The sequence below is a fragment of the Paenibacillus sp. MDV22-iso6 genome, assembly GCF_058408365.1.
On the sequence record NZ_JBZVDZ010000012.1, the window covers coordinates 115344 to 161196 of the forward strand.

At 48.9% G+C, this 45853-nt stretch carries 34 protein-coding genes (1 of these 34 running past the window's edge); 28 read left to right on the forward strand and 6 right to left on the reverse strand.

The window, feature by feature from the left end:
* The 9 genes from AC4PM4_RS27275 to AC4PM4_RS27315 form a co-directional block, all read left to right on the forward strand.
* Positions 1-1300, forward strand: the 3' portion of a protein-coding gene (locus AC4PM4_RS27275) for a helix-turn-helix domain-containing protein (protein WP_176854836.1). It extends 923 nt beyond the left edge of the window; only the last 1300 of its 2223 coding nucleotides appear in the window; its start codon lies beyond the left edge, outside the window; it ends in the stop codon at positions 1298-1300.
* A 44-nt stretch (positions 1301-1344) separates the two neighbouring features.
* Positions 1345-3657 carry a glycoside hydrolase family 3 N-terminal domain-containing protein gene (locus AC4PM4_RS27280; protein ID WP_491614981.1) on the forward strand — a complete coding sequence of 771 codons (2313 nt, stop codon included), beginning with the start codon at positions 1345-1347 and terminating at the stop codon, positions 3655-3657.
* The gene (locus AC4PM4_RS27285; protein WP_072735794.1) at positions 3654-6755 is read left to right on the forward strand and encodes an alpha-mannosidase; all 3102 of its coding nucleotides are present in this window, start codon (positions 3654-3656) and stop codon (positions 6753-6755) included. Before AC4PM4_RS27280 ends, AC4PM4_RS27285 begins: the two co-directional genes overlap by 4 nt.
* Before the next feature lie 139 nt (positions 6756-6894).
* On the forward strand, positions 6895-7770 hold the full coding sequence (locus AC4PM4_RS27290; protein ID WP_063566456.1) for a sugar phosphate isomerase/epimerase family protein: 876 nt from the start codon (positions 6895-6897) through the stop codon (positions 7768-7770).
* A gap of 12 nt (positions 7771-7782) precedes the next feature.
* The gene (locus tag AC4PM4_RS27295) at positions 7783-8655 is read left to right on the forward strand and encodes a sugar phosphate isomerase/epimerase family protein (RefSeq protein WP_063566455.1); all 873 of its coding nucleotides are present in this window, start codon (positions 7783-7785) and stop codon (positions 8653-8655) included.
* Between the two features lie 214 nt (positions 8656-8869).
* Complete coding sequence (locus AC4PM4_RS27300) at positions 8870-9661, forward strand: carbohydrate-binding protein (protein ID WP_491614982.1); 792 nt, start codon at positions 8870-8872, stop codon at positions 9659-9661.
* A gap of 118 nt (positions 9662-9779) precedes the next feature.
* Positions 9780-10007 (forward strand): hypothetical protein, encoded by a 228-nt coding sequence (locus AC4PM4_RS27305; RefSeq protein ID WP_053782996.1) that lies wholly within the window; start codon positions 9780-9782, stop codon positions 10005-10007.
* Between the two features lie 80 nt (positions 10008-10087).
* Complete coding sequence (locus AC4PM4_RS27310; RefSeq protein WP_488732444.1) at positions 10088-10648, forward strand: hypothetical protein; 561 nt, start codon at positions 10088-10090, stop codon at positions 10646-10648.
* Positions 10649-10868: 220 nt separating this feature from the next.
* Entirely contained in the window at positions 10869-11300 is a 432-nt protein-coding gene (locus AC4PM4_RS27315; protein WP_064641272.1) for a VOC family protein, read from the forward strand.
* A gap of 121 nt (positions 11301-11421) precedes the next feature.
* Here AC4PM4_RS27315 and AC4PM4_RS27320 read toward each other — a convergent pair whose 3' ends face one another.
* Positions 11422-12300: a hypothetical protein gene (locus AC4PM4_RS27320; protein ID WP_491614985.1), complete on the reverse strand. Its 879-nt coding sequence runs from the start codon at positions 12298-12300 to the stop codon at positions 11422-11424.
* A 370-nt stretch (positions 12301-12670) separates the two neighbouring features.
* On the opposite strand from AC4PM4_RS27320, the gene ytxJ reads away from it, so the two are divergent.
* The 8 genes from ytxJ to AC4PM4_RS27360 all read left to right on the forward strand — a co-directional run bounded on the left by ytxJ (position 12671) and on the right by AC4PM4_RS27360 (position 22890).
* Entirely contained in the window at positions 12671-13210 is a 540-nt protein-coding gene (gene ytxJ / locus AC4PM4_RS27325) for a bacillithiol system redox-active protein YtxJ (protein ID WP_177031293.1), read from the forward strand.
* A gap of 308 nt (positions 13211-13518) precedes the next feature.
* On the forward strand, positions 13519-13581 hold the full coding sequence (locus AC4PM4_RS27330) for a potassium-transporting ATPase subunit F (RefSeq protein WP_231952816.1): 63 nt from the start codon (positions 13519-13521) through the stop codon (positions 13579-13581).
* 63 nt (positions 13582-13644) lie between these two features.
* Positions 13645-15324 (forward strand): potassium-transporting ATPase subunit KdpA, encoded by a 1680-nt coding sequence (gene kdpA / locus AC4PM4_RS27335; RefSeq protein WP_491614986.1) that lies wholly within the window; start codon positions 13645-13647, stop codon positions 15322-15324.
* Positions 15325-15391: 67 nt separating this feature from the next.
* The gene (kdpB, locus tag AC4PM4_RS27340) at positions 15392-17536 is read left to right on the forward strand and encodes a potassium-transporting ATPase subunit KdpB (RefSeq protein ID WP_491614987.1); all 2145 of its coding nucleotides are present in this window, start codon (positions 15392-15394) and stop codon (positions 17534-17536) included.
* 36 nt (positions 17537-17572) lie between these two features.
* A complete protein-coding gene (gene kdpC / locus AC4PM4_RS27345) occupies positions 17573-18133 on the forward strand; it encodes a potassium-transporting ATPase subunit KdpC (RefSeq protein ID WP_491614989.1) in 561 nt (186 codons plus the stop codon).
* 128 nt (positions 18134-18261) lie between these two features.
* Positions 18262-20601 carry a histidine kinase gene (locus tag AC4PM4_RS27350; protein ID WP_491614991.1) on the forward strand — a complete coding sequence of 780 codons (2340 nt, stop codon included), beginning with the start codon at positions 18262-18264 and terminating at the stop codon, positions 20599-20601.
* A gap of 8 nt (positions 20602-20609) precedes the next feature.
* A complete protein-coding gene (locus tag AC4PM4_RS27355) occupies positions 20610-22190 on the forward strand; it encodes an ATP-binding protein (protein ID WP_491614992.1) in 1581 nt (526 codons plus the stop codon).
* Between the two features lies 1 nt (position 22191).
* A complete protein-coding gene (locus AC4PM4_RS27360; RefSeq protein WP_090811463.1) occupies positions 22192-22890 on the forward strand; it encodes a response regulator in 699 nt (232 codons plus the stop codon).
* Between the two features lie 86 nt (positions 22891-22976).
* Here AC4PM4_RS27360 and AC4PM4_RS27365 read toward each other — a convergent pair whose 3' ends face one another.
* Positions 22977-24278 carry an alpha-glucosidase/alpha-galactosidase gene (locus AC4PM4_RS27365; RefSeq protein ID WP_491614993.1) on the reverse strand — a complete coding sequence of 434 codons (1302 nt, stop codon included), beginning with the start codon at positions 24276-24278 and terminating at the stop codon, positions 22977-22979.
* Between the two features lie 194 nt (positions 24279-24472).
* Here AC4PM4_RS27365 and AC4PM4_RS27370 point away from each other — a divergent pair, with 194 nt between their 5' ends.
* A complete protein-coding gene (locus tag AC4PM4_RS27370; protein WP_400349323.1) occupies positions 24473-25312 on the forward strand; it encodes an AraC family transcriptional regulator in 840 nt (279 codons plus the stop codon).
* Positions 25313-25423: 111 nt separating this feature from the next.
* On the opposite strand, the gene csaA is transcribed toward AC4PM4_RS27370, so the two are convergent.
* Complete coding sequence (csaA, locus tag AC4PM4_RS27375) at positions 25424-25753, reverse strand: chaperone CsaA (protein WP_491614994.1); 330 nt, start codon at positions 25751-25753, stop codon at positions 25424-25426.
* A gap of 176 nt (positions 25754-25929) precedes the next feature.
* Positions 25930-26562 carry a uridine kinase gene (gene udk / locus AC4PM4_RS27380; RefSeq protein ID WP_063566443.1) on the reverse strand — a complete coding sequence of 211 codons (633 nt, stop codon included), beginning with the start codon at positions 26560-26562 and terminating at the stop codon, positions 25930-25932.
* A gap of 306 nt (positions 26563-26868) precedes the next feature.
* On the opposite strand from udk, the gene AC4PM4_RS27385 reads away from it, so the two are divergent.
* Positions 26869-27333, forward strand: coding sequence for a hypothetical protein (locus AC4PM4_RS27385; RefSeq protein WP_465118155.1), 465 nt, complete (start codon positions 26869-26871; stop codon positions 27331-27333).
* A 103-nt stretch (positions 27334-27436) separates the two neighbouring features.
* Here the strand turns inward: AC4PM4_RS27385 and AC4PM4_RS27390 are convergent, their stop codons facing one another.
* Both AC4PM4_RS27390 and AC4PM4_RS27395 read right to left on the reverse strand, forming a co-directional pair.
* The gene (locus AC4PM4_RS27390; protein ID WP_063566524.1) at positions 27437-30451 is read right to left on the reverse strand and encodes a DEAD/DEAH box helicase; all 3015 of its coding nucleotides are present in this window, start codon (positions 30449-30451) and stop codon (positions 27437-27439) included.
* A 5-nt stretch (positions 30452-30456) separates the two neighbouring features.
* On the reverse strand, positions 30457-32223 hold the full coding sequence (locus AC4PM4_RS27395) for an SWIM zinc finger family protein (protein WP_161490619.1): 1767 nt from the start codon (positions 32221-32223) through the stop codon (positions 30457-30459).
* A 282-nt stretch (positions 32224-32505) separates the two neighbouring features.
* On the opposite strand from AC4PM4_RS27395, the gene AC4PM4_RS27400 reads away from it, so the two are divergent.
* From AC4PM4_RS27400 to AC4PM4_RS27440, 9 genes are all read left to right on the forward strand, one after another.
* The gene (locus tag AC4PM4_RS27400) at positions 32506-33324 is read left to right on the forward strand and encodes an endonuclease/exonuclease/phosphatase family protein (protein WP_063566440.1); all 819 of its coding nucleotides are present in this window, start codon (positions 32506-32508) and stop codon (positions 33322-33324) included.
* 264 nt (positions 33325-33588) lie between these two features.
* On the forward strand, positions 33589-35163 hold the full coding sequence (locus AC4PM4_RS27405; RefSeq protein ID WP_063566439.1) for an S-layer homology domain-containing protein: 1575 nt from the start codon (positions 33589-33591) through the stop codon (positions 35161-35163).
* A gap of 256 nt (positions 35164-35419) precedes the next feature.
* Positions 35420-37717, forward strand: coding sequence for a glycoside hydrolase family 88/105 protein (locus tag AC4PM4_RS27410; protein WP_491614996.1), 2298 nt, complete (start codon positions 35420-35422; stop codon positions 37715-37717).
* A gap of 335 nt (positions 37718-38052) precedes the next feature.
* The gene (locus AC4PM4_RS27415) at positions 38053-39387 is read left to right on the forward strand and encodes an ABC transporter substrate-binding protein (RefSeq protein WP_063566437.1); all 1335 of its coding nucleotides are present in this window, start codon (positions 38053-38055) and stop codon (positions 39385-39387) included.
* A 46-nt stretch (positions 39388-39433) separates the two neighbouring features.
* Entirely contained in the window at positions 39434-40384 is a 951-nt protein-coding gene (locus AC4PM4_RS27420) for a carbohydrate ABC transporter permease (RefSeq protein WP_274569220.1), read from the forward strand.
* Entirely contained in the window at positions 40381-41229 is an 849-nt protein-coding gene (locus AC4PM4_RS27425; RefSeq protein WP_274569221.1) for a carbohydrate ABC transporter permease, read from the forward strand. The genes AC4PM4_RS27420 and AC4PM4_RS27425 overlap by 4 nt, the downstream gene beginning before the upstream one ends.
* Before the next feature lie 25 nt (positions 41230-41254).
* A complete protein-coding gene (locus AC4PM4_RS27430; protein WP_491614998.1) occupies positions 41255-43153 on the forward strand; it encodes a cache domain-containing sensor histidine kinase in 1899 nt (632 codons plus the stop codon).
* Entirely contained in the window at positions 43150-44754 is a 1605-nt protein-coding gene (locus AC4PM4_RS27435; protein ID WP_491614999.1) for a response regulator, read from the forward strand. Before AC4PM4_RS27430 ends, AC4PM4_RS27435 begins: the two co-directional genes overlap by 4 nt.
* Before the next feature lie 50 nt (positions 44755-44804).
* Positions 44805-45350, forward strand: coding sequence for a GNAT family N-acetyltransferase (locus AC4PM4_RS27440; protein WP_491615000.1), 546 nt, complete (start codon positions 44805-44807; stop codon positions 45348-45350).
* The last annotated feature ends 503 nt before the right edge of the window (positions 45351-45853 follow it).

Sequence of the window (45853 nt, forward strand, 5' to 3'; positions counted from 1 at the left end):
GAAACAGTCAGGGGCGGGTTATACGAAGGATAACGAGTTCCGTTTTATCCAGACTACGCTGGAGCGAATGATTGATCAAACCAAGCAATATCAGGAGGAGCATGAAGAGAACCTGATTTTGCAGAAGAAATATTTCTTTCAGGAGCTGCTGGAGGGTACGCGGGACTTTACTGGAAATGAACTGACAGCGGAGATGAGCAGGTTCAAGCTCCCGCAGTTAGAGGATCGATGGGCTGTAATGGTGGTGGAGATTGATCAGTATTCACGGTTCATGGAGGAGTACCACAATCAGGATCAATCCCTTCTGAAATTCGTGTTATCCAGCATTCTGCAGGAGAGTGCAAGGCACGAGGGCACCGAAGTGTGGGCAGAGTGGATATCGGATCAGCGTCTGTATGCCATACTCTGGATTCCCGAAATGGAGAAAGGTGAGGAAACCGAGCAGAGACTGCTCTCCGGTTATCTTGACAGGGTTGGGCAGTATTTGAACTTCACCGTAACCATTGGTATTGGAAGAGTGGCAGTGGATGTCCGTGGTCTGAGAGCTTCGCTGAAGGAGGCGGTGCATGCCTTGGAATACAAGGCTGTGCTCGGCATGAATCGGATCATTCCATGCGGGGAGGTACCGAGCTCAACCAATGATGTGTATGAGTTCCTGAAGACGATCTCTTTGCTGGTGCAGGCGATGCGACTCTCGGAAGATGTGTGGGAGAAGCATTTTGATCGCTTGTTCGAACAGATCCATGAATCCGTGCTCTCCCGCCAGGAGATTATGAATACGGTCCAATTGCTGTTCCAGCACTATAACCGGGAGTTCGCAGAACTTCCACGAGAGTATCAGGAGCGATGGGCATCTGTATTTACACCACTTCTTCCTAGGTTGGAAGGTTGGGAGACGTTGGATGATTTACGCGCGCTGTGCTGGGAGGGTTTCCGTGAGCTGGCTGATGAGATGCAGACGCTTCATTGCTCCAGAAAACATCGATCTCATATTCTTGAAATTCGCAAGTATATTGAACAGAACTACAACAACCCCGAGTTGTCGCTGAATTATCTAAGTGATCTATTTGATATCAATCCGAAATATTTAAGCAAGCTGTTTAAGGACGAAATTGGTGAGAAGTTCGTGGATCTTCTGATTAGTCACCGTATTGAGAAGGCGAAGCAGCTCATGCTGGAGACGGATAAGGCCATTCAGGAGATCAGTGAGGAAGTTGGGTATACGAATTACAATTCCTTCAATCGGGCGTTCAAGAATGTGGTGGGTGTAGCGCCTAGCGACTACAGAAAAGCCATGTGAGCCCATGCACCAGACTAAGCCGAACTCATAAGGAGAATGTGCATATGGACTATAAAGATGTTTCGCTTCCCATTCAGGAGCGGACCCAAGATCTGCTCGGACGGATGACCACGGAGGAGAAGATAGGACAGCTGATCCAGCCGATGGGGTGGAAGACTTATGTTAAGGAAGCAGATGGTACGGTTCAGGTTACAGATGAGTTTAAAAAGGACATCGCAGAGGGCGGGATTGGGTCGTTGTATGGAGCACTTCGTGCTGATCCCTGGACGGAAGTGACGCTGGAGACTGGCCTGACCCCTAGGCAAGGAGCTGTTGCCACTAATGAAATTCAGCGGTATGCCATGGAGAACTCCCGGCTGGGAATTCCCATTTTGTTCGGGGAAGAGTGTTCTCACGGGCATATGGCCATTGGGGCAACTGTATTCCCGGTGCCGTTAGCAATAGGAAGTGCTTGGAACACGGAATTGTACCGCAAGATGTGTGAAGCGACTGCTGTGGAGACTCGGAGCCAGGGAGGAGCGGCAACATATTCTCCTGTGCTTGATGTCGTACGGGACCCGAGATGGGGACGGACGGAGGAATGTTTTGCCGAAGATCCATACCTGATCGGTGAACTGGCGGTTGAAGCGATAAAAGGTTTACAGGGTGACCGGCTCGATTCTAATCGGACGATTGTGGCGACACTCAAACATTTTGCAGCCTATGGCAGCTCGGAGGGTGGGCGCAATGCTGCTCCGGTGCATATGGGACTGCGAGAGCTGCACGAGGTGGATCTGCTGCCGTTCAAGAAAGCAGTGGAAGCCGGAGCATGTTCTGTCATGACAGCGTATAACGAGATTGATGGTGTGCCTTGTACGTCGAGTTCGTATCTGCTGAATGATCTCCTGCGCGAGCAATGGGGGTTTGACGGATTTGTCATTACTGACTTTGGTGCAATTCAGATGCTCGTCAATGGACACAACACCGCGAAGAACGGGGAGCAGGCCGTCGCTCAGTCGCTTAAGGCAGGGGTGGATATGGAAATGTCCGGGTACATGTACCGTAAGCATCTCGGGCAGGCCCTGTCGCAAGGATTAATTGAAGAGCAGGATCTGGATACAGCGGTAAGGCGGGTGCTGGAGATGAAGTTCAGACTGGGCTTATTCGAACAACCTTTCGTTGATCCTGACTTTGCAGAGCAGGTGATCGGATGTGAAGAACATATTCAGCTGGCGAGAAAAGTCGCGCAAGAGGGAATCATTTTACTCAAAAATGAAGACAACACCCTTCCGCTCGGTAAAACAGGTACAAAACTGGCGGTCATTGGCCCAAATGCGAACCACGTCTACAACCAGCTTGGCGACTACACCTCGCCGCAGCCGAGAGGACAGATCGTTACGGTGCTGGATGGGATTACGCGCAAGCTTGGTGCTGACACCGGAAAGGTGCTGTACGCACCAGGCTGCCGGATCAAAGGGGATTCCAGAGAGGGCTTTGCGCAAGCGCTCGCCTGTGCTGAAGAAGCAGACACCATCATTATGGTGATGGGAGGGTCAAGTAGCCGGGATTTTGGCGAAGGGACCATTGATCTGCGGACGGGGGCATCCGTTGTTACGGATGATCCATGGAACGATATGGAGTGCGGCGAGGGGATAGACCGCTCGTCTCTGAACCTGATGGGTGTTCAATTGGAACTGGTGCAGGAAGTACATAAGCTGGGGAAACCGGTTATTGTCGTATATATTAACGGCCGGCCGATTGCTGAATCATGGATTGATGAGCATGCCCATGCCATTGTGGAAGCGTGGTATCCGGGGCAGGAGGGAGGCAACGCTATTGCAGATATTCTGTTCGGTGATGTGAATCCATCTGGTCGTCTTACCGTCTCCATTCCCAAGCATGTAGGTCAGCTTCCGGTCAGCTACAATGCCAAACGCACTCGGGGTAAGCGATATCTGGAGATCGATCTGGTACCACAATATCCGTTCGGCTTTGGGCTGAGTTATACAGAATTTAAGTACGAGAATGTAAGAGTTGTGCCGGAAGTGATCGGACCAGACGATGAAGCAGAGGTGCAGGTAGAGGTCACAAATACGGGAGTGGTTGCGGGAAATGAGGTGGTGCAGCTGTATATTACGGATGTATCGGCTTCGGTCACCCGAGCCGAAATTTCGCTGAAGGGTTTCCGTAAAATTCATCTAGAGCCGGGACAGACCCAGACGGTGACGTTCCCTGTGCAAAAAGAACATCTAGAGCTGATCGACTCCAGTCTTCAGCCTGTTGTGGAGCCTGGTGAATTCAGACTGATGGTTGGCAGCAGCTCCAGAGACTGGACTGCTTGTAGTTTACACATCCAGAAGGTGGGGGTGGAGGTATGATTCGAATTCAGCGATTCATTCAGGATCTGGCTCAGCAGCAATGGAAGGATACCCTTGAGCTTCCAGAGTGGCAGATGCAGAAGACCAAGTATATCCGGCCAGGGGTATATGAGAATGAACAGGAGAATGCGGCTGTTCAAAGCTTGAATCCGCTCCATAGCAACCATGGAACGACTTATTTTCTGAGCAAAACCGTAAAGATTCCGGCTAATTGGGAGGAAGATGTGGTCGGATTGATCTTCGAGGCCGGGGGTGAAGGGCTGCTAAGGGTAAATGGCATGCCTTATCACGGACTGGACCGTAATCATGGGTATGTACCGTTACCGAAGAGCCGTGTGGGAACTACGCCTTTGCTGGAGATTGAGCTATATGATCCCATACCGGAACCACATGACCCCTTGAATCGACAGGCGGTCATCCAGCCGCCAATTCAGGGCATCCGAGCCGCTTTGGTTCGTGTTAATTCGCCTTTACAGAGTCTAATGTATAGCATTACGGTACTTGCAGAATCACTCAGAGCATTGCCGGAGAAAGACTTAAAGCGCACCCGTCTTATCCGGGATATTCATCAGGTGATGGATAAGATGTACAACGAGCCGGAGCGCTGGAGTGAAGCGGCGTGGGTGCAGCATTGGGAAGAATGGCTCGCACAGTCGGTGCAGGAGGAAGACCCGGAAGAGTACCGGGACGGATTCATGCATCTGGTTGGGCAGTCCCATATCGATATTGCCTGGCTGTGGCCTGTGCGTGAGACCGTGCGCAAGTCCAGCCGCACCTTCTCCACGATGTGTACTTTGATGGATGAGTATCCGGAGTTCGTGTATTCGCAGAGTCAACCACAGCTGTATGCATTCGTGAAAGAGCACTATCCAGAGCTGTACGAACGCATCAAAGCCCGAATTGCCGAAGGCCGCTGGGAACTAGTTGGTGGCATGTGGGTAGAGCCTGATCTGAACATTCCGAGTGGCGAATCGCTGGTGCGGCAGATCTTATACGGGCAGAACTTTTATCAGGAGGAGTTCGGCAAGCGTTCAAACATCGAGTGGCTTCCTGACACGTTTGGCTACTGTGCTTCGCTGCCACAACTGCTCAAGCTGGCTGATATTCCTTATTTTATGACCACTAAGCTCAATTGGAATGATACCAACGTTTTCCCGTATGATCTGTTCCACTGGGTGGGCATTGACGGCACCTCGGTGCTTGCGTATCTCAATCATGGAGTGAATGAACATACCCGGCCCAAAGATGTCGATGAGCACTGGCAATCCTACAAGCAGAAGGATGTACACCCCGAGCAAATGCTGCTTTATGGGCATGGCGATGGTGGAGGTGGGGTAACGAACGAAATGGTTGCATTCGCAGAGCGATCCCATTTCATGGTTGGGCAGCCCATTAGCAATTTTAGTACAGCAGGCGCGTTTTTCGAGGAAATTTCGAACAACAATCCTAAGCTGCCCCAATGGCATGGCGACTTATATCTGGAACTGCACCGTGGAACCTATACAACCCATGCGCGCAACAAACGGAGCAATCGCAAAGCGGAGGTGTTGTATCGGGAAGCGGAAATCTGGGGGCAGTTTGCCGGAGTTGAAGCAGCTCAGTCGAAAAGTGATCTGGATGAAGGCTGGAAGCTGATTATGCTGAATCAATTCCATGATATTATCCCGGGCACGTCCATTCCCGAAGTATACGTAACATCTATGGAAGAGTATACGAAAGTATTCGCTCTGGGGACATCGGCTATGGATGGTACTCTTGGCCGTATTGAGGACCGCATTGCGACAGATGGCTTCGACGGTCTGCCCTATGTTGTATTTAATAGTCTGGGCTGGGAGCGGGGAGAAGTCGTTACGATTACAGGCGACGAGAAACTGAGCGGTATAGCAGCGTTTGACCATCAGGGTAATCGTCTGCCGAGTGACCTTGAGGCAAATGGAGACGCACTGACCTTGTCAGTCTATGTCCGATCTATTCCGGCCTTTGGATATACAACGTTATGGCTACGCCATGAACCGGATGCCAATCTTCCTGCATTGAAGCAGGATGAATCCTTTCCTTCTGTCTGGGAAACGGACTTTTACACGCTTGAGTTTAACGATGTAGGAGAGATCACCAGATGGTATGACAAATCCATGCAACGGGAGTGGCTGAAGCCGGGCGATAAAGCGAATGAGTTACAGTTTTTCCATGACAGGCCAACGTATTGGGATGCTTGGGATATTGATCCGCGGTTTGAATCGCAGCGAGCAGGAGTGGCAGAGCTGATCTCCAAAGAAGTAGTACAGCGTGGAGTAACGCAGGATATCCTTCGGTTTCACTGGAAGTTAAACGAATCGGAGATTCACCAGGATATTATCCTGTATCGTCATCAGCGACGTGTTGATTTCAAGACAAAGGTGAACTGGGCGGAGAGCCATAAGCTGCTTAAAGTGGCTTTTCCCGTTGATTTGGTATCAGCGAAAGCTACCTATGAAATCCCGTTTGGTGCGCTGGAGCGCCCTACTCATAACAACACCAGTTGGGAGCAAGCCCAGTTTGAAGTGTGTGGTCACCGCTGGGCGGATATCTCTGAGGGCAACAGTGGTGTAAGCCTGCTGAACGATTGTAAATATGGATATGACATCAAGGATCAGACGATCCGTCTTTCCCTGCTCCGTGCTCCTAAATGGCCGGATGAACATGCTGACCGGGGTGAGCATGAATTCACGTATTCCCTGCTGCCGCATCAGGGAGATTGGCGGGAAGCGGGTGTGGTACGACGTGCGATGGAACTGAACTACCCGGTTCGGGTTGTTGCAAGTGAACGACACTCTGGCACATTGCCAGCAGAGCACAGCTGGGTTCATTTCCATAGTGAACATGTCATTCTGGATACGATTAAGGCTTCCGAAGACGGTACGGGAACGGTACTTCGTTTCTATGAGTCATCTGGTGGAAGAGAAACGGTTGAGATTCAATGGGCTGACGCGCGTATACAGACGTCTGTAGTCAATCTGTTGGAGGATGATATTAGACCACTAGCTTGTCATGAAGGGAATTTTGAGCTGACGTTCAAGCCATATGAAATTCAAACCGTGAAGCTGGTCTCAGCAGATTAGTCTCAAGAAACCGGATAAGAAATGATCGGAGAAAAAGGAGTGACCGGGTAGGGGTCGAAAATTGTATAGAGCATTCCGTCCATCATGAAGGCTCACCAGGAATGAAAAATCAAATACCGATTTAACGGGAGGGTATGGCATGAAATTAACAAACAAGATTGGCGTGATCGTGGATAGCTTCGGTGTAGGTGTACGTGAAGGATTAAGCAAAGCGAAGGATGTAGGTGCAGAAGGCGTACAGATCTATGCAGTCCATGGAGAGATGGACCCTGAGAACCTCTCTCCGACAGCTCGCAAGGAGTTAAGAAGTTATATCGATTCTCTTGGTCTTGAAATTTCTGCCCTGGTTGGCGATTTGGGTGGTCACGGGTTTCAGGTCAAGGAAGATAATCCGTGGAAAGTAGAGAAGTCCAAGCGCATCGTGGATCTTGCTTTGGATCTAGGTACAAATATCGTCACAACACATATCGGTATTGTTCCGCACGATCCTTCCTCCGAAGTGTATGCCACACTGCATGCCGCATGTGAGGAACTGGGGCAATACGCCAAAAGCGCAGGAGCCTACTTCGCGATTGAGACGGGACCGGAAACGGCAGCAGACCTGAAAGGATTTCTGGATACCCTGTCGACTAACGGGGTTTCAGTGAATTTTGACCCGGCGAACATGGTGATGGTTACCGGAGATGACCCTGCACGAGGTGTTCATCTGCTCAAGGATTATATTGTGCATACCCATGTGAAAGATGGTGTGCGCCTGAAGGAAGTAGACCCGAGGGACGTATACGGTGCAGTAGGATATGCGCCTATGGATCATGAGAAAATTGCCGAAATGGTCTCTTCCGGAACATTCTTCCGTGAGGTACCGCTGGGCGAGGGCAGTGTGGATTTTGACGCATACTTTGCAGCCCTTCGGGATATTGGCTACAAAGGTTATCTGACGATTGAACGCGAGGTAGGCGACCAGCCGGAACAGGACATTCGCAAAGCGGTTAAATTTATCCAACAATACCGATAGGGAGCTGAGCAGATGAAAGTGGGCCTGAGTACGTATAGCTTGTTGAACGATCTGAATTCAGGTGAAATGACGGTTCTGGATATCATCGACTGGATTGCTGCAAATGGTGGCGAGCATATGGAGATGGTTCCGTATGGTTACACCGTGGAGGACAATCCTGATCTCGCCGACGCCATTCGGGAGCGGGCTGCTTCTGCGGGTATTGAGCTGTCCAACTATTCGATGCCTGCGAATTTCGTGCAGGAGACGGAAGAAGCTTTTGAAGAAGAGATAGCTCGGGTCAAAAGACATGTCGATGTTGTACACCGGATGGGTGTAAAGCATATGCGTCATGACGTAACGGCGTTTACTTTGCCTAAGGAGAAAATGACCATTGCCTGGTTTGAGGAAAATTTGCCGCTGATGGTGAAGGGAAGCCAGATCATTGCTGATTATGCTGCACAGTTTGGCATTACAACGACCATTGAAAATCATGGCTTCAGTGTGCAGGCCAGTGACCGTGTGCAGCGTGTGCTTCATGCCGTAGATCGTCCCAACTTCAAAACGACACTCGATATCGGCAACTTCATGTGTGTGGATGAGAATCCGATTATCGGGGTCATGAAAAATCTGCCGTACGCTTCTCTGGTCCACTTCAAAGACTTTTATTTCCGCCCTTATGATGAGCATCCGGGTGAAGGGGAATGGTTCACAACCGCTTACGGCAACTTCCTGCGCGGTGCCATTGTTGGGCAAGGCGATATTCCAATTCGCAAAATTGTGAGGCTGATCAAAGACTCCGGTTATGATGGTAACATTACGATTGAGTTTGAGGGCATGGAGGAATGCAAATCTGCTTCCAAAATCGCCATGAGCAACCTGCGCCGCTTCTGGGAAGAGGCTTAAGGCAATCATTTAGTTTTACATTGTGGGGCCACTTTAAGGAAGTGGCTCTTTTTGCACTTCTTATGTTGGAAAATATACTCGTCTTTGTGTTAAATAAGTCATTATTCAGGGATGCCCAGTCCCGTGATTATGATAAAGTATAATAAAGCGAAGCGCTTTCATATTTTCAGATCAAGATAATTATAAATAATATTAATAGAAATGGAGAATGTAGATGACGAACTTATCGCTCGAAATTCAAAATGCGGACGGTGTGGTGCTCGAAACGCGGACGGACAGTGAACAAGTAAATCTTGTGTACAGACAGGCTTATGGATCAGGGGACAGCATCGTTCTAAGAAGCTCTGATGTAAACGTATATCTGATCATCCAGCTGGAGGATTCCATGAACTCGGCTTTCGTTTATTTTACAGGTGAGGAGTATCGTTATGTCATTCCTTTTGACGAGAAACGAGTGTCCTATTCACCAAAGTCATTTACGGGTGACAAGCATGTTCTAAGTGCTCGGTTGGCTACACGTGAAGAGATTGAGGCATATAGAAATGTAGCGCTGAATCCTTATGATCAGCATGGAAACGAAAGCTGTTTTCCCCATGCCTCCGCCAACGTGGAAACCCGTGGAGAGTCCGTATTTGCAGCACGTAACGCCATTAATGGCAACAGCGCCAATGATTCACATGGCGAGTGGCCTTACGAATCTTGGGGGATCAACCAGCGGGATGATGCTGCCATTACAGTCAACTTTGGACGCAAGGTGTCTATCGACAAAGTAGTCCTGACCTTGCGTGCAGATTTTCCCCACGATAACTTCTGGGAGCGGGTTACTCTTACCTTTTCCGATGGCAGCTCCGAGCAGGCCAGTTTGATCCAAACTCATAAACCACAAACGATCGCAATTCAGTCGAAGGACGTGGAATGGGTAACGTTAAGCGAACTGATCAAGTCGTCAGATCCCTCTCCATTCCCGGCATTAAGTCAGTTCGAGGTGTTTGGTCGCGAAGCCTAAATTCATTAACATTAATTGGTTCTCGATAAGGATTAAGTTACGATCATCACAAGTATGGTATAATAGATCTATTCAGCCTGGAAAATGACTGGCTATGGATAGGGGAGATCACTGATCTATGCAGGTATTCGAGGACTGGAACCAGAAAGTGAAAAAAACGTTTAATGCTACGAATCCCGAGGTTGTATTGACGGTATCTGAAGCAGGGAGTTTGCTCGGTCTGACCAAAGATCAGATGAAACTTTATGTAGACAAGAATAAACTAACTAAGGTCCCGATCATGAGAAGTGTTCACCGATACCTCTTGTTGAAAAGTGAAATAGATAGCATCGTAAAAACGCGCTAACCTCATAGGATCGACCGCAGCCATTTTACCGACAGGATTCGGGAGAGTGGTTTTTTTTTTTGAAATAGGAGGAACAGACCATGCTGAGCAAACTCTCGAGAGGGCTATACCATTGGGTGAATTGGAAATGGGTGGTGGCTTCAGTTGTTATTTTTGCATGCTTTATTGCATTCATTCTTCCCTGGCAGGCGGCGAAGTCGAAAGAAGTAACAGGAAGTGGAGAATCACCGGATACATCCTTCCTGTATTCGGCAAATGATCTCTACCAGATGGCTGAACAATATGGTGAAGAAGGGCGTAGCGCTTATATCCAGGCACGTTTTACATTTGATCTCGTCTGGCCGATCGTTTATCTGTTCTTGTTGTTGGTTTTGTTGTCTATTCTGTATCGAGTGATTCCGCCAAAGAATCGCTGGCGAAGGCTTAATTTGCTTCCAGTTGGAGGATGGGCCTTAGATATGCTTGAAAATGCAGGTGCCTCCTTGACGATGTATCGTTATCCTGTACATACTCCCGTGGTAGCAGAATTGACTCCGATTTTTACTCTGCTGAAATGGTGTCTCATCTCTGCCAGTTTTGCTGCGCTGGTACCGGGTATTATCCTAACAATCTTTCATTTCGCTCGCACAAACCGGGGATAAAATAAGGAATACAGGACAATCCTACCACTGGATGATTTTTGTGCCCCAGTACTGCTGGAAGTGGAATGAATAGTGGTCAGAGCCCCTTTGGAGAGGGGAATTTGTTCTTAGAGGAGCTTGTGGAAATACCTTCTTGTCAATGGACAACCTATTCGTATATACTCTTGTCGCAAGTGGCAGGAATGGTTCAATTACATGATATCAAGGAGATGAAGCACGAATGGCGATTAGCTTGAATGTGTATCTTGTAACGGATGGTAACGGACGTGAAGCAGTAGAATTTTACAAAAAGGCATTTGGAGCGGAAGTGCTGGCTCTCCAGACATTTGGCGATGGTCCTTCTAACCCAGACCACCCCGTACCTCCCGAAGCGAAAGACCGCATCATGCATGCTTCCTTGCAGATTGGCAGTTCTGTACTGATGTTATCCGATACATTCCCTGGTATGCCATATATTGTGGGTAATCATGTGAATGTTACGGTGAACACGGATACTGCGGATGAAGCCAAAGCAATTTTCAACCAGTTGCAAGACGGTGGTGAAGTGAAAATGCCGATCCAGGAAACATTTTGGAGTCCAGCCTACGGCATGGTTATCGATAAATTTGGCGTTCAGTTCCAGATCAGCTGTACAGCAGCCAACCATCAGTAAAATGTAAGTTAGTGTCTCTGACATAGAAGATAAAACTACAAAACCTCCAGGACATGAGTAACGTGTCTGGAGGTTTTTTTGTGACTCCTGCAAGGAGTGTGTATACTTGCTAATCTAAAAATTAGACTTCTTTCTGAATCTTGGAAGGATTGTTGATTTTGTAGGGAACAGGGTTCTTGGTCAGCTTTTTCTTGATAATCTTTGCTTCAAAAGTAAGCACATCGCCAACCTCAAGCTCCTGCTTCTTGATCGTGGCACTGTGGCTGGACCAGGCTTCGCCAACGTCAATAACTTCGGGCTCGGTGATCGTAAGAGCTTCATAGATAATGACTTCATCATCATTGTCGGAGAAATGGTTCGGCACGGTCGTAAATTCCTTCACAACAGCGGACATTTTCACTTTACCCTCCGGCAATTCAATCTTAAGCGATTTAGCTTTACCTGCGGTTTTTGCCTTTGGTTTAGCAGCACTGCTTGTTGCATTAGCGGGTCCAACATACTCTTCCACCAGACCATCAGGGTCGCCTTTTAGCTCGGAGGAGGTATCGTCGTTATCCGTGTCCACATCCAGATCGGAATCAAAGTCACTCATACCGGATGGAATCTTATCCGAATAGGAAGCAGTAACAGGATCTGGTGCAGCATCAGAGCTAGGGAGCTCTTCTAAGTTGGTTGTAGCGACTGGTTCATTATATTTGTCCTTTGCCGTACCCGCTCCAACCGGACTTTTTACATTATAGCTGGACGCCTGCATTTCTTTCAGATAAGACGGATGAATGCAGTGTTTCTGGTTATTGTCCAATTGAATGACTGCTGCCATATGATCGACAAAGCCAATGATGGTGCAAGGCATATTCAGCCCATTCCCTTTATAATAGAACGTTTTGACCTTTGTTGCTTTTTCCGAAAGCAAGCCCCATTCCTGGCACTTCTCAATCAACTCGTCCTCGTTCTCCAGAGCGGTATAATACTGCGGTTCGATCATAAAAGCATATGCCATAACGAATTTCCGCCTTTCCAATCATATCTTCATGTTCATCGTTGCCAAATTACACTCAGTGTATCACAAAAGTGGACTCTTCGATGAGGAATATAAAAGCGCCTGCGTAGGCGCCTATGGTATAATTTTGGTAGACAACGGGTGGGCATTACCGTAATGAAGTCATAAACAAAAACCCACCGTTAAACAGGTTGACCGCCTGCGGTGGGATTTGCTCTGCATCTGAACAGACGTGCGCCGTGAGAGGATTTCACCTCTCCATGTTGTCTATTCTTATGTTATCATAGCCATTTTATACAGGCAAATGAGTGACTGTTCCTACATTAAAATTAATATAATTTTATAAATATCTTTAAGGAGGATGATCTCCATGGACAAAAAAGTGAATCCTCAAACACTTTGGCTTGGGGTGGGTATTGCTATTGGAACGAGTATTGGCGTGGCAACAAACCAGATCGCTCTGGGGGTTGCTTTTGGTGTGGCAATGGGCGTCGTGGTTGGATCTGTCGTTAGCAAACGTGCAGGCTCGGGGCTGGATGATATGCTGAGTGAACATGTCAAGGAATTGTATAAGCAGGAGGAATGGGAAGAGGTACTTGAGCGGTCGCAGGATCATCCGGTGCTGCTTCTGAAACACAGTACAACTTGTCCAGTCAGTGCGAGAGCATACAGGGAGTTTATGGCCTTTGTGGGCTCGAATGCATCAGATCCCGCACAGAAGATGGAGTACCGAATCGTCAAAGTCATCGAAAGCCGCTCGCTTTCCCGCCGCATTGCGGAAGATACCGAGGTTCACCATGAATCGCCTCAAGTCCTGCTGCTGGACGGCGGCCAAGTTATTCAACATACGTCACACGGGAAAATTACCCGGAAGAGACTGCTGCAATGGGCCCAGAATCCGTTTGGATAAAGGGCACCCAACATACATAGACCCGCTTCCTTCAGCTAATCGCTGAGTGGAACGGGTCTTTTTTACGCTTTTTTTACACCCTGGAGGGTATTTCTTTACCCCCTTTTTACAGCGTTTCGTATTACGATTTCATATGTAGAAGGTTGCAAGAACGGTAGAGAGAGGGAGGGGAGCACATGGTGAATGATGCCACGATAATTGGGCTGGTCGTGCTGTTGTTTGTGGTGTTCTGGGGATTTGTGAAATTTTGTGAGAAAGCATGAATGCATAGGGCATGAAAGGGGAGAAGCCGTATGATCGTCATCGGCATGATTGTGCTCGCACTGGTAGTCTATCTTGGTTACGTGCTAGTGAGGCCGGAGAAGTTCTGATGGTCGCTTGGGGCACGAAACCAGAAGCACTCGGATCGTCGATTTTAGGGAGGAAATGCGGATATGAGTAGCGGTTTATTACAAGTGGCGGTGACGCTGCTGATCATCATACTATTGGTGAAGCCAGTAGGGAGTTATCTGGTGAAGGTGTTTGACGGCAAACGAACAGGACTGGATCGGATATTTGGCGGGCCTGAGCGATTGCTGTATCGATTGATGGGGGTGAAGGAGAACGAGTCGATGGGTTGGAAAAAGTACCTGTCAGCCGTGCTCATTTCGAACTTCATCATGCTGTTATTAATGTTTCTGGTGCTGCGGCTGCAAAAGTATTTGCCGCTCAACCCGGATGGCATTGGCAATATGCCTGCGGCACAGGCCTTTAATACAGCTGCATCGTTCATGACCAACACGAACTGGCAGTCTTACACGGGCGAGAACGCCCTGTCGTATCTGTCACAGATGCTGGCAGTGACGTTTCCAATGTTCACCTCAGCCGCGACCGGCTTCGCGGTCGCTATTGCCTTCATTCGCGGCCTGGTGGGCCGACGGGATGAACTGGGGAACTTCTACGTCGACGTGGTACGGTCGATTACGAGAATCTTTTTGCCACTGAGCTTCATTGTGGCGTTGTTCCTCGTATTCCAGGGTGTGCCGCAGACACTGGCGGGAGCGGTGAACGCAACCACACTGGACGGGGCACAGCAGACGATTAGCCGCGGGCTGGTCGCTTCGCTGGAGTCGATCAAACACTTGGGTACCAATGGTGGAGGCTGGTTCGGAACCAACGCAGCGCATCCATTTGAGAACCCAACGGCGTTATCGAATCTGGTGCATATCGTCTGCATGATGCTGCTTCCTACTGCGCTGGTTTACGCCTTCGGCATCATGGTGAACAACCGGAAGCAGGGCTGGACGCTGTTTGCGGCTATGAGTTTACTTTTCCTCGTGATGCTGACCACGGTATTTGTTTCGGAATATCGCGGTGTGCCAGCGCTGGATGCGGTGGGAATCCAAGGTAATATGGAAGGCAAAGAAGTCAGGTTTGGGGTATCCGAATCGGCGCTTTTCACAGCGGTGACTACAGCAGCCACAACCGGGTCGGTGAACAATATGCATGAGTCGCTTACCCCGCTTGGTGGCATGGTTGCACTGGCCGAGATGATGCTCAACAACGTATTCGGCGGTAAAGGGGTAGGTTTGCTCAACGGATTGCTCTATGTGATTCTGGCTGTGTTTATCTGTGGGCTGATGGTTGGGCGGACCCCTGAATTTCTGGGCAAAAAAATTGAGGGTAAGGAAGTGAAGCTCGCGTCCATCGCGCTGCTTGTTCATCCTTTGATTATTCTGGCTCCGACCGCGCTGGCGCTTATGCGTCCTGCGTCTGTCGCTTCAATTTCGAATTCAGGCATGCATGGTCTGACCGAGGTGTTATATGCCTTTGCATCCGGGGCTGCCAATAATGGATCGGCGTTTGCCGGGCTGAATGCCAACACAGACTTTTACAACATCGCCATTGGTGTCGTAATGCTGCTCGGAAGATACATTTCCATGATCGCGATGCTCGCCATTGCCGGATCACTGGCCACCAAACGGGTTGTTCCCGTAACTACGGGTACACTGCGTACGCATACACCTCTTTTTGCAGGCATTCTGGTGATGATGATTGTGGTAGTTGGGGCGTTGACGTTCTTCCCATCACTGGCACTTGGACCGATTGCAGAACATTTGGCGATGATCCGATGATGAACGACACGGTGATCGGATATGGGAATAGGAGCAAGGACGTAAAGTGCGGAGGTGGATTATCACAATGAATGTTGTAGAACGAAAGAAGGAGCAGACGGTGGAAGGATTAGACAGAGGCACGATCAGAACCCAGGGTAAAGGAACGAGAGGTACGGGTACGGATCCCGGTACGCCCAAAAGAAGCAAAACATTAAGTCGGGACATTCTGCTCCAGGCATCTCTGGATGCCTTCAAGAAGCTGAACCCGGTCGTCATGATCAAAAATCCGGTGATGTTTATCGTCGAAGTCGGCACACTCATCACATTGCTGTTATGTATCAATCCGGATCTATTTGTTGCATCCGAGGCAGGGCGAGGGTACAACATCGCGGTGTTTCTCGTCCTGTTGTTCACGTTGCTGTTTGCCAACTTTGCTGAAGCACTGGCAGAGGGACGGGGTAAAGCTCAGGCAGATACGCTACGGAAGACGAAATCGGACACGACTGCGAAGCTGGTACAGAAAGACGGGACCATCAAGCAAGTGTCTTCGACCCAGTTGAAAAAAGGAGATATCGTCCGTGTAGAAGCAGGCGAACTGATTCCCACGGATGGTGAGATTATTGAAGGGCTGGCCTCTATCGACGAGTCCGCCATTACCGGGGAATCGGCTCCAGTAATCAAGGAGGCGGGCGGTGACTTTTCCTCCGTTACAGGAGGCACGCGGGTTACTTCCGACTATATCGTGATGCGTGTGCAGACCGATCCCGGGGAGTCGTTCCTCGACCGAATGATCTCACTCGTTGAAGGCGCACAGCGCCAGAAAACGCCGAATGAAATTGCGCTGACAACACTGCTCGCCGTGTTGACGCTGATATTCCTGATTGTCATCATCACCATGGTACCAATGGCGAACTATTTGGGCATCCGGCTTGATCTGGCTACCCTTATCGCGTTGCTTGTCTGTCTGATTCCGACGACGATCGGCGGGCTGTTATCCGCGATCGGTATTGCGGGCATGGACCGGGTCACGCAGTTCAACGTACTCGCCATGTCGGGTAAAGCGGTGGAAGCGGCAGGGGATATTGATACGCTGATTCTGGATAAAACCGGAACTATTACGTACGGCAACCGCATGGCTTCGGAGTTTATTCCCGTTCAGGGCGTATCTGCACAGGAGATGACCCGGGCTGCGCTGCAAGCTTCCGTGGTCGATGAGACACCAGAGGGGCGCTCGGTTGTTGAATTGGCTGGCAAGCAGGGCGAGAACTGGGTGGAGACAGAATATGCAGATGCAGAACATGTGAACTTCACTGCAGAAACTCGCATGTCGGGCCTGAATCTAAGCGGTGGGAAGCAGATCCGCAAAGGTGCCGTGGATGCGATCAAACGCCATATTTCCTCCCGTGGGGGACGGATACCCGGCGATTTGGACGATATAGCGAACCGAATTGCAAAGGCTGGGGGTACACCGCTTGCTGTTGCGATTGATGACCAGATTTATGGTGTGATCTATCTGAAAGATACAGTGAAACCAGGGCTGAAAGAGAAGTTTGCAGAGATGCGAGCCATGGGCATCAAGACGATCATGTGTACAGGGGATAATCCCCTGACGGCGGCGACCATTGCGCTGGAAGCGGGCGTGGATGATTTTATTGCCGAGGCCAAGCCGGAAGACAAGATTACCGCGATCAAAAAAGAGCAGCAGGAGGGTAAGCTCGTCGCCATGACTGGCGACGGCACCAACGATGCTCCTGCTTTGGCGCAGGCCGATGTTGGCCTGGCGATGAATTCGGGCACCATGGCGGCCAAGGAGGCGGCCAACATGATTGATCTGGATTCCGACCCGACCAAGCTGTTGTCGGTGGTCTCCATTGGCAAGCAGCTGCTCATTACCCGCGGCGCACTGACGACCTTTTCGATATCCAATGATATTGCCAAGTATTTCGCCATCATTCCGGCCATGTTTATTCTAGCGATGCCGCAGCTTCAGGCACTCAATATTATGAATCTCGCTTCACCGCAGTCCGCGATTCTGTCAGCGCTGATCTTCAACGCCATCATTATCCCACTGCTAATCCCAATCGCCATGCGGGGTGTGAAATATCGGGCTATGTCCGCGGAGCGGCTGCTTGGACGAAATGTGTTCATCTATGGTGTGGGCGGTGTAATTGTTCCGTTTATCGGTATTAAGCTGATTGATCTGGTACTGTCGGGGCTTCATCTGGTTTAATGGTACAACTAATAATAAATTCAGGATGTGATTCATATGAAACAGGTACTGCCCGCCATTCGGTTGTCTATTGTGCTTATGCTGATTTGCGGTATTATCTACCCGTTGGTTACAACCGGAGTGGCACAGCTGCTCTTCTCAAATCAGGCGAACGGCAGTCTGATCACACAAGGCGGGAAAACCATCGGTTCGTCGCTGCTGGCGCAGGAAGTAAAATCGCCGGGGCTGTTCCAGCCCCGGGCATCGAACGCTAATTATGATGGAACTGCTTCGGCAGGTTCCAATCGCGCCGTGGCCTCGGAGGCGTATATTGTTGAAATGAAGGAAAAGGTGGCTCGGCTCAAGCAAGAGAATCCGGGCTTGCAGCAAATTCCTGCAGATCTCGTGACAGGTTCCGGTTCCGGTCTTGACCCCGATCTGTCACCGGAAGCGGCAAAAGCACAGATTCCCCGGATTAGCCAGGCAACGGGCCTTGGTGAGCAAGAGCTTGCCAAGATCGTCGAGGAACATACACAAGGGCGACAGCTAGGCATTTTCGGTGAGCCTCGTGTGAATGTGACCGCTCTGAATCAAGCGTTGACGGCTGAGCTAAAATAACAGGCATCGTGTTGGGTAGATCCACGGGGAATACAACTTCCCTCGGTTGTTCGTATCAGGCCTTCTTCCGAGCTTCGGAAGGGGCTTTCTCCGTTTTAAGTAAAGGTTATGTTGGGGGAGTGAACAGGATGGAAGACAGCTTCAAGCGGAAGTCCCCGGAAGACATCTTGAAGATGATCACGAAGCTGCAGCAGGGCACCTTGAAGATATATATCGGTCCGGTCAGCGGTTCGGGCAAAACGTATCATATGCTTAGGGAAGGAAACACATTACGCCATCAGGGGATCGATGTGGTTATCTGCGCTGTGTCGACCATGCAAAGACCGGAGACCGTGGAGCAGCTCGGCGAGTTGGAGCGGATTCCAAGCATTCACTGGTCTCGCTGGAAGGATGGCTTGGAAATGAAGGATTTGAATCTGGATGCCTTGCTGGCACGTAATCCGGAGGTTGTGCTCGTTGATGGGCTTGCTCATAGAAATCGAAAAGGGGCACGTCATGCAACCCGACTGGAAGACATTCGGTATTTGCTGCGACACAACATCAGTGTCATTACAACGGTGAATGTGTATGAGCTGGAGGGATATACGGAGCTTGCACGCCAGCTAACGGGAATTGCAGCAGAGCATACTGTACCTGCCGATACCCTTGAACTGGCCGATGAAGTGAAATTGATCGATGTAACCCCGGAAACCGTATTAAGCCGTCTTGCGGAGGGACACCTTCGGGGACATGAAGGTGAAGCGGTGTTTCGGCATGGCAATTTGGGCATTTTGCGTGAACTGGCTCTTCGACTTGTTGCGGAAGGGGTCAACGAATCACTGCGTGAGCACCGGGAAGAGATGGGAATTACGGTTACGACAGGCATCATGGAACGCATTTTGGTATCCACCCAATATCACTGGAACGGGTCCATCTATATTCGGCGCGGACAGCAGATTGCGAAGAGATTAAACGGGGATCTGCATGCCGTGACCTTTCGCAATATGAAGCAGCCGCTAACCAAGGAAGCTACTGTTTTTCGTCGAAACATGATTAAACTGGTGGAGAAATTCGGGGGACAGTTTGAGGAATTGCCTGTATTACACCGCCGTAACATTCCATCTACGCTTGCACGCTACGCAGTCCAGCATCAGATTACCCGTATTGTTATGGGACACTCACGGCACAGTCGCTGGCAGGAGCTGTGGCGGGGATCATTTGTTAATTCATTGCTGCGCAGAGTGCGGGGTGTCGATCTGTTTCTGCTTGCCGATCGGGCACAGCATGAGGGCGAGCGGGTACTTCCGACCCGATTGTCGGATACAGAGACTCCAACATATCGCAGGTTAAGTGAGCAGGAGATGAAGGCACAGATTGGTCAGATTCGGCGTGGCAAGTTCAAGGTATACATCGGTGCTGCGCCAGGTGTGGGAAAAACCTATATGATGCTCCGGGAAGGCAATGATCTGCTCCGCAAAGGCATCGATGTACGGATTGGTCTGCTGGAGACACACAATCGGGCGGAGACGGTGGAACAGATTGGCCAATTATCCATCATTCCACGAGAGCAGCGGGTGTACCAAGGGGTGCAGCTCGAGGAAATGGACACTGATGCCATTCTTCGTCTATGTCCTGAAGTGGTATTGGTGGATGAGCTTGCGCATACGAATGTTCCGGGAAGCATGCGGCAAAAGCGTTACGAAGATGTAGAGATTCTATTGGATGCGGGCATCTCCGTCATCACTACCGTGAATGTACAGCATCTGGAAAGTCTGAACGATGCGGTGGAACATATTACGGGAATTCGAGTCCGAGAGACTGTGCCGGATCAGATTTTGCAAATGGCAGATGAGGTCCAACTTATCGATGTTGCCCCCCAAGCCTTGCGGCAACGCATGCGGGAGGGTAAAATCTATGCAGCAGCCAAGGTGGAACAAGCGCTTGGTCATTTTTTTCGCATTGGTAATCTGATTGCCTTACGGGAACTTGCCCTGCGGGAATTGGCTGATGATGTGGATGAACGCCTTGAATCACAGGAGCGCAAAAGTGCACTTCGCGGTCCCTGGCGCAGACAGGAGGCGGTCTTTGTCTGCGTAAGCAGTGATGAGCATGCGGAGCGGCTGATTCGCCGCGGATTTCGTACAGCCTACCGGTTAAAGGCGGTCTGGCATGTGCACCATGTTCATGTAGGTGAAGGCATGAGTAATGAAGTGAAATGCCAGTTAGAGGAGCTGGAACAGCTGACCGTTCGACTGGGCGGCAAATTTCATATTCATCATAGCCAGAGGCTGAGAGATGTGCCTGGTATTTTGGCGGGTAAAGCTTCTGAAGAAAAAGCAACCCAGTTGGTGGTTGGTCAAGCGAGACGAGTCTGGTGGCTGAATGGTTATCGTGGAAAGGGAACGGTGGTCAGCAGGCTGGTGCGGTTATCCAGACATATGGACGTATTGATCGTTGCGGACTACGATTATGATCTGAGCGGGATGTGAGATGTGCTGTGTCTGAACGAAATAAAGGGGAAGAAGTCCGGCTGAAGCTGAACCGTGTTCCCAAATATATATGGGTAACCCTTGGAATCACATTGCTAACCATTCTGCTTCATGCGATAGGGATTAGTGATGACCTGGTTAACGTGGGGCTAATTTATCTTTTTCCGGTATTGGTCAGTGCTGTGTACTGGGGAATGGGTCCGGCCATATATGCAGCAAGTCTTAGCGTTGTTGCCTTTGACTTCTTTTTTGTTCCCCCGTTTCTCAGTTTTACGGTTGAAGATTTGCGATATATGTTTTCTTTTATAGTGTATTTGGCAGTGGCGGTATTAACGGCGAGTCTGGCGGGGCGCCTGCGGCAGCAGCTGGAGGTGGTAAAACAACGCGAGATTACGACGAATTCGCTATATGCTTTAAGCCGTCAGATGACGGCTGTTACAGATTTGCATACTCTACTCGGTAACATTGTGAGACAAGTGTCACTGACACTTGGGGCTCCGGCGGCAATATATCTCCCGAATGCTCAAGGCGAACTTCAGGTTACCTCCTCTTCGGAGGATTCGGATTCAATAGCCTGGGGTGAAGGAGAAGCTGAAGTCGCTATTGCCAAATGGGTGTATAAACATGGCGAAATCGCCGGACGCGGCTCCTCCAGCCTGCGGGAATCGTCTGGTCTGTATGTGCCGCTGCGTACAGAAGACCAGACACATGGGGTGCTTGCTGTGAATCTGGAATCCAGTGATCTTCAGGAGCAGCGGGAAGAGCTGCGTTTGCTGGAAGCGTGTGGCGGGCTGGCAGCAAGCGCCATTGCCCGTGTCAAGCTGGCTGAGGAAGCGAGACTCGCGCAAGTGACGGCTGAATCGGAACGAATTCGCACCGCTTTGCTGGACTCGGTGTCCCATGAGCTACGGACACCCCTTACGGCCATCATTGGTTCAGCCACAGGTTTGCTGGAGAATGATTCTCTTTTTACCCCGGAGGATCGAAAAGAACTGACAGGCAATATTCGGGATGGAGCGCTTCGCATGAACAGGCTGGTAACCAATTTGCTGGGCATGGTGAAGCTGGAGAGTGGCATGTTGCAGCTGCGCAGAAAATGGTGCGACGTGGGCGACATGATCGGCATTGTGCTAACCCAGGTTCAACAATTCATCCAGCACCGTCGCATTCGGGTTGAATTGCCCGATCAGCCGCCGTTTGTATCCGGGGATGAGGTTTTGCTGGAGCAGGTTCTGGTCAACGTCATCAGCAATGCCATCAAATATTCACCAGAGGACAGTGAAATCGTCATTACGGTGAAGGTGGATGAGCGGCATGGACGAATGACCATTGTGGTGGCTGATTCGGGTGTTGGGATTCCGGAAGCAGAGCGCGAGCGGGTGTTTGAGAAGTTTTATCGATCCGAATCGTCACGGCATGTGACAGGTACGGGACTTGGGCTTGCCATCTGTAGAGGAATCGTCGAAGTTCACGGAGGTACGATTACCGCAGAACCGAATCCGGGAGGCGGGACGCGGGTATGCATCTGTTTGCCCACAGAGGAACCCGAAGCATCATTCCCGTATATGGGACAAGGAGAGGAAGAATGACATGACGGCACCGCAAGGCGCGCGTATATTAATTGTGGATGATGAACCACAAATCCGTAAACTGCTGAAGGTTACGCTTCAGGCGCATCAATTTGAGATTCACGAATGCGCCGACGGCGAAGAAGCGGTCATTCAGGCGAGCATTGTGCATCCTGATCTGATTGTGCTTGATCTGGGCTTGCCCGGTATGTCCGGAATGGATGTACTTCAGCGGATTCGGGAATGGTCGCAGGTACCAGTCATTGTGCTGACTGCAAAGGAACGCGAAGAGGATAAAATTGCTGCACTTGATGGCGGGGCGGATGATTATGTCACCAAACCGTTTGGCATGGGGGAGCTCGTTGCCCGTATTCGGGTTGCCCTTCGCCATGTGGCCAAAACGACGGATGAGCCGGTATTGCGTTTTGGTCCGCTTACGATTGATTTGGCCCAGAGACAGGTCGATTTGGACGGATCACAAGTAAAGTTAACACCAACCGAGTATGAAATGCTGAAAGTGCTCGCAACCCATGCAGGCAAAATTATTACCCAACGCCAGCTGCTGCAACAGGTTTGGGGAGGGCATCATCATGAGTCGGACAGCCATTACTTGCGGGTATATGTCGGACATCTGCGCAAAAAATTGCAGGAAGATCCCACGCGTCCACGTTTTATACAGACCGAGCCGGGAATCGGCTATCGTTTTCTGCTTCAGGATTAGGCTGGAAAACAAGATGAAAGCTCAAAAAAGCACCAGCCCCTCCTTGAGAGGAGACAAGTGCTTTTGAATTGCAAACAATGAACTTCTTATGACGTGTACTTCGGCAACCAGTCGCCATGAGCTTCGATCAGTTCATCACACATCGCAACGATATCATCGATGGACAGCTCGGCAGCTGTATGCGGGTCAAGCATCGCTGCATGATAGATGTGCTCTCTTTTGCCCGTAATCGCCGCTTCAATGGTCAATAGTTGGGTGTTAATATTCGTACGGTTCAATGCCGCAAGTTGCGGAGGTAGGTCCCCGATATAAGTCGGGCTGATGCCTGATCCATCAACAAGACAAGGCACTTCAACACAGGCTTCACGAGGCAGGTTGGTGATCAGTCCGTTATTCATGACATTACCGCCGATTTTGTAAGGGCGATCCGTTTCCATGGCCTCCATAATATGCGAAGCGTATTCGCGGCTGCGCGTATGTTCAATATTTTCGCTGGATAACAGCTTCTCACGCATTTCTTTCCAGCCTTCAATCTGGTTCACGCAGCGGCGCGGATACTCATCCAGCGGAATATTGAAGCGTTCGATCAGCTCGGGGTAGTTTCGTTTGATAAAATAAGGATGGTACTCGGCATTATGCTCGGAGGACTCGGTTACATAGTATCCAAAACGCTGCATCAGCTCATAACGCACCATGTCATCATGCTGCTCTTTCTGCTTTTCCTTCGCCAGACGTTTAATCTCTGGATACAAATCTTCACCATCCCGTGTCACTTCCAGCAGCCAGGCCATATGGTTGATACCCGCAACTTTCGCGACCACACCCGTCTGATCAATCCCCAGTGCATCAAACAGATGCGGTACACACACCTGTACACTGTGACACAGACCTACGGTTTTGATTCCGCCATGCACGTTCATGACATTCGTTAGTACCGCCATCGGGTTGGTGTAGTTCAGGAACCACGCATCAGGGCACACTTCCTGCATATCCCGTGCAAAATCGAGCATCACCGGAATCGTCCGCAAATTACGGAAAATCCCGCCAATCCCGAGCGTATCGGCAATCGTCTGACGCAATCCATATTTCTTCGGAATCTCAAAATCCGTAATGGTACATGGATCATAACCGCCCACCTGAATGGCGTTAATCACATATTTGGCTCCGCGCAGTGCTTCCTTGCGGTCGGTATAAGCTTTGATGGCACATTGGCTTCCGAGCGAACGGGCCATACTGGTAAGCAAACGCTCTGAGTCGCTTAGGCGTTCAGCATCAATATCGAACAACGCCAGCTCAAAATCCTGAAGTGCTTCGGTCATCATAACGTCACCCAATACATTTTTGACAAAAACGGTGCTTCCCGCACCGAGGAACGTAATTTTGTTCATCTCAAGTTCAGCCTCCCTGAATAAATGGTGTACCTCCAATATAGGCGGATTGGGCTTATATAACTATGGCTCAACCTCTCTGAAACATGGCATAATCCCATTTTTGGATTCGCTTACAGCTAATAATTCATCTATTTACCTGTTATAATTTTAGTGAAGAGATTGCCTGTTGTGGTGAACGGAGGGAGTGTGGAATGTTGAAATTAATCGAAACGAACGTGGTTCCTATGGATTTGACGCAGATGGAATTGGTACTGTTATTTTTCGGTTGGCAGGCATGTGATCCGTCGCATTATTGGGGTCCGGGTGTTCGGGATGCCTATATTGTTCATTACATTCATGAAGGCCGGGGCACTGTGTTTATGGCGGATCAGCAATACGAGCTTACACAGGGTCAAGGCTTTGTGATTCTTCCGGATACGCTTATTCATTATGAAGCGGATGCGAAGCAGCCATGGACTTATTCCTGGTTCGGGTTCAAGGGTGTTCATGCCAAGGCATTCATGCAGCGGGCTCACATCAGTCCGGAACATCCTGTATTTGAGGCTAGAGATGGAGACACATTTGCTCGTCTTTATACGGAGATGGTTCAAGCATCAACACGTACCGGGGGAGATGTGTTCAACCAGAGCCTGCTGTACCGGCTGATCGCCGAATTGATTGCATCTTCTCCCGCAGAAGAGCAGCTGCAACGGCCACTGTCCACTAAAGAGGAATACATCAGGCAGGCCGTTCAATTTATGGAGAACAGGTATAGTCAGAGAACTTCAATTCTAGATATTGCCCGAGCCGTAGGTTTGGATCGCACATATCTGTCAGGGCTTTTTAAGGAGAGGTACGGCAAGTCATTACAGGCTTTCTTTCTCGAATACCGGATGAATCGTGCAGCTGAACTGCTGCAGCATTCAGCCCTGTCGGTTAGTGAAGTGGCCCACTCTGTGGGGTATACAGATCCATTACTATTTTCCAAGATGTTTAAGCGAGTGACGGGTGTGTCTCCAAAAGGGTCGAGAAGCATGGAACAGGGAGAATAGTTTTCATTATGTTGTGAACCTCAAAAAATGCAAAAAAAAGGCCACGAATCCGAAGATTCATAGCCTTATACTTTAAGGTGAAAAACACAGGAATAGCGATATGATAAAAAATCAGGCAATCGGCGTTCCGTTCGGTAAGGTCTGGTCCGGCGTTAACAATACAACGTCACCTTCGCCAGGCACGCCGCCAAGCACCAGTACTTCGGATACAAAACCTGCAATTCGGCGCGGTGGGAAATTGACTACAGCAATAACCTGCTTACCTACCATTATGTCAGGGGTATAACGTTTCGTAATTTGGGCGCTCGAACGTTTAAGGCCAAGTGGGCCGAAATCGATGGTCATTTTAATGGCAGGCATGCGTGCCTTTGGAAAAGGTTCGGCTTCTACCACTGTACCAACGCGGATATCATGCTGTATAAACTCTTCAAAAGTAGCCATGTTGTGATGTCTCCTTTCAGCTATGGAGTCCATTATAAAATAGAAATACCCAAAAAATCCAGATTGCGCTAATCGCAACCTGGATTTTAGTGGTGATATTGTATGAGCGATGCCCGTTTTTGTCCCACTGTTAAGTGAGCGGGGCAGAGCGCTTAATGCAGCAACATCATATTAAATTATGCGCCATTCCACTTTTCACCAGTCAGATATTTCTCAGTCAGGATGGATAACATCTGAATGCCGACTTCATTATGTCCACCTTCGGGAATGATGATGTCTGCATACTTTTTGGAAGGCTCGATAAAAGCATCATGCATCGGTTTGACGGTTTCGAGATATTGTTTGTACACGGATTGAATCGTACGGCCGCGTTCTTCCATATCCCGCAGTACTCTGCGCAGAATACGCACGTCGGAATCCGTATCAACAAATACCTTGATATCCAGAAGGGCACGCAGATGTTCATCGATCAGGACATGCAGTCCTTCCACAATAACGATATGGTTCGGTGCCAGTTCAACCGTTTCATCAGCGGCACGGTTATCTATGGTGAAGTCATATACGGGAGCATATGCCGTTTGTCCTTGTTTTAACAGGGTAAGATGCTCAATTAACAGATCATTATCGAATGCAAACGGATGATCGTAATTGGTGAGTCGACGTTGCTCAGGGGTGAGCTGTGACTGGTCTTTGTAATAATTGTCCTGGGATATGAAAGTCACTTTGCCCGATCCAAGACGGTCTATGACGGAGCGAGCTACCGTCGTTTTACCGGAGCCGGTTCCTCCGGCGATACCAATAATGAGCATGATTGTTCCATAAACCTCCCTAGAATGGCAGCATGGTTATGGATAAATAATGGATGAATCGGGATAGATTCAAGTCCTTACCCACATATCTGTCTGTGAATGCACAATTCCTCTATTGTAGCACAGCAACTCACTTTTTTCACCTTAGGGAATTACCACATTTTTCTGTAGAACTACCCATCAACCTGTATCAATTTAGTCTCAACTTCGCAATTATAGGTTGTAGGATCTAGGACCTTCGATATATGATGTCGAAAGATGCCAGTTAATGGGGGGTATCTACAAATATAAAGGGAGGTGTACGTTATGAAAAAATCAAGCAAAGTCATTTCTTCCACAGTTATTGCTGCCATTGCAGCTGTATCCGTCGTAACTTCTGCTTCTGCAGCAAGTGTATCTACGGTAAATCCGGTGGGGTCTTCAGCTATTGATCTGAGCAGCATGGATATCGAAACAGCTTTGATGATGGTTCAGCAAGAACGCACGAAATTGCTGGATATCCAATTGCAGGCACAAATTCAAGAAGTTCAAAATCGAAATCAAGCGATTGCAGAGCTGAACGTACAATTGCAGGCAGCTATTCAGAACGGGGATACTGCCCAAGTTCAAAAGCTGAAAAACCAAATTGATGCGATGGGCAATTCACTACAGATGGATATGCTGCGTTTGCAGTCTTTATCTAACAAACGTAATGAAACCTTTGATGTGATGACTAACTTCATCAAGAAAATGCAGGATTCAAGATCGTCTATCATCGGAAACATGCGCTAGGAATGTAAAAAAAGAGCGAAGACGGAATACATTTCCGACACTTCGCTCTTTTTGTATTCTACTATTTACAAGGTTGCGTATGTTGCATCAACTTAGTCTGGAGTTAACCCGACCAGTCGCGGCGCCGGGTGAACAGATCCTTCAGCTCATCCGTCGACAGCTCGGTAATCCAGTTTTCAGAGCTGGTGATAATATTGTCGCTGAGCTGCTGTTTACTCTCCAGCATCTCGTCAATGCGTTCTTCAAGTGTGCCCAGCGAGATGAACTTGTGTACCTGAACATCCTTCGTCTGTCCCATCCGATAGGCGCGGTCTGTAGCCTGATTTTCTACGGCAGGGTTCCACCAGCGGTCAAAGTGGAATACATGATTCGCTGCGGTCAGGTTCAAGCCCACGCCGCCTGCTTTGATGGATAGAATAAAGACCGACGGCTGCTCTGCCGCAGGCAACGTCCGGGACTGGAACTCATCAATCATGCGATCCCTTCCTGTCTTGGACGTACCCCCATGCAGATATAGCACAGGTTCCTGCAACTCCTGTCTCAATACTTGTTGCAGCATCTGTCCCATGCCGATGTATTGTGTGAAAATCAGGCACCGTTCGCCCTCATCCCGTAGTTCGCGGACCAGTTCCATCAGTCGTTCCAGCTTCGCGGAGCGACTGATCAGCATGGCCATATCCTGCGGACTGTACAGGTCATACTCTGTTACAGAGCCTTCCGAGGAGATCGTTTCCGGCAAGGCTTCTTTGGTCAGCAGCAGGGGATGATCACACAACTGCTTGAGCTGGGTTAAGGCAGACAGAATCGCACCTTTGCGCTTGATGCCTTCCAGCTCTTTCATTTTGTCCATCAGTTCCTGAACGGACTGGTCATACAGTGCACTTTGCTCACCCGTAAGGTGAATGTAGGTTTTCATCTCATTTTTGTCCGGCAGATCGAGTTGAATATTCGGATCTTTCTTCTTGCGGCGCAGCATGAATGGCTTCACGAGCTGCTGCAAATCTTGCATGCGTTGCTCGTCCTTATCCTTCTCGATCGCACTGATAAAGCGAGTCTGAAATGCCCGCGCGCTGCCCAAATAGCCTGGATTAATAAAATCATAGATGGACCACAGCTCGGACAGCCGATTTTCAATCGGCGTACCAGTCAGTGCAATACGGTGTTTTGCCGGGAAGCTGCGTACTGCCATGGACTGCTTCGTTTGGGCATTTTTAATATTTTGCGCCTCATCCAGACAGATGGATGCCCACGTATATGACTGCAACATCTCTTGATCCAGAGTAGCTGTTGCATAGGAGGTAATGATGATATCTACCTGTTCAGTCTGTTCCCGAAACTCTTCTCCGCTCAGTCTTCGTGCCCCGTAATGCAAACTGACGTTAATTGAAGGCGCGAAGCGGCTGATTTCTTTTTGCCAGTTTCCCAATACGGAAGTGGGGCAGACGAGAAGGGCCGGGGCCTGCCCAGGCAAGCGCTGCTCATGCTCTTTGAGATGAAGTAAATACGTAATGAACTGTATCGTTTTTCCCAGTCCCATGTCATCCGCAAGACAAGCCCCGAGACCGAATCTACGCAGGAATCCAAGCCATGCGAAACCTTCTTTTTGATAAGAACGCAGCTCAGCATGCAATCCTTCCGGAATAGGCAGGGAAGGAGCGCCGCCTTGCCCGCCGCCAAGCTGTGCAATTACCCGGTTCAGGTGTTCGTTCAGTTCCACCTCAAGTCGAATGTTCTCGTTGGATTGTGGCTGTTCTTCTTCCTCATCCTGTCCTTCTTTGCGTTTCTGGTTACGATATTCGCGTTGCTCATTATGCAGCAGATGCAGGTGCAAAATATCCTGAAACGATAGCCCCTGTTCCTGATCCACACCGCCCATGGCCCTACGAATCTGCTCAAGCAAGGCCGGATCGAGGGGAACCCATTCTCCACGGAAGCGGACCAGCCGCTCATTACGGGCCACGAGATCAGCGAATTCTTCCTCGCTGAGATCCGTATCCCCAATCGCAATACGCCAGTCAAAATGAATGATCGAGTCCAGTCCAAAGAACGACTGTCCCCGTTCACTGCCTTCCTCCGGTTTCACCTTGGCACGCAGCTTGGGTTTCTTCTTGCGTGCAGCTTCCCACCAACCCGGAAGCAGCACTTGCCAGCCAGCTTCGAGTAGTCGTCCGCTGTCTTGCGTCAGGAACAGCCAAGCATCCTGATCTCCCAATGGATCACTGAGCACATCCCGACTGCCACTGATAGCGCGGCGAATTCGGGGCAGATGTGCACGCAGCTGCTCCAGCCATCCTGCCGAACGATCAAGGATGAACGGCGTCCACACGTCAGGCCATTCACCTTCCAACCGGCCACGTGAATCCAGCCTCACGGGAACGAGTACGGCTGCATCCAGTTTGTTCTGCAATACCAGCCGTAGCCGCCAAGCCGGTTCATCATCTTCCGGCTCCAGCAATTGCAGGAGTGGACGGAATGGGGCTGCGTCTGCTTTCCAGCCGATGGACACCAGCCAGGATTGGGCATCCATGCCGGCTGTTTGCGGAGCTGTTCCGCTTTGTGGAAACAACTGCGGGAATTCTCGCCGCAGATCGGTGGCCGCTTCCTCCGTACTGTACCATCGCTGGAACACGGAAGCGGAAAAGGCAGCACTCAGCCCTTCGGCGTAGCTCTCATCCGTTTGTTCCAGAGCTTTGCCAAGAGTGGTGCGATCCTGCTTTTTCAAGCTGTCCGGGTCCCAGGTCCATTGCAGTTGTCCGGTACGAAATGCGGTGAAGCTAGGGATGTATTTACGATTCTCAATCGATGCTGCGAGTACCGGGGCCAGCCGGATCAAATGCTCTGCCTGCTCGTCCCATTTCCATTCTATGTGTAGAAGGGTGTTCATTTCGCTGAAGAAAGGAATCACTTCTTCCGCAGGCAGTACGACCAGTTCAATTTCTTCGATCTGTCTTGTTTCAAGTTCTGTACCGTAGAAAGAAGGGGCATGCCAAGCAAATAATCGCTGCTTGAGCGATTGTCCCGATACAAAGTGATGGGTGTTCAGCGCTCCATAGAACAAGGCGTCCCCGTATCCTGTCAATGCAACATGGACCTCAATTGTTTCGGTGTAAGGGTGCATTAGGCTCATGAGATCAACTTACCTTTCCGAAGCTCTTCCTGCAGGGCGCGCAGTCGGCTGTTGCGAACAGCCAATGTGGTGATAAACTGCTCCCAATGTTCTTCCTGCTTCAATTTTTTATAAATTTTGGACAGACGCTTCAACAGTTTCACTGCTGCTTTGTATCCGTCCCTGTTTTTGTGTCCGATATAACGATCCACTGCTTGATGGTAGAAAGGCAAAAGCAGTTCGGGTGCATCCTTTTCAATCGGCTGTAGCACCGCTACCCGGAATTCTAGCGGCTCTGTCTCCGTGCTCAGTTGAAAATCAATCCACCGCCGCCACTGTCCCCGGGAATGCATTGCTTCTTCATAAGCTGGCCTGGAATGAGGCAGCATGCTGACCAATGTGTCCCACATGCGGTGTTCTACATCAGGAAGATGATGAATGGCTGTGTCCCACAACTGCATGTAATCATTCAGAGGGGAGTTCCGTCGGTTCGCGAGCAGAGGTCCGAGCTGTACTAACCACTCGCCTAGCCGTTTCCAGTCTGAAGAATCTGCAAGCACATGAAGAAAATGCAGCAGATGCTCCGGCGGGATGCCATATGCCGAGCCTCCGCTAATCAATCGCTGCCAAGCCTGATCATCTTGTCCCAAATGGAAATACATCCAGCTCTGCGCCAATACCAGCGGCAAGGGCAGAGTGGCAGATTTAATCGGCGCATTGCGCCCATTTTCCGTTAGATTCGCTACGCTTAGCACGCTCTCACCAGGTTTGGCGGGTTTGGAAGCAGCAGTCAGTCCGTTCTCCATTTCCTGTAGAAACGCTAGCTCTGACTCTAGCGTTTTTCGGTTTTCCTGGAGATGAGGCACGATCCAGTTTAACCAAAGCTGTCGATACATCGGGGTGAAGAACATCATGCTGGATGTCTCGGATATCATCTGCGTACGCAGGTAAGATGAGGTTTCCTCAAGCCTTTTCCAAAGTTGTTCAAGCTTCGTGCCCTTCAGACCTGAGAGATCCAACGGACGGCTAAAGATCTGTTCCAGTCCTTTCTGGAGCGCATCCACGGCAAGTTGAGCAGGATAGCTCAGATACACCGGTGTATGTGTGATTGAATTGCGGCCAGGCACACAGAAGCGAATCAGGTGCAACTGAACATGCAGCTCAAATAACTGGTCCATGCCAGCGGATAGCTTAGGTTTAATGGAATAGAGCTCGTCCGCTGCGGCCTGCACATACGATGTACTTGGCGTGCCTATCCCGAGTCGTTTCAGGCATGCCCGAAACAGCTCATGCCATTCCGTGATTTCAAGTTCTGCAAGTTCCGTTGCACGTTCCTTGATCTGGCTATACTGGTTATCAGGGATGGTGAGATCCTCTTCGTGCGCTGCGTAATCCGAACGTCCTGAAGTCGCCATAGCAGCAGGTTTTGGAGCCTGTTTCAGTGCAGTACTGGAGTGAGCATTGACGATGCCATGTACGGGTCGCCCCAGTTGCTCCGCATAACTCATTAGAACGGCTATCATATGTTTGCAATGAGATCCTACCGGACAGGTGCAGTGACTGGTGTTCAACGATTGCAAGCTCAGGGTTACTTTATAATCATCGGAGCCCTGCACTTCAGCCAAAATTCCGTTTTGTTCAGTGAAGGTTAATGTTCCGACGCGTTTCTGTTTATAATATTGAAATCCGCGCATAATCGTCAGGTTGTTAAAATGTTCAGCGACCTGCCTGATCAGCTGTTGCCACTGCGCATCATCCATGTTCATGTCAATAGGTATGTTCATCATTCCATCTCCTGGGGAAATCATAGGTTCAGTAATCACCACGTCTTGACGTAATGGTGTACATTTCATGTATCCATCATATCAGTTATCATGTGCTCCGTGCATCGGTTCTGAGAACTTGGATGGGACTTTTTAATAGGTGAAACCCAAGAGTACCGATCTCTATTTTTTACCATAAACCATGCATAATAGGCTCGTCTTGTGTATGCTTATCGTATGTATTCCTTTCAGGAACGATGCAGGCCGGGATTCGGCTTAATTTTAAACAACAGGAGAGAGCATATGAAAATACTTACGTTAAATACGCACGCTTGGGCAGAAGAAGACCAACTGAACAAGATCAGTCAGCTGGCTGATTTTATCAATACACACCAATTTGATGTGATCTCCATGCAAGAGGTTAATCAATCGATGCAAGAAGCAGCGCTGTCCGCGGAGGAACTGAAACATTACTTTGCCACGGAATCGGATGCTGTGATCAAAAAAGACAATTACGCCTACGTTCTGCTTACGCAATTGACCGAGACCTATTACTGGACATGGATTCCGGCCCATGTCGGTTTCCAAAAATACGATGAAGGGCTGGCTATCCTGAGCCGGACGCCGATCACAAAGGCTTTTGGAGAGTATGTATCCCACATGCGGGATTACGATAACTACCGCACACGCAAAATTGTAGGTGTTCAGACTGAAGTACAAGGCGAAGCAACCTGGTTTGTGAATGGACACTATAACTGGTGGGATGATGAACAAGAGCCTTTCAAGGGGCAGTGGGAACTGACTGAGAGCAAGCTCGCTCCATATATGGACCAGCCGCTGTATATGATGGGCGATTTCAATAATGTCGCGGAAGTACGTGGGCAAGGCTACGATTATATGATGAGCAAGGGCTGGAACGACCTGTACACGACGGCTGTGCAAAAGGATGACGGTGCAACCGTGGTCAAAGCCATTGCCGGCTGGGCGGATAACAAACGCGATCTGCGTATTGATTATATTTTCTCCAATCGTCCGGTACAGGCGAAGTCTTCGACAGTAGTTCTCAACGGAAAGAACGGCCCTGTGGTCTCTGACCATTATGGCGTAGCTGTGGAAATTTAACAGTAGGTCAGCCTTGTACACAATTTTTTATCAAAATAAAACGAAAGCCTCCGCTCACTTCCTTATAAGGAAGTGAGCGGAGGCTTTTTATTTTTAAACCTTTGCTCCCCACGTTGTCGAAATAAGGCGATTTGTTCAGAATCGGTTCAGAGCCTCTCTATATAATGTGCATTATCGTACATGTCCATATTATTTAAGGAAGATCCTCGATTGGATTTTGCGTTGGAATGACACGAACTTACTTCATATTGGGGGAGCATTCTTTTGAAAAAAAATCATTTCATCAGCTCGATTCTCGCGGCGTCCTTGTTGACAACACCTTTGTGGACGACACAGGCTAACGCCGCAGTATCATTTACCGATATCGATAAATCCTATGCCAAAGATGCCATAGTAGAGTTGCAAAACGAAGGGATTGTCACTGGATTCAGTGATGGCCAATTTAATCCGTCCGGTATGATTACCAGACAGGATTTTGCCATCCTAGTTGCCAAAACGTTAAAACTGGATGTAACCAATAACGTCCCATCCAATCCGACATTTACAGATATTCCTGTGACTAGCTATGCCTATGCTTCTGTTGAAGCGGTATATCAAGCAGGTATATTTAAAGGCATGGGAAGCGGGGAATTCGGGAGCGGTAAGACATTATCCAGACAGGATATGGTCGTAACCCTGATGAGAGCAAAGGGAACAGACGTAACGGGCAAAGCTGCTTCCTTAACGTTCAAGGATAGCGCAACTATTTCGAAATATGCAAAAGATGCGGTTGGAGCGGCACTCGAAGCTGGATACATTATCGGTGATCAAAACAACATGTTTAAACCCGTGTTACAAGCCGATCGTCAAGCTGCGGCACTGACGGCTTCTCGATTGCTGCAAACGATAAAAGAAACTACAGGTCCGCAACCTGAACCAGTGCCTACGCCAACACCAACACCAGAGGTAACACCAACGCCCGTGCCTACTCCGGCTCCATCTACCAGTTCGAATAATAGCGGGTCCTCATCAGGTGGAAGTAGCGACAGCGGGAACATGAATCCATCTGTACCTGCGGATACAACAGCACCAACGGTGGATGTAAGCAAATTTAGCATTATCGATAATTACAGCGGAACCTGGGATCAAGTTCAGGGGGATTCTGGAGCAGTAAGTGAAGAAGGAGCCGTTGTAACTTTCTATAGTTGGACTGATGCGAATACGAATGGAGTCGTGGATGAAGGAGAGTTGGAAGAAGGAATTCCCCTTGCCAAAAGCAAATCGGATGGTTCACTTGCGCTTACCAAATTGAAAAATTTGACTCCAGGAGACTACACATTTGTGGTTACTGCCAAGGATTCAGCAGGTAATGAGTCTCCTAAAGATGCGGCGCATGTATTTACTTTTACACTTGTAAACGGAGAAATGCCAGTAGACGTGCCGACTATAGGTTCCAGTAAGTTTGGCTTCGACTCAAGCAACTCTAAAACAAAGTATCTTCAAGTTCAATATGGAAATAATCCATTTTCTCTAAACTACGATGTAGGGGAAGAATTTGTGGATGGCACCATCGAGTATTGGACCGATGCGTTCCAGTTTAGCATAGATGATTCTTACCAAATTGATGGTGAGAATTATACAATAGATAGCAGTCAGATCAGTAATGATGGTCATACGCTTAAGCTTAAAGTAAATGTAGAACCCGGCACACCTATTATTTTGCAATTGGGAAATAAGATGAATGAGACAAGAGGTCAATATGATTTAATCATTCGTGTAGATGCTGACGGCGAAGGATTAACCAAATCTGTATATGAAGAAACAGAGAAGCTATTCGTTAAATTTGACATCTTCGGATAATTTTAATTTACATGAGACGGACTACAACGATGTAGTCCGTTGTTTTGTCTTATCGTCAGACTGACAATACAATTATTTATTTGTAAGCGTAATCAAAAATCTGTAGCCACCGGGAAGCAGGTCAGTTATACTTGGTTTATTATTTGGCTATTCCAAAGATAAACGAGGATCATCAACGTTCACCAAAAAGGGATTTTCTCACAAAGGTTAAGCGCTATACCTATGTATTCCATCGGGAGAGGAATGTGGGCATTCAATGACAACGTATTTCAGTGAACCGCAGAGTATGTACTATCGATTCGGAGAAGATCAGGATCAGGTGCTGAAGGTGCTGGCAGAGAGGTATATAGGTGCCAACGCGCAGGCTGATTTTGTATATCGCGTATTTCAGAAGTCTGGTATTTTGCAAAATGAGAAGGGTCTGTATGATCTGAATTTGAGTAAACGTTTCCCTGATGCACAGAAAGGTCAGATTTCTTATGCCGCAGCGCTGGTATGGGGGGATGAAGATCGAAATCTGGATGTGCTGATCCGCTGTTATGGACCGGTTCGCTTCTATTTTAACGAGCAATTGGTATATCGCTCCACGGTCATGGATGAGATCAACCTGGACGCGACTGTGAAACTGGGAATCGACATTAAACCGGGATGGAATATGTTGTTGCTGGAGATGAAGTATACACCTGCGGGCTTTGGATGCCAGTTTGGCTCGGACGAGGGGAAAGTGCGTATTCTGAATGTGCTTGCTCCTTTCCAGGAGAGACAGGGACAGGCCGGATGGGTGTATTCCAAACCGATAAGTTCGGAGGAGAATCATCCGGAATGGAATCTGCTCGGGTCAGAAGAGGATCACAGACTAGATTGGCTGCCTGACGCGCAATGGTCAGAGGAGAAACAGACGCAACCATCCCTGGAGAGAATATACGGACATCTTCCAGGTCAGCAAGTCTATGCGTGGACACGGTTAATCAACAGGGATTCAAGTGATTGCCCGATCCGTTTGTCTGGTCAATCTTCCGGACCACTGAATATATGGCTGAACGGTGTATCGGCAGTGCAATTGAAGGAAGCAGGTCCATTCGAGGTGAACATACCCGGATCTTTTGGACGGAATGACCTGTTGATTCGCAGTGAATGTAGCGATACGGCTGAGTCATGGAATTTTGTAATAAATGCAACGGTGAATGGAGAGCAATTGGAACTGGAGCTTCCCCAGCGTGTGCACGGAGCTTCTGGAGAGCCGTGGCTATATCTAGGACCTTTTGAATCGGAGGACGTAGAACCTGATTTGCAGGATCTAATGCGTACTGATCGGGTGTTTAAAGGAAGTGTATTGAACGATAACCCAGAAGAAATGGGAAGCCAACATACACGGAAGGAACGCATATATTGGCGATTGGACAGACCGGATGCGTGGATACGCCCCTATTATGAAAATGCAATGCTCAGTAACAAATGGACCGTAGGCAGTGTAACCAACTATGGTCGCTGGGACTATCCTTTAGGTGTCACCGTATATGGTCTGTTGCAAACTGGACGTTATTTGCAGCGGCCCGACATTACGCGTTATGCGTCAGAACATGTGCAGGCGTGTACCCGTATGGATGAGTACTCATTATGGGATCGGGAGCAGTATGGTTTCCCAGCGGTTAACCAGCAGCTGGTTATGATGAAAATGCTGGATAACTGTGGCTCCTTTGGCTCAGCCATGCTGGAAGCCTATTCCGAATGTCAGGAGCCGACGTTTTTGCCGATTGCCGATCGAATTGCAGATTTTATGTTGACCCGGTTGGAGCGACAGGAGGACGGTGCATTTTACCGTGAGTGTATCGGTGAATTTGCCGAGAATACGATGTGGGCAGATGACCTTTATATGAGCACTCCGTTTCTTGTGCGGTATGCCCGACTGACGGGAAATAATTCAGCACTGGATGAAGCTGCTAGACAATTTTTATTGTATCGGAAATATCTGTTCATGCCTGAATTCAAGATCATGTCCCACGTATACGATTTTAAATATGGACAGGCGACACAAATTCCGTGGGGACGGGGAAATGGTTGGACGCTTTTTTCGCTGTCTGAGGTATTGGAAGCTTTGCCGACAGAGCACCCGGAGCGCCCGACTTTAATTGCCTTCTTTAATGAATTATGTGAAGGATATGCAGCTCTGCAAGGAGAGGGTGGATTGTGGCATCAGGTATTGAATGATTCGGAAACATACCAGGAAGCCTCCTGTACAGCGATGTTTGCTTATGGTTTTGCACGGGGAGTACGTTTTGATTGGTTATATCAACCTGAACGTTACATTGAAGCGGCTGAGCGGGCCTGGAACGGATTAACCCGTAAAGCGATTGATCGTCAGGGTAATGTACATGGTGTATGCAGTGGTTCGAGATATGCCTTTACTGCAGAATATTACAATAAGGACCTGCTCACGGTAACGAATGACAATCACGGTATTGGCATTATGATGCTGGCAGGAACCGAAGTGGCGAAGATGAAGAAACATCTGGCCCAGCCTAAGGTGTCATCAACTGCTGTGACGCAATCCTGAAAGTGTCAGTAAAACTACAGGATACCTTGATCGAAATCTCACATGATAGCTACTCTAACGTTTCATTGCAGACGGCTGGATGACCACTGGTGAGATGGAGCGAAGTAGAGTACGCGGCACGAGGAATGCAGTATATATGAATAACCACTGGGAGCGTCATTCCTGGTGGTTATTTAATCACTAAGAATATTGAAGACAATTGAATGGACATTTGTCCCAACCCCTTACTTTTTTGACAGGAAAGCTTACTTTTGTTTATGTCATGAGCAGCCATAGGCCGTTACAATAGTTTTTGTAAGCGATTCCATAAAAGCTAAAGGGGAGGAAATTCATTCATGTTGAATACCAAAAAGTGGGTAACCTTGTTCTGCCTATCCCTGTTAATGTTCGCTACAGCCTGTTCCGGAGGGTCATCAGGACCATCTGCTTCATCCAATGAAGGAGAAGAAGGGGGAACTTCCGGCAATATTGAACTTCGTATGACTTGGTGGGGATCACAGACTCGACACGATCTTACGACCAAAGTGATTAAGCTGTTTGAAGAAAAACACCCTGGCATTACCATCAAGCCGGAATATTCCGGTTGGGACGGATACTTTGACAAGCTGACCACACAGGTAGCCGGTTCAAATGCACCGGATATCATTCAGATGGATTACGCTTTTCTAACCGATTTTGCCCGGCGTGGTGCATTGCTTGACCTGACCCCATACGCAGAGAGCAAGGAGCTGCGCACCGAGGATCATGATAAGAGCATGCTCAAAGCCGGATCGATTGACGATAAATTATACGCCATTACATTGGGTGTAAATGCGCCAGGTGTCATCTATGATGCGACCGTATTCCAGGAGCTCGGGATCGAGGAGCCGCAGGAAAGCTGGACGTGGAAAGATTTTAGTGACGTAGCTGCCAAAATTGCAGCAGAGAAGGGTGACGGTTTCTACGGTTCGGCGGATGTATCGGGAACTACTAACATGTTTGAGGTATTTATCCGGCAAACAGGCAAGGGGCTATTTGATGGCGGGACGTTGACAGCAACCAGCGGGGAGCTTCAGCAATGGTTTGACATGTGGGGGGCGCTTCGTGAGAACGGAGGTGCTACCTCCGCAGAAGTGACAGCGTCCACTACGAATGCACTGGAGACACGCCCGATCTCACTTGGTACAGCTGCCATGGACTTTGCCTGGTCTAACCAATTGCTGACGTTCCAGCAGGTGAACAAAAACCAGGATCATAAGCTTGGGATACAAGTGCTTCCGCACGGTGTGGGTGAAAAGCAAATCGGTGAATACCTGAAAGCAGGCCAGTTCCTGTCCGGTTATGCCAAAACGAAACATCCGAAGGAAGTGGCAATGTTTATCGACTTCATGGTAAATGATCCCGAAGCTACCGCCATTCTCGGCTCGGAACGCGGAGTACCCGTCAATGCCAGTATCCGTGAGAAGATGCAGCCTACACTGCCAGAAGCGGAGCAAGTTATCTTCCAATTTATCGATGTGGTATCGAAAAACTCCAGTGAAATTGATCCGCCATACCCGCAAGGATTTTCCGAAGTGGATACCAGCTTCAAGAGTGCAAGCGAGCAGATTGCCTTTGGTCAAGACAACACACCGGATGTGATTGCCCAGTTCATTGAAGGGGCCAAGGCGACACTTGCATCAAGTCAATAACACTTGAACGGTTCCAGACTTCATATTCCGCGGGGAGGTTGCGAAGATGAGTACAACACAGGTCAGTCAAGCACGAACTGAGCGTGTGACAGCCCAGCGGGTGAAACGGAGATATGCCCATAATGGAGCAGCGCTTCTTTTCCTGGCCCCATGGCTGGTTGGTTTATTATTTCTGACACTTGGGCCGATGCTCGTTTCCTTATACATTTCGTTCACCGACTACAGTATCCTGGCCGCCCCTTCCTGGGTCGGTCTGGATAACTACACCACGATGTTTACATCGGATAAACTGTTTATCCAATCGCTCAAAGTCACATTTACGTATGTCGCCGTATCCGTACCGATCAAGCTGATCTTTGCCCTGCTGGTGGCGATGCTGTTGAACAAGGGCATTCGTGGGCTTGGCATTTACCGTACGGTGTATTACATCCCAACCCTGCTTGGGGGAAGTGTGGCGATTGCGATGCTGTGGCGCAAAATGCTGGGCGGTGACGGACTGCTCAATGGGGTGCTTGCCATGATCGGCATTAAGGCACCCGATTGGGTCGCCAACCCGAAATATGCCCTGTATTCGATCGTACTGCTGTCCGTATGGCAGTTCGGATCGTCGATGATTATTTTCCTGGCAGGATTGAAGCAGATTCCACCTGAGTATGACGAAGCTTCCGCCGTTGATGGAGCAGGCCCACTCCGGAGATTCTTTTATATCACACTGCCGATTCTGTCGCCGGTTATCTTTTTCAATCTCGTGATGCAGCTGATTACCTCCTTCCAGTCATTTACTCAGGCTTTTGTCATCAGTAACGGCAGCGGGGGGCCAGTCAATTCAACATTAATGTACTCTTTATACCTGTACAAAAAAGGGTTCTCGTTCTTCCAGATGGGTTATGCGTCCGCGATGGCCTGGGTGCTGGTGATTCTGATCGGTGTCTTTACATTGCTGGTATTCCGCAGCAGCAAGCTGTGGGTGCACTATGAGGATGGTGGAAAATCATGATTGGACAACGAAACTCTGCTGCGTGGGTAGTCGCCAAACATGTACTGATCTCGGTCATTGCCTTTGTCATGCTGTACCCGGTGCTCTGGATGCTGGGTAGTTCATTCAAACCGGGACATATGATTTTCACCGAGACCTGGTTCTGGCCGCAAGCATGGAATTGGCAAAATTACATCAATGGCTGGACGGGGATTCAGGGCAATCCCTTCTCCCGTTTTTTGACCAACTCGGTCGTCCTGTCGCTGGGCTCTGTGCTTGGCAATGTTATCTCTTGCTCGATGGCGGCGTATGCCTTTGCCAGATTGAATTTTCGGTTCAAAGCGATTTGCTTTGGCTTAATGCTGATGACGATCATGCTGCCACACCATGTGACGCTGATCCCTCAATATATTCTGTTTAACCATTTGGAATGGGTGAATACGTATCTGCCGCTGGTAGTGCCAAAATGGCTGGCGACCGATGCCTTCTTTATTTTCCTGATGGTCCAGTTCTTCCGGGGATTGCCCAAAGAGTTGGATGAAGCGGCGACGATTGATGGATGTGGTCCTGTACGAATTTATACCAAAATTATCATCCCGCTGGCCTTTCCGGCGCTGGTGACGACGATGATCTTTACCTTTTTGTGGACATGGGATGACTTCTTCAGCCAGTTGATTTATCTGAGTGATGTCAGCAAATATACGGTGCCGCTGGGCTTACGTCTATTCCTCGATTCCAGTTCCCAATCCGATTGGGGCCCGATGTTTGCGATGTCAGTGCTGTCACTGGTGCCTTGTTTTATCGTATTTATCGTGTGTCAAAAGTATTTCGTGGAAGGAATCGCTACCTCTGGGCTCAAAGGGTAATTCCAAGACGAAACGAGTTGATTCCATGCGGAAACGAAGATTATCTGTATTCCTAAATCATAAGCTGCAACAAAGCAAGCTCTCCACGTTGATGGTGACTTGCTTTATTGCGTTTAACCTGCTGCTCGTCTCGGTTATTGTTTGGCTGGCATACCAGTCGTTCTCTGCCGTCACGTTTACCGAGATCAGCAAAGCACGACTTGCTCTTCTGAACGAGAGTACACGCCGCGGGTTTGATTTTATTACTGGTGTGACAGGCACGGCTTATTCTTTAGCGAGCAACCGTGAGCTGTCGAATCTGCTGGAAACGAAGGGAACGGGAAGGCTGACACAGATCCACCAACGGCGTGAGGTATCCAAAATACTGGATCATACGGTGGTAGTCAGTGAAGGTATTACCTCAGTGGAGCTGTATACGGATGCCTTCAACGGTGTCACTGTCACGATGGCCGACCGCATCTATTCAGTGGATACGATTGCCGGTGATTCATGGTTTGCTGCACTGGAGCATGCGGATGCGGCTTGGGTACCTCTGCGGGAAAACGAATCAGGCCAATCGCTAATCGGATACGCCCAGCGAATCTTTGACAGCCGGGGTGGTACGGTAGCCTACGTGCTCATTCGCCTGAGTCGCGCCGATATTGTACGCAGATTTGCGGATATGCCGATGGTGCTGGATGGACAGGTGCTGTTGGTGGATACCGCAGGCAACGTCGTCATGCAGATGGGCGATGACAATTTAGGGGTGAATTCTGCTGAGGATTCAAGCTTAATTCATGGAGCCTCAAAAATTTTTCCTTCTATTAATGTATCTGCTAATGTAGCTGCTGCTGGGGAAAGCGAACCAGTCGTCGATCGTGCATGGATTCAGGAGCATGTTGAACATGGGCAGGACGGATTTGAAGTGGTTTCCGGCAAGCCTGGTGGAGCTCAGCTGGTTCTGTATTCAAGACCTGCCATGCTTCAGTGGCGACTGGTACAGACCATCCCTGTTCACACCCTGTTATCTCCTGTGAGGCAGGCCGGATGGCAGGTCCTTGGAATAGCTGTGCTGGGATTACTATTTTCAGCGGTACTTGCTTATCTGTTCGTTTGGCGGATTGTTCGTCCTTTACGTCAGTTGATCAAGCGGATGAGGCAACTGGAGAAGGGGGATTTCAATACCCGGGTTCAGCTTTCGTTTACTGAGGAATATGCCCATTTGGCGTATGGATTCAACCATATGGCTTCACAGTTGACGGAGTTGATGGAGCAGGTCAAGGAAGAGAGCCGGGCGAAGCGTGAAGCACAGACCGGTTTACTGGAGGCGCAAATCAAACCGCATTTTTTGTACAACACACTTGACATGATCCACTGGCGTGCTCTCGATTATGAAGCCAAGGACATCAGCCGCATGATTGTACAACTCAGCAAACTGCTGCGTATTGGATTGAGCGGTGGCAGATTATTCATCCGGGTACGGGATGAGTTGGAGCATGCTCGTTGTTATGTCAGAATTCAGTCGGAGCGGCTGCCCTTCTCTATTGATTATCAGGAACAGATTGATCCGAGAGTGCGAGGCTGTCACATTCCCAAAATCATTTTGCAGCCTTTTATCGAGAATGCGGTCATGCATGGGCATCCGAAGGAAGGACAACTTCGCATACAGGTGGATATACGGGAATCGGAGAGCAACGATCCACCATCCAAAATCATCATTTGCATAAAGGATAACGGACAGGGCTTGCCTGAGGGCTGGAAGTTGGAGGAGATGACTGGCATTGGGATACGAAATGTACATCAACGCATTCAATTATATTGTGGCACTGGGTACGGCGTTGATATATGTGCAGGTGAATTAGGCGGAGTAGAAGTGACCATTACACTGCCGCGTATTGAGACGGAAGAACAATTAAACTTATGGCTGGGCGGTGAAAATGAATGAAAACCATTATGCTCGTAGACGATGACCCGCATATTGTAAAAGCATTGACCGACCATATTGATTGGCCATCCATCGGCCTCCGCATTGCAGGAACAGCTTCCAATGGGGTGGACGCACTGGAGCTGTTCCAACAGCTGCGCCCCGATCTTGTGATGACGGACGTCTATTTGCCAGGAATGACAGGACTTGAGGTCACGCAGGCGCTGCGGCGGGACCATCCCCATCTGCCGATCATCATTCTTAGCGGATATGACGAATTCGAGAATGCCCGGGCGGCCATGCGCTGGGGCGTGAATCATTTTTTGCTAAAGCCTGCGGAAGTGGAGGAGATTGAGTCTGTTCTGCGTGAGGTGCTACTGGAAGAGGATGTGCGTGAGCGGCGAGAGCAGCTGGAGCAGACGTACAAACAGGAGATTGGGCGGGTGGTTCCCTATCTTCGCAAATTGTTTCTCCACGAGTTGTTAACCACACGCTACCGGGAAGAGGAGTTACCTGCGGAGCGTATGGATTATGTGGGCATTCGTATACCCTCTCAAGTGCGCGCCATCAGTCTACAGTTGTACCGGCCTGCATTTTTGACAAAGATGAAAGAGAGGGACTGGCAGCTATTAAGATATGGGGCAGCTGATATTATTCAGGAGACCGTCAAAGAGCAGATTTCGCAGATAAACGACTGCCAGGTGGAGATCGTGGATTACTCGGACCAGGTGTTAGTGCTGCTTCTATTTGACGAGAAGGACCCACTAGAGCAATTTGAGTCCATTGTTGAACGGATGATTGATCAGATTTTTACGTATCTCAAAATCGAAATGAGCGCAGGTATTGGAACGTCCAAAGAGCACTTATGCGAAGTGATGGACTCCTATCTGGAGAGCAGAGAGGCGCTGGAGAAAGCAGAGTTTCAAGGCGGGAGCCGTGTATATCGATATGATTCATCAGATGCGTTAACCCCGAGCGCAACGGATTACTCGCAATTGCTGCGACAATGGAGTGAGTCATGGGCAGGTATGAGGACTGATCTGGCAGAGGAGATATGGGTTCACCTTCGCAATCTGCTGGAAGAAGGGGGTGGTACCAGTATTCAGGATGTGCAGGTTGTGGCTGTGAGCCTGTTCGACACGTTAATTCATAGTTGGAACCGGCATTATCCCATGCTGGCAACACCGCTCTCGATGAGCCATTTTTTGCGGGAAATTCAATCGAAATATGGGCTGCAGGATCTGATATGCTGGATGGATGGTATTATTCGAAACTGGATGGAACAGATACGTAAAGAAATGGGCGAGAAAAAAACCAATAAACTAGTGGAGCAGGTAAAACAGTACGTTGAAATGCATTATGCTGAAGAGATTAGTTTTGAAGCCATTGCCAAGGGACTGTTTGTACACCCCAAATATTTGAGTCAGCTGTTCAAGAGGGTGACCGGAGAGAACTTTGTGAGTTATGTAAATGGGTATCGGATTCAACGTGCGCTGGAACTATTACAGTCAGGGCATTACATGGTCTACGAGGTTAGTGAAATGACTGGGTTCCGCAACGCGACGTATTTCAGTCAGGTGTTCAAGATGCTTACGGGCAAGAGTCCGTCTGAGGTGGGGTAGAGCCATCAATAGGGTAAGCATAATAAAATAGATTGGACGGACTACAACGTATGATCATCGATCAACAGGAGTTTAACGTAAAAGGATTGACCTATTCAATTAGGTCCGCAATGGAAAAGGATGCTGAGGCATTGTCTTCACTTCGTTTACAGATGGATGGAGAAACCGAGTATATGGATCGTGAGCAAGGTGAAGGCTTTATTGATCCAGCTAGATTTGAACAAATAATCCGTTTGGACTCGGAGAAAGAGAGAAACCTGTTTCTCGTTACTATTGTAAAGGAACAAATCGTCGGGTATTCCAGGTGTGAAGGTGTTGATCTAAAGCGATTTTCTCATAAGGTTGAATTTGGCGTTTGTGTAGCGAAAGAGTTCTGGGGTTACGGGATCGGCAAGAAACTACTCGAACTATCAATAGATTGGGCAGACACGAATGGAATTGAGAAGATGGCATTGAACGTGGTGGGGACGAACGATAAAGCGATGGAGCTTTACAAAAGGATGGGCTTCGAGATAGAGGGGACTGTGAAAAAGGATCGACGACACGCGGACGGTCGGTATTACGATACAGTTATGATGGGAAGGTTCAGGGGCTGAGGGGGAGAAGGTGGTGGTGAGAGGTTGGCTAACAATATACGCCACTCCTTTTATTATTCAATAACTATTCTTTTATATGAAAGAACAGATACACGAGTAACTACTTATCTCTCATGGAGAGAGTTAATATCTATTAGATGTAGTTTCTTAAAATCTGATTTCATATATTGTTATAGAGGCTAATAGATATGTGCGATACAAGACTAGGTATCCCTTGAGCTACTAAATAGTGTTTCTTCAAAACGAATAGAATCTCAGTTTACTATGAACATTAACTATTACCTTTCTCAATAAGTTAATGATATTCAACATTGTCATATTTATTGAGTGTAGCAGATGGGGCTGATTGCAAGACAAAGATTGATTATAAATAGAAGGGAGATATAACGGTTCTATTTGTTCTCATAAACGGAGATAGAAAAATATTAATTAAGGGTTGCAATTTATTTTTGTACATGGTATATTCTAATTCCGGCCAAGAAAACACGAGAAACACGGTGCGG

What these genes read in the sequence shown, in the direction of transcription:
- AC4PM4_RS27300 (WP_491614982.1), top strand. Translation starts at nt 8,870, where the DNA reads ATGACGAACTTATCGCTCGAAATTCAAAATGCGGACGGTGTGGTGCTC.
- AC4PM4_RS27305 (WP_053782996.1), top strand. Translation starts at nt 9,780, where the DNA reads ATGCAGGTATTCGAGGACTGGAACCAGAAAGTGAAAAAAACGTTTAAT.
- AC4PM4_RS27320 (WP_491614985.1), bottom strand. Translation starts at nt 12,300, where the DNA reads ATGGCATATGCTTTTATGATCGAACCGCAGTATTATACCGCTCTGGAG.
- AC4PM4_RS27360 (WP_090811463.1), top strand. Translation starts at nt 22,192, where the DNA reads ATGACGGCACCGCAAGGCGCGCGTATATTAATTGTGGATGATGAACCA.
- udk (WP_063566443.1), bottom strand. Translation starts at nt 26,562, where the DNA reads ATGCTCATTATTGGTATCGCCGGAGGAACCGGCTCCGGTAAAACGACG.
- AC4PM4_RS27435 (WP_491614999.1), top strand. Translation starts at nt 43,150, where the DNA reads ATGAAAACCATTATGCTCGTAGACGATGACCCGCATATTGTAAAAGCA.
- AC4PM4_RS27280 (WP_491614981.1), top strand. Translation starts at nt 1,345, where the DNA reads ATGGACTATAAAGATGTTTCGCTTCCCATTCAGGAGCGGACCCAAGAT.
- AC4PM4_RS27425 (WP_274569221.1), top strand. Translation starts at nt 40,381, where the DNA reads ATGATTGGACAACGAAACTCTGCTGCGTGGGTAGTCGCCAAACATGTA.
- AC4PM4_RS27295 (WP_063566455.1), top strand. Translation starts at nt 7,783, where the DNA reads ATGAAAGTGGGCCTGAGTACGTATAGCTTGTTGAACGATCTGAATTCA.
- ytxJ (WP_177031293.1), top strand. Translation starts at nt 12,671, where the DNA reads ATGGACAAAAAAGTGAATCCTCAAACACTTTGGCTTGGGGTGGGTATT.
- AC4PM4_RS27395 (WP_161490619.1), bottom strand. Translation starts at nt 32,223, where the DNA reads ATGAACATACCTATTGACATGAACATGGATGATGCGCAGTGGCAACAG.
- kdpA (WP_491614986.1), top strand. Translation starts at nt 13,645, where the DNA reads ATGAGTAGCGGTTTATTACAAGTGGCGGTGACGCTGCTGATCATCATA.
- AC4PM4_RS27410 (WP_491614996.1), top strand. Translation starts at nt 35,420, where the DNA reads ATGACAACGTATTTCAGTGAACCGCAGAGTATGTACTATCGATTCGGA.
- AC4PM4_RS27440 (WP_491615000.1), top strand. Translation starts at nt 44,805, where the DNA reads ATGATCATCGATCAACAGGAGTTTAACGTAAAAGGATTGACCTATTCA.
- AC4PM4_RS27365 (WP_491614993.1), bottom strand. Translation starts at nt 24,278, where the DNA reads ATGAACAAAATTACGTTCCTCGGTGCGGGAAGCACCGTTTTTGTCAAA.
- AC4PM4_RS27310 (WP_488732444.1), top strand. Translation starts at nt 10,088, where the DNA reads ATGCTGAGCAAACTCTCGAGAGGGCTATACCATTGGGTGAATTGGAAA.
- csaA (WP_491614994.1), bottom strand. Translation starts at nt 25,753, where the DNA reads ATGGCTACTTTTGAAGAGTTTATACAGCATGATATCCGCGTTGGTACA.
- AC4PM4_RS27285 (WP_072735794.1), top strand. Translation starts at nt 3,654, where the DNA reads ATGATTCGAATTCAGCGATTCATTCAGGATCTGGCTCAGCAGCAATGG.
- AC4PM4_RS27370 (WP_400349323.1), top strand. Translation starts at nt 24,473, where the DNA reads ATGTTGAAATTAATCGAAACGAACGTGGTTCCTATGGATTTGACGCAG.
- kdpC (WP_491614989.1), top strand. Translation starts at nt 17,573, where the DNA reads ATGAAACAGGTACTGCCCGCCATTCGGTTGTCTATTGTGCTTATGCTG.
- AC4PM4_RS27420 (WP_274569220.1), top strand. Translation starts at nt 39,434, where the DNA reads ATGAGTACAACACAGGTCAGTCAAGCACGAACTGAGCGTGTGACAGCC.
- AC4PM4_RS27390 (WP_063566524.1), bottom strand. Translation starts at nt 30,451, where the DNA reads ATGCACCCTTACACCGAAACAATTGAGGTCCATGTTGCATTGACAGGA.
- AC4PM4_RS27350 (WP_491614991.1), top strand. Translation starts at nt 18,262, where the DNA reads ATGGAAGACAGCTTCAAGCGGAAGTCCCCGGAAGACATCTTGAAGATG.
- AC4PM4_RS27315 (WP_064641272.1), top strand. Translation starts at nt 10,869, where the DNA reads ATGGCGATTAGCTTGAATGTGTATCTTGTAACGGATGGTAACGGACGT.
- AC4PM4_RS27290 (WP_063566456.1), top strand. Translation starts at nt 6,895, where the DNA reads ATGAAATTAACAAACAAGATTGGCGTGATCGTGGATAGCTTCGGTGTA.
- AC4PM4_RS27400 (WP_063566440.1), top strand. Translation starts at nt 32,506, where the DNA reads ATGAAAATACTTACGTTAAATACGCACGCTTGGGCAGAAGAAGACCAA.
- AC4PM4_RS27415 (WP_063566437.1), top strand. Translation starts at nt 38,053, where the DNA reads ATGTTGAATACCAAAAAGTGGGTAACCTTGTTCTGCCTATCCCTGTTA.
- AC4PM4_RS27430 (WP_491614998.1), top strand. Translation starts at nt 41,255, where the DNA reads ATGCGGAAACGAAGATTATCTGTATTCCTAAATCATAAGCTGCAACAA.
- kdpB (WP_491614987.1), top strand. Translation starts at nt 15,392, where the DNA reads ATGAATGTTGTAGAACGAAAGAAGGAGCAGACGGTGGAAGGATTAGAC.
- AC4PM4_RS27385 (WP_465118155.1), top strand. Translation starts at nt 26,869, where the DNA reads ATGAAAAAATCAAGCAAAGTCATTTCTTCCACAGTTATTGCTGCCATT.